This window comes from Streptomyces sp. NPDC002573 (assembly GCF_042889625.1).
GTDB classification, from domain to species: domain Bacteria; phylum Actinomycetota; class Actinomycetes; order Streptomycetales; family Streptomycetaceae; genus Streptomyces; species Streptomyces gibsoniae.
This window is the reverse complement of the sequence record NZ_JBIARC010000008.1, coordinates 1-56,195: the sequence shown is the minus strand read 5'-3', so window position 1 is coordinate 56,195 and position 56,195 is coordinate 1. Positions and strand designations below refer to the sequence as shown.

Below are 56,195 nucleotides of genomic sequence, written 5' to 3'. Positions count from 1 at the left end.
GCCGCGGCGACCCCCTTGGTGGCCGAGCGCACGATCTGCGCGGTGCCCCGCTCCCAGGGCCGCGTCCCGTCGACGTCCCGGGTGCCGCCCCACAGGTCCACGACCTTGCGCCCGTCGCGGTACACGGCCACGGCCGCCCCGCGCTCCCCCAGCGTCTCGAAGTTCCGTACGAACGCGTCCCTGACCGGCTCGAAGCCCTCGGCCACCACGCCGTTCACGTCCACGCCCACGTCCGCATGCCCTTCACTCGTTGACTCGCCTGCGACAGTCAGTGAAACAAGGGCGTGCGGCCTTCGATTCCTCGCCCCCCAAGACGTCAGCCGAGCACAATCGAGACGTCGATGTTGCCGCGGGTGGCGTTCGAGTACGGGCAGATCTCGTGGGCCTCGTCCACGAGCCGCGCGGCGACCTCCTGGTCGAGCACGGGCAGCGAGACGCTGAGCGCCACCGCGAGCCCGTAGCCGCGCTGCCTGTTGGGACCGATGCCGACCTTGGCGGCGACCGTCGAGCCGGACAGGTCGTAGCCCGCGCGGTTGCCGACGAGGATCAGCGCGTTGTGGAAGCAGGCGCTGTAGCCCGCCGCGAACAGCTGCTCGGGATTGGTGCCGTTGCCGTCGCCGCCCAGCTGCGGCGGCATCGCGACCCTCAGCCCGATCTGCCCGTCCTGGCTGGTGACATAGCCGTCCCGGCCGCCGTGCGCGGTGGCCTCGGCGACGTACATGATCTTCGTAGGGCGGGTGTCGACGGCGGCACCTTCGATCACGGCAGGACCTCCCCCAGAGCGGGAACAGCGACGGGCAACACAAGTGTGTGCAAGTACATCGTGCACAAGGTAACTCGCCGGTAGGCAGCCCGCGTACGCAGGGGGCGGGATATGTCACGCGCCCCGGAACACCAGGTCAGCGGGTGCGGCCCGCGGCGTTCTCCGCCCTCTCCGCCAGCCGCCACAGCTCCTCGCGCAGCCGGACCACGTCACGGTCGCCGAGTCCGGACGCCGTCTGGAGCGCGCCGGGCACGGGCTCGGCGCGCTCCTTGAGTTCTTCGCCGCGCCCGGTGAGGGCGACGAGCACCGAGCGCTCGTCGTACGCCGAGCGCTCACGCCGTACCAGACCCGCCGCCTGAAGCCGCTTGAGCAGCGGGGAGACGGTGCCGTAGTCGAGCCGCAGGGCCCCGGCCAGCTCCTTGATCGTGGTCTGGCCGCGCTCCCAGAGCACCAGCAGCACCAGGTACTGGGGGTAGGTGAGCCCGAGTTCGTCGAGGAGCGGACGGTACGCGGCCGTGACCGCGCGCTGCGCCGCGTACAGCGCGAAGCACAGCTGCTCGTCCAGCAGCAACGAGCCCTCGCTCCGATGGTCCTCGTTCGTCATCCGCCCATTGTCACGGACGGCCCGCGCCCGTCGGGACGGTTCGGGGATCGAAACCGAAGGGCAGCTCCAGCCGGTGGGCGGTCATGAGCGCGTCGTCGGCGAGCAGCTCGCCCGTCCGCCCGTCGGCCGCGATCACGCCCTCGCTGAGGATCAGAGAACGCGGGCACAGCTCCAGCGCGTACGGCAGGTCGTGCGTGACCATGAGGACCGTGACGTCCAACGACCGCAGGATGTCGGCGAGTTCGCGCCGCGAGGCGGGGTCGAGGTTCGACGACGGCTCGTCCAGGACGAGGATCTCCGGCTCCATGGCGAGGACCGTCGCCACCGCCACCCGGCGGCGCTGGCCGAAGGAGAGATGGTGCGGCGGGCGGTGCTTGAAGTCCGCCATGCCGACCTGCGCGAGGGCCCGGTCGACACGGGCGTCGAGCTCCGCGCCCTTCAGCCCGGCCGTCGCGGGCCCGAAGGCCACGTCCTCGCGGACCGTGGGCATGAAGAGCTGGTCGTCCGGGTCCTGGAAGACGATGCCGACCTTGCGGCGGATCTCGGCCATGTGCCGCCTGCCGACGGGCAGCCCGGCGACCGTCACCGAGCCCGCGCCGGCGGTCAGGATGCCGTTGAGGTGCAGGACGAGCGTGGTCTTCCCGGCGCCGTTCGGCCCGAGCAGCGCGACCCGCTCGCCGCGTGCGATCGAGAAGTCGACGCCGAAGAGGGCCTGGTGCCCGTCGGGGTACGCGAAGGCCAGTCCGGCCACTTCCAGCGAAGGTGTCACAGGGTCCATCCCAGCAGGCAGACGACGAGGGCGGCGGAGGGCAGGGCGAGGGCACGGGACCACTGGGCGCGGGACGCGGTCACCTCGTCGATGACCGGCATGGACCCGGCGTAGCCACGGCTGGCCATCGCCAGATGCACCCGCTCACCGCGCTCGTAGGAGCGGATGAACAGCGCCCCCGCCGACTTGGCGAGCACCCCCCAGTGCCGCACGCCCCTCGCCTCGAAGCCGCGCGACTCCCGGGCGATCCGCATCCGCCGCATCTCGTCGGTGATCACATCGCCGTAGCGGATCATGAAGGACGCGATCTGCACGAGGAGCGGCGGGAGTCTGAGCCGCTGCAGCCCGAGGAGCAGTTCGCGCAGTTCGGTGGTGGCGGTGAGCAGTACGGAGGCGGCGACGCCGAGCGTGCCCTTGGCGAGCACGTTCCAGGCGCCCCACAGACCGCCGGCGCTCAGCGAGAGGCCGAGGACATGCACACGCTCGCCCTCGGCGACGAACGGCATGAGCACGGCGAAGGCGACGAACGGGATCTCGATCAGCAGCCGCCGCAGCAGGAACCCGGCGGGGACCCGGGCCGCCCGGGCGACGAGGCCGAGCAGCACGGCGTACAGCGCGAACGCCCAGACGGCCTCGCGCGGCGTCGACACCACGACCACCACGAACGCGAAGACGGCGGCGAGCTTGGTGTGCGGCGGCAGCGCGTGCACGGGTGAGTGCGCGCGCAGGTGGAGCCGGCGCGTGTGGCCTGCCCCCATGTCAGCCGGCCTCGGCGGGTTCGCCGCCGCGGCGCCTGCGGACCGCCCAGAAGACCGCGCTGCCCGCGACGACGGTGACCCCGACACCGATCACGCCCGCGAGGCCGCCGGAGAGCCGGGCGTCGCCGACGTCCTTGACGGAGTAGTCGGCGAGCGGGGAGCCGGCGCTCGCGTGCCGCTCGGCCTTCCGGTCGATGCCGTGGTCGGCGGCCACCTTCTCCAGGCCGTCGGGGCTGGCTGAGGCGTAGAAGCTGACGAAGCCGGCGAGGACGAGGGAGGCCCCCAGACCGGAGATCCACAGGCCGCGGTGGCGGGGGTACCGCCCTGCCCGGGCGGAGCCGAGAGCCTGGGGGACGGCGGGTGCGGCCGCGTCGACCAGTTCGCCGCCGACCCGCAGCTTGATGCGCTGCCCCAGGCCCCGGGCCCCGTGCACGAGGTCGGGCCGTACGGCGATGACCGCGCCGACCGTGAGGGCGGTGATGACGGCCTCGCCGATGCCGATGAGGACGTGGACCCCGATCATCGCGGTGGCGACCTTGCCGATCGAGACATCGGTGGTGCCGCCGACCGCGTAGATCAGCGTGAAGGCCATGGAGGCGGCCGGGACGGAGACGAGGGCCGCGACGAAGGAGGCGACGGTGACCGAGCGACGGGTGCCGGGCAGGATCCGGACCAGCCCGCGGAAGACGGCGTAGGCGACGACCGTCGTCACCAGGGCCATGTCGGTGATGTTGACACCCAGGGCGGTGAGGCCGCCGTCGGCGAAGAGGACGCCCTGCATGAGCAGGACGACGGAGACGCACAGGATGCCGGCGAACGGCCCCACCAGGATGGCGGCGAGCGCCCCGCCGAGCAGATGACCGCTGGTGCCGGCGGCGACCGGGAAGTTCAGCATCTGCACGGCGAAGATGAAGGCGGCCACCAGGCCGGCCAGGGGGGCGGTCCGTTCGCCGAGTTCGCGCCGGGCGCCCCTGAGGCTGACCGCCAGGGCACCTGCGGCGAGGACGCCGGTCGCGGCGGAAGCAGGCGCGTTGATGAATCCGTCGGGCACATGCACGCTGGGAGGATACCCGCTTATTGCGAATATATTGCAAGAGCTTGGGGAAAGCTGAAGCCACTGACAGGCGACAAGCGCCGCTTTTGTCCCGTTGTGCAACATTGGAGAGGAAGCGGATGTGCAGATTCTGCTCGGGTGACTCAGCGTGAGGAGCGGTCCGATGTCCGTGGTGGAACAGTACGCACGAGCCCATGTGGTCACCGACTCCCCGGAAGCGCCGGACGCGGTCCCCGTGATCCTGCGCTACGACCCGGACCAGGATCCCCGCTCCGTCCACGTCGGCCTCCCAGGCCCTCATGAATGGGCCTTCTCCCGGGACCTCCTGGAGAAGGGCCTGCGCGCCCCGGCGGGCCGCGGTGACGTCCGCATCTGGCCGTGCGGCCGGGTCCAGGCGGTGATGGAGCTGCACTCGACGCGAGGGGTCGAGGTGGTCCAGTTCGAGTCCAAGGAACTGGTGCACTTCCTGCAACGGACCTATCTGGCGGGCACCACCTCGGTCCGCTGAGCAGGCCCGTCACCGACGGGGCTGAAAAGACCGGCGCTGAGCACCGCTTCGGCGTACGCGGCAGGGCGCCCCACCCGGTGGTGGGGCGCCCTGTTGGTGTCCGGAGGCCGGTGCCCCCTTCAGGATCCGGTGATCAGACCCGCACCAGCTCGCGGTCCTGGTCCGCGTCCGGGTCCCGGCGGTCGGCATCGGCCCGGATGCGCAGCCCCTCGCCCTCGACGTCCACGTTGGGCAGAACACGGTCCAGCCACTTCGGCAGCCACCAGGCCCTGCGGCCGAGGAGCGCCAGGACCGCCGGGACGAGCGCCATACGGACCACGAACGCGTCGAAGAAGACCGCGATCGCGAGGCCGAAGCCGATCATCTTGATCATCGACTCGCTGGAGCCGATGAAGCCGGAGAAGACGGCGATCATGATGACCGCGGCCGCGGTGACGACCCGGGCGCCGTACTTGAAGCCGGTCACGATCGCCTGCCCGGGAGTCTCCCCGTGGACGTAGGCCTCCCGCATCCGGGTCACCAGGAAGACCTCGTAGTCCATCGCCAGACCGAAGACCACGCCCACCATGAAGATCGGCATCATCGACATGATCGGGCCGGTCTCCTCGACGCCCATCAGGCTGGACAGCCAGCCCCACTGGAAGACCGCGACCACCGCGCCGAGCGCCGCCGTCACCGAGAGCAGGAAGCCGAGCGCCGCCTTCAGCGGGACCAGGATCGAGCGGAAGACCACGATCAGGAGGAGGAAGGCGAGACCCACCACCAGCGCCAGATACGGCAGCAGGGCGTCGTTCAGCCGCTGCGAGACGTCGATGTTCATCGCCGTCGTGCCCGTGACCAGCAGCTTCGCGTCGGTGTCCGCCTTGATGCCGGCGCCCGCGTCCCGGATGCCGTGCACCAGGTCCTCCGTGGTGGTGGAGGACGGCTTCGAGCCGGGGATCACGGTGATCATCGCGGTGTCACCGGACTTGTTGAACGTCGCCGGCGTCACCGTGACGACGTCCTTCATGCCCTTGATGTCGTCGGTCACCTGGGTGACAGCCGACTTCGGGTGGTCGCTCGCCTTCGCGTCGACCACGACCATCAGCGGCCCGTTGAAGCCGGGGCCGAAGCCCTCGGAGAGCAGGTCGTACGCCCGGCGCTGCGTGGTGGACGTCGGCTGCGAACCGTCGTCCGGCAGCCCCAGCTGGAGCTTGGACGCGGGCACGGCCGCGGCACCGAGCGCCACGACGCCCAGCAGCAGAACGGCGAGCGGGCGGCGGACGACGAAGCTCGCCCAGCGCGTGCCCATGTTCGGCCGGTCCTGGCGGGCGGCGGCGGCCCGGCCCCCGCCGAGCAGCTTGCTCTTCTCGCCCGCCGGCTTGACCTTGCGGCTCGCGTAGCCCAGCAGCGCCGGGATCATCGTCAGTGCGATCAGGACCGCGATGGCGACCGTGCCCGCCGCGGCGACGCCCATCTTCGTCAGCATCGGGATGTTGACGACGGCCAGACCCACCAGCGCGATCACGACCGTCAGACCCGCGAAGACCACCGCCGAGCCCGCCGTGCCGACCGCACGGCCCGCCGCCTCCTCGCGCTCCCGGCCCTCGGCCAGCTCCGCGCGATAGCGGGAGACGATGAACAGCGCGTAGTCGATGCCGACCGCGAGGCCGATCATCATCGCCAGCGTGGAGGTCGTCGAACCCAGGTCCAGGGCGCTCGCCAGGGCGGTGATCGTGGAGACGCCGATGCCGACGCCGATCAGGGCGGTCAGCAGGGGCAGTCCGGCCGCGACCAGCGAGCCGAAGGTGATGACGAGGACGACCGCCGCGACCGCGATGCCGATGACCTCGGTCGCACCGGTCTCCGGCACGGCCTGCAGCGCGTCACCGCCGACCTCGACGGTCAGCCCGCCGTTGCGCGCGCTCTGCGCGGCCTGCTTCAGGGCGTCCTTGGAGGCGTCCTTCAGCTCCATGCCGGAGACCTTGTACTTCACCTGGGCGTAGGCGATGGTGCCGTCCTTGCTGACGGCGTGCGCGGCGAACGGGTCGGCCACGGAGACGACCTCGGAGCCGTCGCGCAGGTCCCTGACGGTCTTCTCGACGACGGCCTTGTCGGCCTTCGCCGTCACCTTCTCGCCGCCCGGCGCCTTGAAGACGACGCGAGCGGTCGCCCCGTCGGCGCTCATCCCGGGGAAGCGCTGCTCCAGCAGGTCGAAGGCCTTCTGGGCCTCGGTGCCGGGGATGGAGAAGGAGGAGGAGCCCGCTACGGGGGCGCTGGCGGCGCCGACACCCGCCAGCGTCAGCAGCGCCACCCAGATCAGGGCGACGAAATGCCGTCGCCGGAAGGCCAGTCGGCCTAGTCGATAGAGAAACGTGGCCACGAGGACGTACTCCCGGTCAGGTCGTGGGGTGTTCAGGGCAGGGGTGATCAGCCCGACGACGTGAGCGGTGACGTCAGTTGGGGGCTAACTGGGGGGACTGGTCAGGTGAGGTCCGGTCAGGTGGTGGGGACACCGAGGGCGGGGAGGACCACGGCGTCGAGGTACGACGTGAGGAAGGGCTGGGTCGGCGGCTGATTCTCGATCAGCGCGCGGGTGACGAAACCACCGACGAGCATGTGCACCAGGAAGTCCAGTGCGGGGCAGTCCGGACGGATCTCACCCCGGTCGACGGCACGCCGCAGCACCTGCTGGAACGCCGTCATCTCGGGTTCGATCAACTGCTCCCGGAACGCCTGGCGCAGATCGTCGTTGTGGTGCATCGCCATGGCGACACCCCGCATCAGGGCCGAGTTCTGCTCCATCGTGCAGTCGTCCTCCCGCGCCACCAGGGCGTGCAGGTCGCCGCGGATCGAACCGGTGTCGATCTCGTCGAGGCGGCTCGGCTTGTTGTGCCGGAGAGCCTTGACGACCAGTTCGGCCTTTCCGCCCCACTGGCGGTAGAGGGTGGCCTTGCTGGACCGGGTGCGGGTGGCCACGGCGTCCATGGTCAGGGCGTCGTAGCCGACTTCCCGGAGCAGTTCGAGCACGGCCTCGTACAGCTCGGCCTCGCGCTCGGGGGTGATCCGACTGCGCCGCGCCGTCGCGATCTCAGTCATACGGCTCACCTTCCTGCTCCGCGTCCGAAGCGGCACGCTTCGAACGACACGGTTTCGTACACCACGAAGATACCCCGCCACGCGAACGAAACGAAACCGTTTCGTACGTGTCCTGTATCACGAGCCCGGCACTCAACCGAAGCGCGCCGTCGGGGCGCTCCGGCGGGAGCGCCCGCGGTGCGCGAGAAGTCCGCGAGCGCTCGGCGGGAGAGGCGCGCAGGGGCCGTGGGTACTCGCAGGGGCGCACGCCCGGGCATCGTCAGGGCGCGCGCCGCGACCACCTGAACGGCCCACAAGTTGCCGCAGCCCGTCGGCAGGAAAAACATGAGTAGGTGAGCGACACGAGCGACGTGCACGAGAACGCCCCCGGCTACCTGCGCTTCCCGCACCTGCACGGCGACCGGCTCTGCTTCGTCGCCGAGGACGACCTGTGGGTGGCCCCGCTGGAGGGGTCGGGCCGGGCCTGGCGGCTGACCGTCGACCGCACGAAGATCGGCCATCCCCGTTTCTCGCCCGACGGCCACCGCATCGCGTACACGAGCTGGCGCAGCCTGGTCCCGGAGATCCATCTGACCCCGGTGGACGGCGGTCCCAGCCGCCGGCTCACCTACTGGGGCAACTCCGACACCCGGGTCTGCGGCTGGACACCCCCCGAGCCGGACGGCCACTCCGACATCCTCGCCGTCGCCTCGCACGGCGAGCCCTTCACCCATTTCAGCTGGGCCTACAAAGTCCCCACCGACGGCGACCCGGGCGGCAAGCTCCCCTGGGGCCCGGTCTCCGACATCGCCGTCGCCGATGTGGCGGGCGAACACATGACCCTGCTGCTCACCGGCGCCGCACCCCATGAACCGGTGTCCTGGAAGCGCTACCGGGGCGGCGCGACGGGTCGGCTCTGGCTGCACGGGCAGCGGTTGCTCGCCGACCTCGACGGCCATCTCGACTCCCCGATGTTCGTGGGCGGGCGGATCGCGTTCCTCTCCGACCACGAGGGCATCGGAAACCTGTACTCGTGCGCCTACGACGGCTCGGACCTGCGCCGCCACACCGACCACGACGCGTTCTACGCCCGGCACGCGTCCAGCGACGGTACGCGGGTGGTGTACCAGTGCGCGGGCGACCTGTGGATCGTCGACGACCTGTCCCCCGACTCGGTCCCCCACCGCCTGGAAATACGTCTGGGCGGGCCGCGCGCGGGGCGCCGCAAGTACCAGGTGCCGGCCACCCAGCACGTGGACGGCATCGCGGTCGACGAGACCGGGCGGGCCAGCGCGGTCGTCGTCCGCGGCAGTCTGTACTGGCTCACCCACCGGGACGGCCCCGCCCGTACGATCACGGACACCCCCGGCGTCCGGGTGCGGCTTCCGGAGATGCTGGGCGACTCCGGGCAGGTCGCCTATGTCACCGACGCGGAGGGCGACGACGCGATCGAGATCGTGTACCTGCCGCGGGCCTCCGGGGACCGCGCGCCGCGCCGGCTGGCCTGCGGACAACTGGGCCGGGTCCAGGAGATGGTGGCGGACCCGCAGGGCGAGCGGCTCGCGATCGCCTCCAACGACGGCCGGCTGCTGCTCGTCGACACGTCGGATCCGGAGGCGGAGGCGGAGGCCGGCGGGACGACGGAGGCCTCGGAAGCCGGAAACGCCGAAGACGCCGCAGACACCGAGCAAGCGGACGAGGCCAAGGGTGCCGAAGAGGCCCAGGGTGCCGAAGAGGCCGAGAAAGCCGAAGCAGCACAGGAAGCCGAACCGGACGCCGCGCCGCAAGAGTCCGCGGCCACGGGCGGCACGGTCACCGAGCTGGTCCGGTCGGTCAACGGCCCGGTGCGGGACCTGGCGTTCTCCCCGGACGGGGCCTGGCTGACCTGGTCGCACCCGTGGATCGGCCGGTCGCTGAGGCAGATCAAGCTGGCGCGGATCCAGGACCGGCTGGTCGTCGACGTCACCAACGGCCGCTTCGAGGACGAGAATCCGGTCTTCACCCGCGACGGCCGCTATCTGGCGTTCCTGTCCTGGCGCGGCTTCGACCCGGTGTACGACGTGCACACCGGGGACCTGTCCTTCCCGCTCGGCTGCCGCCCGTATCTGGTTCCGCTGTCCTCGGCGATCCCCTCCCCCTTCGCGCTGAACCCGGAGGGGCGTCCCGCGGCCGGCGGGCTCGACCCGCTGGAGGAAGAGGAGGGCGACGGGGTGGTGACCGTCGAGGTCGAGGGCCTGGCGAGCCGGGTGACGCCGTTCCCGGTCCCGGCGTCGAAGTACTCCTCGCTGTACCCGGTCGCGGGCGGGGGCCTGGTCTGGCTGCGCTGGCCGATCTCGGGCGCGCTCGGCGAGACGTTCCTCAACCCGGACGACACCTCCGGCCGGCCCACCCTGGAGCACTTCACCATCAGCAAGGCGAAGAAGTCCGAACTCGTCGGTCATCTGGACTGGTACGCGGTGAGCGGGGACGGGTCGCGGCTGGTGGTCGTCGACGAGGGCGAGCTGCGCGCGGTCCCCTCGACCGAGCCCGGCGACAGCGACACGACGGTCTGGATCGACGCGCGCCGGATCATGCACGAGGTGGATCCCGGGGCGGAGTGGCGGCAGGCGTACGCGGAGGCGGGCCGGATCATCCGGGCGTACTTCTGGGAGCCGGACATGTGCGGGATCGACTGGGACGCGATCCTTCAGCAGTACCGTCCGCTGGTCGAACGGGTCGCCTCCCCGGACGACTTCGCGGATCTGCTGCGCGAGGTGCTGGGCGAGCTGGGCACGTCCCACGCCTATGTGTCACCGGCCCGGCGCAACGAGGGTCCGGCGCACTACCAGCGCTTCCAGGGGCTGCTCGGCGCCAACTTCGTGCGGCGCGACGGCCATTGGGTGGTGAAGAGGATCCTGCCGGGCGAGTCCTCGGACTCCAAGGCACGCTCGCCGCTGGCGGGCATGGGGATCCGGGAGGGGGCCGTGCTGACCCATGTGGACGGGCGTCCGGTGGATCCGCTGACGGGACCGTATCCGCTGCTGGCGGGCGCGGGCGGCACGACGGTCGAGCTGACCTTCCGGCCGGCCGAGGGCGGGGGACAGCCGCGCAGGGTCGCCGTGATCCCGCTGACCGACGAACGGCCGTTGCGCTACCAGGACTGGGTGGCCAAACGCCGCAAGGTGGTACGCGAGTTGAGCGGCGGTCGCTGCGGCTATCTGCACATCCCCGACATGGGCGGATCGGGCTGGGCGCAGTTCAACCGGGATCTGCGGATGGAGGTCTCGCTGCCGGCGCTGATCGTGGACGTACGGGGCAACGCGGGCGGCCACATCAGCGAACTGGTCATCGAGAAGCTGACGCGCAAGATCCTGGGGTGGGACCTGACCCGCAACGCCCAGCCGGTGTCGTACACCTCGAACGCGCCGCGCGGGCCGATCGTGGCGCTGGCCGACGAGGCCACGGCCTCCGACGGCGACATGATCACGGCCGCGATCAAGCAGCTGAAGCTCGGCCCGGTGGTGGGCCAGCGCACCTGGGGCGGGGTGGTGGGCATGACGGGCCGCCACCGTCTGGGCGACGGCACGGTGATCACGGTCCCGATGAACGCGGCCTGGTTCAACGCGTACGGCTGGTCGGTCGAGAACCACGGTGTCGCCCCCGACCTGGAGATCCTGCGCACCCCGCTGGACTGGGCGGAGGGCCGGCACAAGCAGCTGAGCGACGCGGTGGAACTGGCCCTGGAGCTGCTGCACACCCAACCGGCGGCCGAGCCGCCGGACTACAGCGACGTCCCGGACCGGACGCGTCCGAAGCTGCCGCCACGGACCGGGGGTTAGCAGCGCACCGACGTGGGGCGCCCTCCGGAGGGGACGCCCCACGCGGGGTCGAGGCCGGGCGGCCGACTACATGTCGTAGTCCTGGTTGAGGCGGTCCTCAGCCTCGTCCTGGAGCCGTCGCGTGTCCTCTTCGCGCTGCCGGCCGCGCTCCTGAGCCTGCTGGCCACGCTCCCGCGCCTGCTGCTGGCCGCGCTCCTGAGCCTGCTGGCCACGCTGCTGCGCCTGCTGCTTGCCCTGCTGCGCCTTCTGCTTGGCCTGCTGCTTCATCTGCTCGGCCTTGTCCTGGAACTGGTCCTTCATGCCCATGAGGGTTCACTCCCGTGGTGGGTGAGGGGATCGGGCTCGACCAGACTGACACGCACCGACTACACACGCATTTCGATCAGTTACGCAGCGTACGGCGCTGCTGCTCATCGGCCTCCCCGCCGGCCCCCACCAGCCCTGTGCGCACCGCCCTGAGCCGGGGCTCGAAGCGCCGCATCTCCCGCTGTCCCACCGTGGCGACGAGCCCGGGCAGATACCCGCGCACCGCCTGCATCCCGCGCAGCCAGGCCTGCCCGTAGACGTGGCTGGAGCGCCGTTCGATCCCGGCCACGATCCGTTCCACCGCCGGGCCGAGCGGATAGGTCTTGCCGGCCGGCCACGGCAGCCGCTGCCGCAACTCCCGCATCGCGTCGTCCCGGTCGGCGCCCCGGACCATGTCCGTGTCGGTCCAGGACAGATACCCGACCCCGACGCCCACACCGTGGTGCGCGACCTCGGCGCGCAGACTGTGCGCGTACGCCTCCACGCCCGACTTGGACGCGCAGTAGGCCGTCATCATCGGCGCGGGCGTGATCGCCGCGAGCGAGGCGATCTGGAGCAGATAGCCACGGCTCTCGACCAGCGCCGGCAGAAACGCCCGGGCCGTCACCGCCGAGCCGATGAGATTGACCTCGATCACGCGCCGCCAGGACTCGGGGTCGGAGGCGGTGAACGGCCCGCCGTTCGCCACACCGGCGTTGGCAACCACGATGTCGATCTTCCCGAACCGTTCCTTCACCTCCCCCGCGACCCGGGTCATCGCCTCGTGGTCGGTGACGTCGGCGTGCCAGTGGTCGCTGTCCCCGTACAACCGCTCGGAGACCTGCTTGAGCGCGTCCGCCTCAAGACCGACAAGCGCGACCCGCACCCCGCGGACCGACAGCTTCCGGGCCAGCAGTTCGCCGACGCCTCGCGCGGCGCCGGTGACGACGGCCACCCGGCCCTCCAGGCTCACCCTGCTCATGCTCCCTCCTTGACCTGTGCGTTGCCCGTGTACGTCGTGACGAGTGCTCGGATCTTCCCGGTCACCAGCTCCGGTGCCTCGACCGGAGTCATATGGCCGAGCCCTGGCAGTTCCGTGCTGCCCACGCAGTGGGGCAGGGCGGCGACCAGCGCCCGCGTGTGCACCGGTGGGGTGAGCCGGTCGGCGGTGCCGACCAGGACCTCCGTCGGGACGGTCAACTCCCCTATGCCGCTCTCCAGGTTCAGCGCCGCCAGCACCCGCGACCAGGCGTGCCGCGGCGCGCTGCGGCAGCCGTGCACCACCCGTGCGCACGCCTCCACCATCGCGGGTGTCGAACCGGCGCCCATGGTGGCGTACTTGAGGATGCGCAGGGACACCGGCGTGATCGGCCCCAGCGGCGCGCGGGAGCCCAGGACGCGCCCCGTGAGCCAGGTGCGCACGCGCCCGGCGCGCATCGGGAGCACCAGAGCCTCGGCGACCAAGCGCGTGCTCCCGGTGCTGCACAGCAGGACGGCCGCCGTGTGCGCCCGGAAGCGGGGGCGCGCGGCCGCGGCGAGTACCGTCATCCCGCCCATGGAGTGCCCCACGACCACGGCCTTCTCGTCCGGTGCGAGGATGGCGGCGAGCACCGCCTCCAGATCGTCGGCGAGCGCCTCGGTGGTGCACGCGGGGCTCGCGGGACTGCGCCCGTGCCCCCGCTGGTCGTAGGCGACCACCCGGTGATCGGCTGACAGGTCCCGGATCTGCGCCGCCCAGAAGGCGGTCGAACAGGTCCAGCCATGGGCGAGGACCACGACGGGCGCGCCCTCGGGTCCATGCACCTCGACATGCAGCCGGGCGCCGTCGGCGGAGCGGACGGTGAGTTCCCGTGCAGGGGCGGGCGGCGCGTACGGCCCACTCGTGACATGTGCCGGCCGGCTCATGCGCGCGCCTCCGTCCGCGTCCCGGTGGTGCTCTCGCCCGGTCCCGCCGTCGCCCCGGGGGCGCGGAGCACCTCGTACTCCGCCAGGTCGACCCGTCGGGTCGCGGTGCGGAACTCCGTCGTCGTGCCCGGCCAGATGGTGGTGTTGCGGCCGCTCGCGTCGAGGTACCAGCTGGTGCAGCCGCCGGTGTTCCACACGGTGCGTTTCATGCGCTCCTGCACCTTGTGGTTCCAGGCGTCGACGGCACCCGGACGGGGGTCGAGCGCGACCCGCCCGCCGAGCACGTCCAACTGCCGCAGATAGTCGGCCATGTAGTTCAGCTGGGACTCGATCATGAGGATCATCGAGGAGTTCCCGAGGCCGGTGTTGGGACCGATGATCGACATCCAGTTGGGGAATCCGGCGGCGGTCGCGCCGCGCAGCGCCCTCATGCCGCCGCCCCAGGCCCGGGAGAGCGTCCGTCCCCCGGCGCCGACCACCCGGTCGGCGATCGGCATGTCCGTGACGTGGAAGCCGGTGCCGAAGACGATCACATCGGCCTCGGTCTCGGTGCCGTCCGCCGCGACCAGGGTCGAGCCGCGGACCTCGGTCAGACCGGAGGCGACGACCTCCACATTGGGGCGGGTGAGCGCCAGGTAGTACGTGTTGGAGAGCAGGATCCGCTTGCAGCCGATGCGGTAGTCCGGGGTCAGCTTGGCCCGCAGCGCCGGATCCTTGACCGCCCGCGCCATGTTGCGCCGGGCCATCCGCTCGACCAGGCCCAGTTCGTCGGGGTGCTTGGTGAACGCCTGGACCTGCAGCTCGCGGATGCCCCACAGGAATCCGCGGCGCAGCTGCGTGGTGAACGGCAGCGCGCGGTGCAGCCGGCGTTCCAGAGGGCTGATCTCCCGGTCGACGCGGGGCATCACCCACGGCGGGGTGCGCTGGAAGAGGGTGAGCCTGCCGACGACCGGCTGGATCTCGGGCACGATCTGGATCGCGGAGGCGCCCGTGCCGATCATGGCGACGCGCTTGCCGCGCAGGTCGTAGTCGTGGTCCCAGCGGGCGGAGTGGAAGATCCTGCCGGGGAAGCCGTCGAGGCCCGGGACGTCCGGGATCTTCGGGTCGGACAGCGGTCCGGTGGCGGAGACGACGACATCGGCGGTGAGCGGCCCGCTGCTGGTCTCGATCGCCCAGTGCATCCGCGCGGGGTCCCAGGTCATCATCTTCACCTCGGAGTGGAGGCGGAGGTGGGGCCGCAGCCCGAAGACGTCCGTCACATGCTCCAGATAGGCGCGGATGTGTTCCTGCCCGGAGAAGGTACGCGGCCACTCGGGGTTGGGCGCGAACGAGAACGAGTACAGGTGCGACGGAACGTCACAGGCGCAGCCGGGGTAGCTGTTGTCGCGCCAGGTGCCGCCGACGCCACTCGCCCGCTCCAGCACGACGAAGTCGGTGACGCCCTCCCGGCGCAGCCGCACGGCGGCCCCGAGCCCGCCGAACCCGGACCCGATCACCGCCACCCGCACATGAGGCACATGCTCGTTCTCGGCCATCCCGAAGCCTCCCGGTCCTTGCGGCCGGCTCGGCTGACATCTGGTCAGAGGAGCCGGTGAGACTCTGCCAGTGAACACTGGCGCAATGGGGAGGGTAGGGCAGCGGCGTACCGATGGGTAGGGGTCGGCACGAGGAAAGTTACCGGCGGTACGACGTAGGGTTCGGGCGTGGCAGAAGACGGGGAGCGGAGCGAGTACCGCATGGAGGAGCTGGCCGAGGCGGCCGGCATCACGGTGCGCACCCTGCGCTTCTACCGCGAGCGCAAGCTGATCCAGCCACCGCGCCGCGAGGGCCGTATCGCCTGGTACGACGACACCCATCTGGCCCGGCTGCGTACGATCTCGGCGCTTCTGGAACGCGGTCACACCCTCAGCGGCATCGCGGAGCTGGCCGAGGCGTTCGACCATGGTCGCGACGTCGGCGAGCTGCTGGGGCTCGGCGGCCCCACGGAGGAGACCCCGGTCCGCCTCACCCCGGAGGACCTGGCCGATGTGTTCGGCGCCGAGACGACCCCGGAGAACCTCGCCGCGGCCCTCGACCTCGGCTATCTCGGCACGGACGGCGGCGAGATCGTCCACATCAGCCGCCGGCTTCTCGACGTCTCGGCGGCCCTGGTGCGCGAGGGCATCCCGCTCGCGGACGTCCTGGCCGCCGCCCGCCGTGTCCGCGACCACGCGGAGGCCCTGGCGGACGTCTTCACGGATCTGATGTCCGCCCACCACCGCTCCCCCGAGGACGCCCGGCGGCTGCGCCCGCTGGCCCAGAGCGTGGTGCAGGCGGAGCTGTCCCTGGTCCTGGACCGCCGTCTGCGCGAGCCGTAGGGCGCAACACGCCCTAGGTCCGGCGCGGGACTCAGATCACTCGAAGACCACCGTCACGGGAGCGTGGTCGGACCAGCGCTCACCATGGGTGGCCGCCCGCTCCACCACGGCCTTGACGGTCCGGCCCGCGAGTCCGGGGGTCGCCACGGCCAGGTCGATCCGCCATCCCGAGTCGTTGTCGAAGGCGCGGCCCCGGTAGGACCACCAGGTGTAGGGCCCCTCGACGTCCGGGTGCAGCGCCCGCACCACGTCGACATACCCGCCGTCCTCGGGGTCGAGGACCCGGCCCAGCCACTGCCGCTCCTCGGGCAGGAAGCCGGAGTTCTTCTGGTTGCCGCGCCAGTTCTTCAGGTCGGCCTCGCGGTGGGCGATGTTCCAGTCGCCGCACACGAGGACCTCGCGTCCGTCGGCGGCCGCCCGCTCCCGCAGTTCCTTCAGATGTCCGAGGAACTCGTCCATGAACCGGACCTTCTCGTCCTGCCGCTCGGTGCCGACCTCGCCGGAGGGCAGATAGAGGCTGGCGACGGTGACACCGGGCAGGTCCACCTCCACGTACCGCCCGCTGCCGTCGAACTCGGCCGACCCGAACCCGACGCGTACCCGGTCGGGCTCGCGGCGGCTGTAGAGCGACACCCCGGCGCGGCCCTTCGCGGCGGCGGGGGCGTGCACGACATGCCAGCCGTCGGGCGTCCGCACGTCCACGGGAATCTGCCCGGGCTCCGCCCGGACCTCCTGCAGACACAGCACATCGGCGGAGGTTCCGGCCAGCCACTCCACGAAACCCTTCTTCGCGGCGGCACGGATCCCGTTCACGTTCACGGAGGTCACAGTCAGCACCCGGGAACCCTACCGGCACACTGGACGGGACCCCGTTCACGGTGATGCATAGTTGTACGATTGGTAGCATGAATATTCGCCGCGTGTCCTTCGACCACCCCGACGCCGTCAAGCTCAGCGATGAGGTCCAGGCGGAGTACCACCTGCGCTACGGCGACGGCGGCGACGCCACCGAGCTGGACCCGACGATGTTCGTACCGCCCTCCGGCCTGTATCTGATCGCCTACGACGAGCACATGCGCCCCGTGGCCACGGGCGGCTGGCGCGGCCAGGAGCAGAACGACGAGGGCTATCTCGACGGGGACGCCGAGCTCAAGAGAATGTTCGTCATAGCGGAGATGCGGGGCCGCGGTCTGGCCCGCCGCATCCTGGCCGCACTGGAGGAGGACGCCCGCGCGGCGGGCCGCACCCGCATGGTCCTGGAGACGGGCAGCAAGCAGCCCGAGGCCGTGGCCCTCTACGCCTCCAGCGGCTACGAGCCGTGCGCCAAGTTCGGCTACTACCGCCACCACGAGCTCAGCCTCTGCTTCGCGAAGCCGCTGTAGTGCCCGGGGGGCCCGTGCACCTGCGGGCCTTCTGCGGTCCCCCTCACATCGCACACCGGCGCCCGAACTGCGCGGCGCGCCGGTCGCGTTCGGGAGCGCCGGAGCGAACTCGGAACAGGTCGGCACAGCTCGGCACAGCAAAAATCCCGCCCGATCTTTCGATCGGACGGGATTTTCCCAACTTCCCTGAGCTTCAGGGAGTTGTTGCGGTGGACCTGAGGGGATTTGAACCCCTGGCCCCCTCGATGCGAACGAGGTGCGCTACCGGACTGCGCCACAGGCCCTTGCAACGAGTGAAACTCTAGCATCCCCATCGGCCGGTCTGGAAATCCGTTCCGCCCAGGTCAACCGGCGGAGTCCGACAGGGCCGCCGCCGGCACCTACTCGTTGGCGGCCCGCGGACGTTCCCCGTCCTCGTACTGGTCGAACAGCGGGGTGCGCCCCCGCTCCCGGGACCGTCGCGCCGAGGCCGCCCTGCGGGCGTCGCTCCGGCCGTCGTCGCCGGCTTCGGACGGGTCCTGGGCCCCGGCGCCGGGTTCCGCCTCCGGATCCGGCTCACCGCGGTCGGCCCCGGAGGCCCCGGGCACGGGCGCCGCCGCCTCCGCCGCGCTCGACCGGGCGGAGCTCCAGGCGTCCGCGGCGCCGAGGTCCACGTTCGGCGTCGCCCGCGGCGCGACCGGCGCGGTCACATACGTCGGCAGCGGCACCGGCACGGGATCCCAGCTGTCCCCGTGCCCGGGCCTGCGCTGCCGCTCGCGCTGCTGGTCCACCCACTCGGCGTGGTCGGTCTGCTCGACCAGGGCCCGGCGGTCGGCGGCGAGCGCGGACAGTCCGGGGTCGGTCGCGGGTTCGGGTCCGTCCTCCGGTTGCTGCTCGTCCGCCTCGGGGGCGACCGGAGGCCGCCGCCGGGGCTGCCGCTCCCTCAGCCGCTGCGCCGCCACCTCGGCCTGGCGCCGGTCCATCGTGTAGATGAACCGCTTGCGCTCCTGCGACCGCAGATAGGCGATGTACGCGCTCAGCAGCACTGCGGGCACGCCGGGCGCCCACAGGAAGGCCAGCCCCCCGACGGCGGCGACGATCGCACCGAGCGTGAACGCGAGGAAGAGCATCACGGTGGTGCGTCTGCGCCGTGCGAGCACCTTCGAGCGCCGGGCGCGTGCCCTGGCCTCCGCCGAGGGCGCCTTCCGGGCCCGGGGCGCGCCCTTGCCCGTCCGGGCGGGCTCCGGTCCGGAGCCGGCCTGGGGCTGTGCGCCGGACCTGGCCGGCTCCGGGGGCGCCGACTCCCGTGGAGCCTGGGCCGCCGACTCCCGTGGAGCCGGGACCTCCGGCTCCGCGCGCACCCGCTCCTGCCGTCCGCTCGGAGGCATGGCGAAGGCCCGGACGTCCACCGAGCCGGTGACGCCGTCCGGGTGACCACTGGGCTCCCCCTCCTCGGCGGAGCGCGCCCGCAGGTCCTTGGCGTATCGACGCTCCATGCCCGCCCGTCCGGACAGCAGCCGGATGGCGGTGCTGAAGCGTTCCGTCGGACGAGACTCGTTCAGCTCGTCCTGCCTACGGAGCCACATCGGCACCAAGTAGGCGGCCCAGGCCCCGACAATGACTGCGTAGATGAGGCCGCTGCTGCTCACGCCTCACACGGTAGAGGGGTTTGCGTGAGGCCATCTGCCAATTGGGCCGGTGTGTCGCACGATCTGGCTGATATTTCGAACTTTTTTTGGGACCGATGCGATCAGCAGGCCGACGGGACCGCTATTGCATTGGCCTGAGCTGATCGCCACCCGATCAATTTCGAACACATTTCTTATTTTCCGGGGTGGGTCTGCTGAGAGCGTGACCGGCGCCAGCGTGCGAGCAGTCCCTCGGGCACCTCTTCGGCGGTGAGCGCGAAGACGAGGTGGTCCCGCCAGGCCCCGTCGATGTGCAGATAACGCGGCCGGAGCCCCTCCTCGCGGAATCCGAGTTTCTCCACGACCCGGCGGCTCGGCCCGTTCTCCGGGCGAATGCAGACTTCGATGCGGTGGAGCCCCACGGTCCGGAAGCAGTGGTCGACGACGAGCGCCACGGCCGTCGGCATCACCCCGCGGCCCGCCACCGCCTCGTCCACCCAGTAGCCCACATGCCCGGAGCACATCGATCCCCAGGTGATCCCGGCGACCGTCAACTGGCCCACGAGCTGCCCCTGGTACTCGATGACGAAGGGCAGCATCCGGCCCGCGCTCGCCTCCCTGCGCAGATGGCGGACCATCTGGCGGTAGGTCGGCCGGTGCGCTATCGGGCCGCTCGGGGTGGGCGGCGGAATGGTCGCCTCCCACGGCCGCAGCCACTCCCGGTTGCGCCGGTTGACCTCACGCCAGACCCGCTGGTCGCGCAGCCTTATCGGCCGGAGGACGACATCGCCGTCCACCAGCTCGACGGGCCAGGATGGGCTGTTCAGCTCGCACCCCCACTCGGTCTGGGGCGGTCCGCGTCGGCCGCCGCGCCCGCGTCGGCCCTCGGGTGGTCACCGCCGCGGATCTGGTCGACGGCGTGCATCACCAGGGGTTCCAGGACGGCCAGTCCGTCCCTGACCCCGCCGGTGGATCCCGGCAGATTGACGATCAGCGTCTGCTCGGCGACCCCGGCGGTTCCCCGGGAGAGGGCCGCCGTCGGCACCTTCTCCCTTCCGAACGCCCTGATGGCCTCGGGAATGCCCGGCACCTCGAAGTCGATCACCGCGCGGGTCGCCTCGACGGTGCGGTCGGTGGGCGAGACACCGGTGCCACCGGTCGTCACGATCACGTCGTAGCCGGCCCGGACGCCGGTCCGCAGCGCCTGCTTCACGGGGTGGCCGTCCGGGACGACCCACGGTCCGTCGACGGCGAAGCCGAACCGGGTCAGCGCCTCCACGATGAGGGGGCCGCCCTTGTCCTCGTACACGCCCGCGGCCGCACGGTTCGACGCGGTCACCACCAGGGCCGCGTACGGCGCCTGCAGGGCGTGGCCGGACGGCTGCCCGGCCGGTGCCGTCATGCCCGGCTCCAGTCGCCCGACTTCCCGCCGGTCTTCTCCTCCACGCGCACGTCCGTGATCACCGCTCCCTTGTCGACGGCCTTGACCATGTCGATCACGGTCAGCGCCGCGACGCTGACCGCGGTGAGCGCCTCCATCTCGACACCCGTGCGGTCGGTGGTCCTCACGGTCGCCGTGATCTCCACCGCGTCGTCCGCGACCGACAGATCCAGCTTCACACCCGACACCGACAACGGGTGGCACAGCGGGATCAGGTCCGGGGTGCGCTTGGCGCCCATGATGCCCGCGATGCGCGCGGTGGCGAGCGCGTCGCCCTTGGGCACGCCCTCGCCGCGCAGAAGCTCCACCACACGGGGCGAGACCAGCACACGGCCGCTGGCGCGGGCGGTGCGGTCGGTCACGTCCTTCCCGGAGACGTCGACCATACGGGCTGCCCCCGCGTCGTCGATGTGGGTCAGTCGGTCTGGCGTACTCATCTGCTGCGGCGCTCCATGTCCGGGCCCGGCGGTGCGGCGCACGGACCTGTTGTGCGCGACACGGTACCTCCAAGCACGCGCGCCGGGCCGGGCAAGGTCCACTGACCGGACGCGCCGGTGGACACGCCCCTCCCGGCGCCCGGACGAAGGCCCCCAACCCGGGCACCCCCAGTGCCCTGAGCGGGGTCGCGGGTCATCGGATCGCCGTTCATGAGGTCGTGAGGTCGCCGTTCATGGGGTCGCCGGTCGTATGGTCGTGCGTCGTCTCGGGGTCAGCCGAGGAGGACGACCTCGACCTCGGCGCCCGGCTCGACGGACGTGTCGTCCTCGGGGACGACGATCAGCGCGTCGGCCTGCGCGAGGGCCGCGATCAGATGCGATCCCGCCCCGCCGACCGGGGTCACCGTGCCGTCGGCGTATCTCCCGCGCAGGAACTGCCGCCGGCCCGCGGGCGAGGTCAGCGCCTTGTCCGCCTGGAGAACGGCCCTGGTCCTGGGCCGGTGCACGTCCTCCAGGCCCATCATGGTGCGGATCACGGGCCGTACGAACAGCTCGAAGGAGACGTACGACGACACCGGGTTGCCGGGCAGCGCGAGCAGCGGCGTGTGCGCGGGGCCGACGGAGCCGAACCCCTGGGGCTTGCCGGGCTGCATGGCGAGCTTGCGGAACTCGACGCCGCCGCCCTCCTCGTCCGGGTTGCCCACGGCGGTGAGCGCTTCCTTGACGACGTCGTACGCCCCCACGCTCACCCCTCCGGTGGTGACCATGAGGTCGGCGCGGACGAGTTGGTCCTCGATGGTGGAGCGGAGCGTGTCCGCGTCGTCGGCGACCGCGCCCACCCGGTAGCCGATCGCCCCGGCGTCCCGGGCGGCGGCGGTCAGGGCGAAGCTGTTGGAGTCGTAGATCTGGCCGTCCGCCAGTTCCTCGTCGGGCTGGACGAGTTCGCTGCCCGTGGACAGGACGACCACGCGCGGGCGCGGGCGTACCCGGACCGCGCCGCGGCCGATCGCGGCGAGCAGTGCGATCTGCGGAGGACCGAGGACGGTGCCCGCCGCGAGGGCGAGCTCGCCGGCCTGCACATCGCTGCCCTTCGCGCGCACATGGGCGCCCGCCTCGGCCGGGCGGTGCACCCGCACCTCCCCGGAGGCACCCTCGGGCGCGAGACTGCGGGCGCGCATCCCGGAGACCGGGCCGCCGCCCAGTCCGCCGTCGGTCCATTCCACGGGGACGACGGCCTCGGCGCCGGGCGGCAGGGGAGCACCGGTCATGATGCGCGCCGCCTGGCCGGGCCCCACCCGGAGCGGGTCTGCCGCCCCGGCCGCGACATCGCCGATCACCGTGAGGACGGCCGGGAACTCCTCGCTCGCGCCCGCGACATCCGCGACCCGCACCGCATAGCCGTCCATCGAGCTGTTGTCGAAGGGCGGCAGGGAGACGGGCACCGTGACATCGTCGACCAGCACACAGCCCAGGGCGTCGAGCAGTTGCAGCTCGATCGGGTCCAGCGGGCGGACGGCGGCGAGGATGTCCTGAAGGTGCTCGTCCACCGACCAGAGGCGGTCCTGGCCGGTGTCGGGGGTCGCGGCGGCGCTCAAATCGCTACATCTCCTCGGATACGTAACTGCGAAGCCAGGCCCGGAAGTCCGGCCCCAGGTCTTCACGTTCGCACGCGAGTCTGACAATGGCACGCAGGTAGTCGCCGCGGTCGCCGGTGTCATAGCGGCGGCCCGTGAAGACGACACCGTGCACCGGGCCGCCGACCTTCTCGTCCTCGGCGAGCTGCTGGAGGGCGTCGGTGAGCTGGATCTCGCCGCCCCGGCCCGGCTCGGTCTTGCGCAGTATGTCGAAGATGTGCGGGTCGAGGACATAGCGGCCGATGACCGCGTAGTTCGACGGGGCGTCCGCGGGGTCCGGCTTCTCGACCAGCCCGGTCACCCTGACCACGCCGCCCTCCTCGGTGGCCTCTACGGCCGCGCAGCCGTAGAGGTGGATCTGCTCCGGCGCGACCTCCATGAGCGCGATGACGCTGCCGCCGTGCCGCTCCTGGACCTCGACCATGCGGGCCAGCAGGGGGTCGCGCGGGTCGATGAGGTCGTCACCGAGGAGGACGGCGAAGGGCTCGTGGCCGACGTGGGGCGCCGCGCACAGCACGGCGTGGCCGAGGCCCCGGGGGTCGCCCTGGCGGACGTAGTGCATGGTGGCGAGGTCGCTGGACTCCTGGACCTTCGCGAGCCGCTCGGCGTCGCCCTTCTTCTCCAGGGCCGACTCGAGCTCGTAGTTGCGGTCGAAGTGGTCCTCGAGGGGGCGCTTGTTGCGGCCTGTGATCATGAGTACGTCGTCGAGCCCCGCGGAGACCGCTTCCTCGACCACGTACTGGATCGCCGGCTTGTCGACGACCGGCAGCATTTCCTTGGGGGTGGCCTTCGTGGCCGGGAGGAACCGGGTACCGAGGCCTGCCGCGGGAATGACAGCCTTGGTGATCCTGGGGGTGGACTCAGTCATGCCCGCCACCTTATCGGGTGGCTTTGTGCGGTATCTGTGGCTCCGATTAATTTGCTCTCATATGAGCAGATCAAGGAAGGCAGGGCAGTGACCAGTGGTTCCCAGGGAACACGAGGCGGAGCCTGACAAACGAATGTTGCGGCGAGGGTTCCTCTCGATGAGAAGCAGGTTGACGGCGGGTGACGTCGACCTGGCCGCGGACGTGCTCGCCGAGCGGGCCCTGGAGCTGCCCGAACTCGCGCACGCGCGCACGGTGGCGGCGTATGTATCCGTGGGGGAGGAACCCGGCACCCTCGCCCTCCTGGACGCCCTGCGTGCGCGGGGCGTACGCGTCCTGCTGCCGGTGCTCCTGCCGGACAACGACCTGGACTGGGGCGCGTACACCGGGCCGGACTCCCTGGTCCCTGTCCGGCACGGCTCCCGGATGGCCCTTCTGGAGCCCGTGGGCGAGCGGCTGGGCCCGGAGGCCGTGCGGCAGGCCGACGCGGTGCTGCTGCCCGGCCTGGCCGTGGACGCGCGCGGCATGCGCCTGGGGCGCGGCGGGGGCTCCTACGACCGTGTGCTGGCCCGTCTGGAGCGTGCGGGAGTCGACCCGGCGCTGGTGGTGCTCCTGTACGACACGGAGGTCGTCGAACGCGTCCCCGAAGAGGCCCACGACCGTCCCGTGCACGCGGTGGTGACGCCCTCGGGCGTGCGCCGCTTCCGCTGACCTCGGGCGGACGGCCGCACTACGAGAAACGGCCCTCCACGCACGCGTGGAGGGCCGTTCGCTCACCGGGTCTCACCCGGCACCCGGGATCAGGGCTTGAGCACCAGGGTGTCGGTCGTGCTCTTGTCGACCGCGTCCTTGGCGAAGTGCCACGGCAGCAGTTCGCCCTGGGCCCACTTGTCCGTCTGGTCGGTGTAGTGGGCGCTGTAGGCGTGGCCCGAAGCACCGGACAGGTTGATCCACTTGGACTTGTCGAGGTCGGCCAGGTTGACCACCATGCGCATCGACGGCACCCAGACGGCGCCGTAGCCGCCCGCCGCGTTCCAGCCGGTGGCGTTCACAGTCGCCTCGCCGCCGTCGAGCTTCCAGGGCCCGCGGTTGAGCATGTACTGCAGCAGGCCGGGGCCGTCGGTGCCCAGCGTCTCGTTATTCAGGAACAGCCGGTGCAGCCGGCCCCAGCTCCAGGTGTCCAGGTCGTTGCCGAGCTTGGCGGTCAGCTCCCAGCGGGCGTCCTTCATGGCCCGCGCGAACAGCTCGTCACGCGTCGTGGCGGCCGGGTCGGTGCGTGTCTTGGGCGTCTGCCACCAGTCGTTCTTCTCGTCGTCGATGATGGTGCGCACCACCTCGAACCAGCGGTCGCCGCCGTCGGGCTGCGCCTCGTCCGTGTCGCGCTGGCCGCACTCGCGCACCTTCTGGTCCGCGTCCGCGGGGCCGGTGGAGTCGGCCGGCTCGACCCACAGGCACTGGCCCTTGACCCGCAGCTCCTTGGGCAGCTTGTTGCCGAACGCGAGCTTGAGGATGTTGCGCCAGACGGCGTTGAAGTAGGCGGCCGCCGCCGAGTCGGCGTCCTGGGTGTAGTCCCAGCCCTCCAGCAGCTTCTGCGCCTCACGGACGTGCTTGTCCGCGACGTCGATCTTGAGCAGCTTGGGCACCAGGAGCTTGGCGATCTCACTGCTGTTGTCGAGCTGCATCTGCCGCATGTCGTCGGTCGAGATCTTGCCGTTGCCCTTGATCTTCGACTCGATCAGATCGGTGATCCGCTGGCTGCGGGTGCCGTAGCCCCAGTCGGTGGTGAGGGTGTAGGGGTACTTGCTCTTGTCGATCACGGCCTGGTTGGCGGTGACGATGTAGCCGCGCTTCGGGTTGAACTCGTACGGCAGGGCGGCCTGCGGAATGTAGCCGGTCCACTGGTACTTGCCGTCCCAGCCGGGGGCCGGGACCGAGCCGTCGTCTCCCGACGCGCGCGTGGGGATCTTGCCGGGCAGCTGATAGCCGATGTTGCCCTTGACGTCGGCGTAGATCAGGTTCTGCGAGGGCACGTCGAAGGAGCGGGCCGCAGCGCGGAACTCATCCCAGTTCGACGCCTTGTCGAGCGCGAAGACGGCGTCCATGGAGGTGCCGGGGTCCAGGGCGGTCCAGCGCAGCGCGACCCCGTAGCCGTCGCCGCGGTCGGGCGCCGCGGTGTTCACGGTTGCCTTCTTGCCGACGTTGACCAACTCGTCGTCGCGGTCGGACAACAACGGCATGTTGTTCGCCTCACGGACGACGATCTGCTTGGAGTCCCCTCCGGCGACCTTGATCGTCTCGGTGCGGCTGGTGAACGGCATCACCTTGCCGTCGTAGAGGTAGCCGTCGCCGGACAGCTTCTCCAGGTAGAGGTCGGTGACGTCGACACCGGAGTTGGTCATGCCCCAGGCGATGTTCTGGTTGTGGCCGATGACCACCCCGGGCATACCGGCGAACGTGTACCCGCTCACGTCGAAGTGGCAGGAGCTGGAGAGCTGCGTGCAGTGCAGGCCCATCTGGTACCAGACCGAGGGCAGCGAGGCCGCCAGATGCGGGTCGTTGGCCAGCAGCGGCTTGCCGGTGATGGTGTGGCTACCGGCGACGACCCAGGAGTTGGAGCCGATGCCGTTGCCGTTCACGCCCACGGCCGTCGGGAGGCTGTCGAGGGACGTGGACAGCCGCGCCAGCTGACCCTGCAGGCCGGTGCCGGCCGAGGTCGCGCCGCCGGACTTCGTCGATCCGGACGTGGACGTACCGGCCGAGGTCGTGCCTCCGGTCGTGGACGTACCGGCCGAGGAAGTACCGGACGTGGACGTACCGGTCACGGAGCTCCCGGTCGTCGACCGGGAGCCCGAGCTGCTGCCCTCGAAGGCCTTCGTGAGGGCGTTGTACTGGCCGGTCTGGACAATCGGCTTGTTGCGGTCGTAGGGGTACTCCGGGTACAGATCCGCGATCTGCTTCGGACCGAGCCGGCTGGTCATCAGCGAGCGGTCGATCTCGTCCTTCATGTTGCCGCGCAGGTCCCAGGCCATCGCCTTGAGCCAGGAGACCGAGTCGACCGGCGTCCACGCCTGGGGACGGTAGTCGTTGGTCAGGGACAGCGCCGCGTACTCCAGGGAGATGTCCTTGCCGTCCTTGCCCTGCAGATAGGCGTTGACTCCCTTGGCGTACGCCTGGAGGTATTTCTTCGTGGCGGACGACAGCTTGGTGTCGTACTCCTGCTGCGCCACCCGGTCCCAGCCCAGGGTGCGCAGGAACTCGTCGTTCTTGACCTGGCTCTTGCCGAACATCTCGGACAGCCGCCCGGATGTCATGTGGCGGCGCACGTCCATCTCGTAGAACCGGTCCTGCGCCTGGACGAATCCCTGCGCCATGAACAGGTCCTCGTCCGAGGAGGCGTAGATCTGCGGGATCCCGTAGCCGTCACGCTCGACCCGAACGGGACCCGACAGTCCCTGGAGCGTGATCGAACCCTTGGTCTGCGGGAAGGAGGCACGGACGGTACTGACGGACCAGTAACCGCCGTAGCTGAAACCGCCCACAAGGGCCACAACCAGGACGATCACGAGCAGACGGGCTCTGCGCCCCTTCTTCCTGCCGGACTTGCCGGGCTTCTGGCCGGAAGAGGCGGTGGTGTTGGGGGGCATCGCTGTCCTTGCTGTCCTAACACGAGCGGCAGGGCGGGCTGTGCTTTCTACTGAGCGCTGGGAGCAACCATAGGCGCAGGGCCCGCACCGCCTTGACGCGGAGTCGGGAACGCGCCCCGGGCAGGAGTTCGATCATGCGCCTCGAAGCGTCAAGAAAGCGTCAAGACTTAGGTAAGGTAATGAAGTACCTGTCCTGAACATCCCGGCGGAACCCGATTCCTGCCGGGTCCGAGGCGCCCCCACGACGGCGCCGCGGATTGGCGAGAAGGGAACGGCCGCTGACTGTCCACCACCTCAACCAGCTCCTGCTCGTCTGCTCGCTCGTCCTGCTCATCGCGGTGGCGGCAGTCCGTGTCTCGTCGCGCAGCGGGCTCCCCAGCCTGCTCGTCTACCTGGGCATCGGCATCGCCATGGGGCAGGACGGGGTGGGCGGTATCCACTTCAACAACGCCGAACTCACCCAGGTCATCGGCTACGCGGCCCTGGTCGTGATCCTGGCCGAGGGCGGTCTCGGCACGAAGTGGAAGGAGATCAGGCCGGCTCTCCCCGCGGCCTCTTCCATGGCCCTCCTCGGCGTCGCGGTGAGCGTCGGCGTCACGGCGGCCGGCGCGCACTACGTGAGCGGCCTGGAATGGCGGCAGGCGCTCATCATCGGAGCGGTGGTGTCGTCGACCGACGCGGCGGCGGTCTTCTCCGTCCTGCGGAAGATCCCGCTCCCCGCGCGCGTGACGGGCGTTCTGGAGGCCGAGTCCGGCTTCAACGACGCCCCGGTGGTCATCCTCGTCGTCGCCTTCTCCACCGCGGGCCCGGTGGAGCACTGGTACCGGCTGGTGCTGGAGATATGCGCGGAGCTGGCCGTGGGCGCGGCCATCGGCCTCGCGGTGGGCTGGCTCGGCTCCTGGGGCCTGCGGCATGTGGCACTGCCCGCCTCCGGCCTCTACCCGATCGCCGTCATGGCCATCGCGGTCATGGCCTACGCGGGCGGCGCGCTCGCCCACGGCAGCGGCTTCCTCGCCGTGTACCTGACGTCGATGATGCTCGGCAACGCCAAACTGCCGCACTGGCCCGCGACGCGCGGATTCGCGGAGGGGCTCGGCTGGATCGCCCAGATCGGCATGTTCGTCCTGCTCGGTCTGCTGGTCACCCCGCACGAGCTGGGCGACGACGTGCTGCCCGCCCTCGTCATCGGGCTGGTGCTGACGATGGTGGCGCGCCCCCTGAGCGTGGTGCTGAGCCTGCTGCCGTTCCGGGTGCCGTGGCAGGAGCAGACGCTGATGTCATGGGCCGGGCTGCGCGGCGCGGTCCCCATCATCCTGGCGACGATCCCGATGGTGAACGGCGTCGCGGGCAGCCGCCGCATCTTCAACATCGTCTTCGTCCTCGTCGTCGTCTACACCCTGGTCCAGGGCCCGACCCTGCCGTGGCTGGCCCGCGTCCTGCGGCTGGGCCAGGGCCCCGAGGCCGCCGACCTCGGCATCGAGTCGGCGCCCCTGGAGCGGCTGCGCGGGCATCTGCTGTCCGTCGCGATCCCCGAGGGCTCCCGGATGCACGGCGTGGAGATCAGCGAGCTGCGGCTGCCGCCGGGGGCCGCGGTCACCCTCGTGGTGCGGGACGGCACCTCGTTCGTGCCGCTGCCCTCGACGGTGCTGCGACGCGGGGACGAACTCCTCGTGGTCGCCACGGACGAGGTCCGTGACGCGGCGGAGCGGCGCCTGCGGGCCGTGGGCCAGGGCGGCAAGCTGGCCGGCTGGCTGGGGCTGGGGAACGGGGCGGCGGGGTCCTGACGGCGCCGGCACACCGTCGGCAATCGCAGGCGAAGGACCCGATGGTGCGCCTTTTCACAGGTGCACTCACCCCCCACCTCTGTACAATCAAGGCGACCTTGATCGAACCAACTCTGCCTGACGCAGAGCTGGCGCGACCGTATGGCGGCCGGACCCCCTGAGCAGTGGGCGCCGGTATCTACCGCAGTCCGCGCAAGAGGACAGCTCTCGGCGCGCCCTCGCACGGCGAACGGGCCCACAGAAGGGGCCGCGCTACCAGGCGGCAGAAAGGCACGGGCCGTGGTGTCCACGGTCACCTCGAAGTCGTCCCGTCCGGGCTACGGACAGCTGCTGCGCACCCGCGGTGCCTGGACGTTCCTGCTCCCCGGTTTCGCGGCACGACAGCCGTTCGCGATGCTCACCCTGTCCGTCGTGCTGCTAGTCCAGCACACGACCGGCTCCTACGGGGCCGCGGGCGCCGTCGCGGCGGCCACCGGCGTCTCCATGGCGCTCTTCGCGCCCTACAGCGGCCGGCTCGCCGACCGCCACGGCCAGCGGGCGGTGCTGCTTCCCGGCGTCCTGGCGCACGCCCTCGCGGCCACGTCCCTGACGGCGCTCGCGCTGGCCCACGCACCCCTGTGGGCCCTGTTCGCGGCGGCCGTCCCGACCGGTGCCTCGGTGCCCCAGGTCGGCCCCATGGTGCGGGCCCGCTGGGGCGTGAAGCTCAAGGACTCGCCCCTGATGCCGACGGCGGCGGCCTTCGAGTCCGTCACCGACGAGCTGACCTTCGTGCTCGGACCGCTGCTGGCGACGGCCCTGTGCACCGCCGTGGCCCCGGCCGCGGGCCTGCTGGCCGAGGCGTCGCTCACGCTGGTCGGCGGCGTGCTGTTCGCCATGCAGAAGGGCACACAGCCGCCCGTTGCCACCGAGACGCACGCTCGCGTGCAGCACGCCTCCGCGCTGAGCGTCCCCGGGGTGCGGGTGCTGATCGCGACCTTCCTGGGCATCGGTTCCGTCTTCGGCGGCATGCAGGTCTCGCTGGCCGCGTTCAGCGAGTCGATCGGCTCCCCGGGGCTGAACGGCGTCCTGTACGGCGTCTTCGCCGCAGGCAACATGCTCTCCGGCATCGTCTGCGGCGCCCTCGCCTGGAAGGTTTCCCCGCAGCGCCGTCTCGTCGTCGGCTACACGGCCCTGGCGCTGGCCGCCTCCTCCCTGTGGACCGCGCACTCCGTGGTCCTCCTGGCGGGCCTCGGCCTGCTCGTGGGCATGTGCATCGCTCCCGCCCTGATCACCGGCTACACGCTCGTCGAGGGACTGGTCCCGGCGGGCGCCCGCACCGAGTCCTTCACCTGGCTGACCGGGGCGGTCGCGCTCGGCCAGGCGGCCGCGGTCACCGTCGCCGGTCAGCTGGAGGACCGCCTGGGGGGCGGCGCCGGATTCCTCGTCCCGATGGGGGGCACGGTGCTGGCGCTGGTGACCCTGGTGTCCCTGCGGTCACGCCTCGCGGGACGGCAGCACGGACGCACCGTGGCACGTGGCGTCGGTCACCGCTCCCCTGCCACGGTGGACTGATCGCGGGGAATGCGTCACTATTGATGGTCGTTAGCACTCATCGAGTCAGAGTGCCAGGAGGAAGACTAGTGCCGACCTACCAGTACCAGTGCACCGAGTGCGGCGAGGGCCTCGAGGCGGTGCAGAAGTTCACCGACGACGCCCTGACCGAGTGCCCCAACTGCGGTGGCCGCCTGAAGAAGGTGTTCTCCGCCGTCGGCATCGTCTTCAAGGGTTCCGGCTTCTACCGCAACGACAGCCGCGGCTCGTCCTCGAGCAGCAGCCCGGCGTCGTCGTCGAAGTCGTCGGGCTCCTCCTCGTCGGGCTCCTCCTCGTCGTCGACCGGCTCCGGCTCGTCGTCGGGCAGCACGACGTCCAGCTCCGCCGCGTAAGGCTCGCTCTCCGGCCCCGCTGTCGCACGACGGCGGGGCCGGCAGGCTTCTCCCACTCCCCCTTCTGTCCTGATCTCGTAAGACGGCGGGGGGATTCGTGCTCTCCGGGGCCCGCTACTGTGCTCGCCATGGCGAACGCAGAAAACGGTGTCAGGGCGGAGATCGGGGTCATCGGGGGCTCGGGTTTCTACTCGTTCCTCGACGACGTGACCGAGATACAGGTCGACACCCCCTACGGAGCACCCAGCGACTCCCTCTTCCTCGGTGAGATCGCCGGCCGGAAGGTCGCCTTCCTCCCCCGTCACGGTCGCGGCCACCACCTCCCGCCGCACCGGATCAACTACCGCGCCAATCTCTGGGCGCTGCGCTCCGTCGGCGTACGGCAGGTGCTCGGACCGTGTGCCGTGGGCGGGCTCCGCCCCGAGTACGGCCCCGGGACGCTGCTCGTCCCCGACCAGATGGTGGACCGTACGAAGGCCCGGACGCAGACGTACTTCGACGGGCTCCCGCTGCCCGACGGCGCCGTCCCGAACGTGGTGCACGTCTCGCTCGCCGACCCCTACTGCCCCGTCGGCCGGAAGGCCGCGCTGGAGGCGGCGCGCGGACGGGACTGGGAGCCGGTGGACGGCGGCACGCTGGTCGTGGTCGAGGGTCCGCGCTTCTCCACCCGTGCCGAATCGTTGTGGCACCAGGCGCAGGGCTGGTCCGTGGTCGGCATGACCGGCCACCCCGAGGCCGCGCTCGCCCGCGAACTTGAGCTGTGCTACACGTCGCTGACCCTCGTCACGGATCTGGACGCGGGGGCCGAGACCGGTGAGGGCGTCTCGCACGACGAGGTGCTGAAGGTGTTCGCGGCCAACGTGGACCGGCTGCGGGGCGTGCTGTTCGACGCGGTCGCGGGTCTGCCGGCGGCCGAGACGCGCGACTGCCTGTGCACGACCGCGCTGGGCGGGATGGATCCGGGTTTCGAGCTGCCGTGACGTCGTGATGCCGTGCCGCCGGGATGTCGCGCCGTCGTGAAGCTCTGCCGCCGGGATGTCGCGCCGTCGTGAAGCTGTGCCGCCGTGTTGCCGTGAAGCCGTGCGGGCGCCCGGAACGCCCCGTTCGGGTGGGCGAGTTGTCCACAATCGGCCTGTGGTCCACGGGGCTCGGCGAGCGGCGCCGCAAAGCCTCATCGTGGACGGCGTCCCGCTCCCACGACGCAGGTGGTGACCACCATGGCTCAGCTCTCTCCGCCCTACCCCCACGCTTCCGTACGCCCGCCGCACACCGGCACCGTCCGTCCGCCGGACCTCGGCGGCCTCGGAGACCGTTCGGGCGCGCCCCCGACCTGCACGGTGCCGCACTTCGCGCCCCTGCGTGTGCGCGGCGGGCGGCATGGGCTGCACCGCCTGCTGCGGCACCGGAGGCGGGCCGTGGCCGTCGGCCTCGCGGTCACCGCGGCAGCGCTGGTCGCGGCGGGGCCCGGCGGCTCCGAGGGGGCACGGGGACATCCAAGCGCCGACAGACACCCCAGGGCGGCCGAAGGGCCGGCAGGGGCGCCACGCTCCGTGGAGATGGTCACGGCCCCGGTCCGGATCGCGGACGGGGCGACGGTACGGCTGCTGCGGCCGGGCGACCGGGTCGATGTGATCGCGGCCGACGGCGGGGGCGGTGCGGCGGTGGTCGCGCCCGGGGCCCGGGTGATCCGGGTGCCGGACGCCGAGCCCACGGAGAGCGGCGCGCTGGTGGTGCTCTCCGTGCCGCGCGTCACGGCCGCGCGCCTGGCCGGTGCCGGCGCGACCTCACGACTGGCGGTGACGCTGTGCTGAGCACGCCGGTGACACCCGTCGGCCGGGCTCCGAGCCCCGTTTACCGGCCCTCGGGCTGGACAGATGCGGGAGGGCCTGACGTAGGTTGCGGAGCTGTTTGTTCCGCAACGTGTGCAGTCGAGGAGGGGCTCACCGGTGAGCGAGAAGAAGGCGCCGAGCGTCTTGCAGGGGTTCAAGGCGTTCCTGATGCGCGGGAACGTCGTCGATCTGGCGGTGGCGGTGGTCATCGGCGCCGCCTTCACCGGCATCGTGAACTCCGTGGTGAAGGGCGTCATCAACCCGGTCGTGGGTGCGCTCGGCACCCAGAGCCTGGACAACTACAGCTCCTGCCTCAAGGCACCCTGCACGGGTACCGGGGCGAACGCGACGGGGGTCCGGATCCTGTGGGGCTCGGTCCTCGGCTCCACGCTCAACTTCCTGATCACCGCGGCCGTCGTCTACTTCCTGATGGTCCTGCCCATGTCCAGGTTCCTGGCCCGGCAGGAGGCGCGCCGCAAGGCGAAGGAGAGCGCGGACGAGGTGGTGGAGGTCACCGAGCTGCAGGTGCTCAAGGAGATACGCGACGCTCTCATGGCCCAGCACAACTCGGGACGCATAGGGTCATAACAGACCGGGGCGGAAGGGGCACCGCCCGGCCGACCGCCCCGTGTCCGGGAGCACTCACAGGTGGTGGGGCGGCTTCTCGTCGAGGAAACGCGCCAAGTCGGCCGCGCTGTCACCGCTCGTGCCGGGCCGCTCGCCCCACCCCTGGTCGGTGTCGTCCGAGGACGGCCGGCTCAACGGGTCGTCGAAGACAAGGGCGTCCTTGGGGTCGGGCTTGGCGTCGCGCGGCGCGCGGGCGGGGGTGGTGCTCATACCCCCCAGCGTACGTCCGCGACGCCGGAGCCCGGGGCCGCGCCTTCCGCCAGGCGAGGCCCCGGCGCGGATACCGACCGGCCGCCTGACGGGCATGGGGCATGGGCATGGGCATGGGCATGGACACCAGTACCGATCGGCCGACCGACAGGCACAGGCATTAGTACCGACCGGCCGGCCGACAGACGTAGGCATTAGCACCGACCGGCCATCTGCCAGGCGCAGTCACCAGCCGGCCGGCAGCAATGGCCGGCAGCAATGGCCGATGACCGGCCCCCAAGGGCCACCGAACACCCGGCATCGACAGATCATGGAGGCATGACAGTTGACGCTCTGACAGATGTCGCGGGCCTCCGGGTGGGACATGCCACACGGACCGGGGACGGCTGGCTGACCGGGACCACCGTCGTCCTGGCTCCGGAAGGCGGGGCCGTCGCGGCCGTGGACGTGCGCGGTGGCGGGCCCGGCACCAAGGAGACCGACGCGCTCGACCCGCGCAACCTGGTGCAGAAGGTCGAGGCGGTCGTCCTGACGGGAGGCAGCGCATACGGACTGGACTCGGCGTCGGGCGTGATGGCCTGGCTGGAGGAGCGCGGGCGCGGGGTGCGCGTGGGTCCCGAGCCGGCGCACGTGGTGCCGGTCGTGCCCGCCGCCTGTGTCTTCGACCTGGGGCGTGGCGGCGACTTCAAGGCGCGTCCGGACGCGGCGGTCGGCCGGGCGGCGGTCGAGGCGGCCGCGGCGAGCGAGCCGGGCGCACCGGTGGTGGAGGGCTGCGTCGGGGCCGGCACGGGTGCGACGATCGGCCCCTTCAAGGGCGGGATCGGCACGGCGAGCACCGTGCTGGAGTCGGGGATCACCGTGGGCGCACTGGTCGTGTGCAACGCGGTGGGCTCCGTGTCGGAGCCGACGACGGGCGCCCTGTACGGGGAGTTGACCCAGGGCCGGGTCGATCTGCCCGCGCCGGAGGTGCACGCGGCCGCGCGGCGACGGCTGGCCGAGGCTGCGGCGAGGGGCGGCCGCCCTCCGCTGAACACGACGCTCGCGGTCGTGGCGACCGACGCCGACCTCACCAAGGCGCAGGCGCAGAAGCTCGCCGGCACGGCGCACGACGGCATCGCGCGTGCCGTACGACCCGTGCATCTGCTCAACGACGGGGACACGGTGTTCGCGCTGGCCACCGGTGCGCGGCCACTCGCCCCGACGGGCCCCCTCGCGCTCAACGAGGTGCTCGCGGCGGGCGCGGACCTGGTGACGCGCGCCATCGTGCGGGCCGTGCGCGCCGCCGTGCCGGTCGACGGGCCAGGCGGATCGTGGCCGTCGTACGAGGAGTTGTACGGGGGGCGATAGGGGACACGGCGGGCGATTGTCCCGGTTCTGTCACACGGCGGTCTTCACCCGGCATCCACGGGAACTCCGCACCGGGACCTCGGCTCTTTCTCCACGTACTCAAGCGGATCACGCACATCGAGAGACCTGGAGAAGCCCGTGACAACGCCGAACATGCGAGCGCGGCGCGTACTGGGGGCCAGTGCCGCCCTGATGATCGGCGCCCTGACCCTCACCGCCTGCGGTGGCAGCGCCAACGCCGACAACGCCAAGGGCGGGAAGAACTCGAAGGACTCGGCCAAGACCTCCACCGCGGCGATCGCCATCAGCGCCAAGGACGGTTCCACCGACGCGTCGATCAACGCGACCGGGGTGAAGGTCAGCGACGGGAAGCTGACCGAGGTGAAGATGACGGTGGCGGGCACGAGCACCGCCGTCGCGGGGGAGATCTCCGCGGACGGGGCGTCCTGGAAGCCGAAGGAGCAGCTGGAGCGCGGGACGAAGTACGAGATCTCGGCGACCGCCAAGGACGCGAACAACCGGGTCTCCGCCGCCAACTCCATCTTCACGACGGTCTCTTCGGCGAACAGCTTCATCGGCACGTACACGCCCGACGACGGCACGACGGTCGGTGTCGGCATGCCGGTGTCCTTCGACTTCGACAAGGCGATCACCGACAAGAAGGCCGTGCAGTCGCACATCACGGTGACCTCCAGCAGCGGACAGCAGGTCGTGGGGCACTGGTTCGGCACCCAGCGGCTGGACTTCCGGCCCGAGGACTACTGGAAGGCCGGCTCCAAGGTCACGATGAAGATCGACCTGGACGGGGTCCAGGGCGCGAACGGCATCTACGGCGTGCAGAAGAAGACCGTGACGTTCACCATCGGCCGCTCCCAGGTCTCCACGGTGGACGCCCGGACGCAGACCATGACGGTGGTGCGGGACAGCCAGACCCTCAAGACGGTCCCGGTCTCGACCGGCAGTCCGCAACACACGACGTACAACGGGCAGATGGTGATCTCGGAGAAGTTCACCCAGACCCGTATGAACAGCCAGACGGTCGGGCTGGGCGGCGAGTACGACATAGCGGATGTGCCGCACGCCATGCGGCTGACCACGTCCGGGACCTTCATCCACGGCAACTACTGGTACAACCAGGGCAACCCGCCGTTCGGCCGCGAGGGCACCAGCCACGGCTGCGTCGGTATGGCCGATGCGCAGGGCGCGCAGGGGGACACGACCGCGAAGTGGTTCTACGACAACTCGCTGATCGGGGACGTCGTGGTCGTCAAGAACTCCCCGGACACAACGGTCGCTCCGGACAACGGCCTCAACGGCTGGAACATGGCGTGGAGCGCATGGACCGCCGGGAGTGCCGTCTGACCAGGACGTTCTGACACCATCTGGGGCCGCGCGGGAACCAATCGCGCGGCTCGGGCGTTTTCCCACCGAACGTTTTCTCGGTTCCAGGACATGATGTCCGACCGAGGGGCTACGGTATGCACCCACAAGGTGACATGCAGCAACGCCGGGAGAAGCCTTGAGCGTTCCGTACCAGACGGCGGCGCACGAGCCAGCCGAGTCGCCCGAGTCTCCGGAGGAGCACCTCGCGCGACTGCTGGGCCGCGCCCTGAACTCCTTCGAGCTGCCCGACGAGACCATGGCGACACTCGACTGCGCGCTGGCCGACGACAGTTCGCTGCACTCGGCCCACCACAGCGCGGGCCTGCACCGGGAGACGTACCGGCACACCTGGCTGCTGGCGGACGGCTCGGCGGTCACCCTGTGGGAACTGGTCCACAACACGGGGCCCGGCGGCCATCTGGAACACGAGGTGTACGTGGACGAGGAGGAACTGCGCACCGCCACGGCCCGGCTTCCGCTGACGCCGGACGCCCCCGAGTTCGAACTGCCGGTGCCGGTCCAGCTGTCCCCCGTCCCCGAGCCCCGTCATGCGTACCGGCCCGACGACTCGGCGGACCACGCCCGCCGGCTGCTGCGCCGCGCCGAGAACCCGGACCGCCCGGACACGGATCTGGAGTCGTTACTGCTGCGCTCGGCGTTCGCGCACGAGATCACACAGTCCTTCGGCCGGCCGGGCCGGGCCGCCCGCGCGGGTCTGAGCTTCTCGCTCTACGAGCACGCGTTCCTGCTGCGCGACGGCCGTGAGTTGTCCCTGTGGGAGGTCGAGCACACGGCGACACCGGACGGACGCCACAGGTGCGAGGTGTACTCGACGGAGGAGAAGGCGCGGGAGGCGATGGACCGCCGGGCGGAGACCCTCGACCGCTCCCGCTGAACGAAACCGCCCAGGGCCCTCAGGACCGCCCGTCGCGGAACTGCCGCATCAGGCCGGCGAAGGCGTCCTGTTCGGCGGGTGTGAGTTCGACGCTCTCCAGCTCCGGGCCCGACTGCGGCTGGCGGGGCAGGCCTCGGAGCACCTCGTGGTGATACCGGGCGGCGTCCTCGGCACGAACACGCCACCGGGCCGCCTCCTCGTCGTCGCGGCGGCGCAGCGCGCGGCCCACGTAGACGATCCAGACGGCCGTCACCAGGGCGAGGGCGGGCACACCCAGCAACTGGAAGGTCGACATATGCACAGGCATGCATCCCAGTAGACACCACGAACCGGGCCTTTGACCGCGGATCGTGACGCATCTCGCAGGTGCGGATAGTAAGGAAAAGAAGCGAAGAGGTGACCAAGGGCGCGTATGCGCCGTAAACGGGCCGCTCGTCGTCGAACGGACACGTCGGGCATACACATCGGCCGCAACACCCTCACCGGGGTTGCGGCCGACGCGTGTTGTGCTGGCGCGGAGTCCGATCAGGCGGCGACCGGCTGCTTGGCCTCGGACGGAGCCGCTATGGCGCCGCCCGACTCGCCCGCCGCACCCTCGGGGTTCTGCTTGCGCAGGCCCTTCAGGACCACCACCAGGGCCGTCGTCGCACACACGCCGGCCGCGATGGCGACCAGGTAGAGGAACGGGTTGCCGATGAGCGGGACCACGAAGATGCCGCCGTGGGGGGCGCGCAGGGTGGCGCCGAAGGCCATCGACAGGGCGCCGGTGATCGCGCCGCCGACCATCGACGAGGGGATGACGCGCAGCGGGTCGGCCGCCGCGAACGGGATCGCGCCCTCGGAGATGAAGGAGGCACCCAGCACCCAGGCGGCCTTGCCGTTCTCACGCTCGGTGTGCGTGAAGAGCTTGCCGCGGACCGTGGTCGCCAGGGCCATCGCCAGCGGCGGGACCATACCGGCGGCCATCACCGCGGCCATGATCTTCATTGCCGAGTCGCTCGGGTTGGAGACCGCGATACCGGCGGTGGCGAAGGTGTAGGCGACCTTGTTGACCGGGCCACCGAGGTCGAAGCACATCATCAGGCCGAGCAGCGCGCCGAGCAGGACGGCGTTGGTGCCCGTGAGACCGTTCAGCCAGTCGGTCAGGCCCTTCTGCGCGGAGGCGATGGGCTTTCCGACGACGACGAACATCAGGAATCCGACGATCGCCGAGGAGATCAGCGGGATCACCACCACCGGCATGATGCCGCGCACCGCCGCCGGGATCTCGATCTTCTGGATCGCCATCACCACACCACCGGCGAGCAGACCGGCGACCAGACCGCCGAGGAAGCCCGCGTTGATGGTGAGGGCGATCGAGCCGCCGACGAAACCGGGCACGAGACCGGGGCGGTCTGCCATGCCGTAGGCGATGTAGCCGGCCAGGACCGGGACGAGGAAGCCGAAGGACACCACGCCGATCTGGAAGAGCAGCGCGGCCCAGCTGTCCGTCTGGGTCCACACGAAGTGGCCCATGACCGACGGCGCCTTGTTGATCTTGTAGCCGCCGATCGCGAAGCCGAGGGCGATGAGCAGACCGCCCGCGGCGACGAAGGGAACCATGTAGCTCACACCGGACATCAGCCACTTGCGCAGCTTGGTGCCGTAGCCCTCGCCGGAGTCACCGGTCCGCTCGACCGGGGACGCCGGGGCGCCGGCCGCCGCGGTGACCTCGCCGCGCGCGGCCTTCTCGCGCACCTCGGCGATCAGCTCGGTGGGCCGGTTGATGCCCGCCTTCACGCCGACGTCGACGGTCGGCTTGCCGGCGAAGCGGTCCTTGTCCCGTACGGGCACGTCATGGGCGAAGATCACGCCGTCCGCCGCCTCGATGACGGCCGGGTCGAGCCGGGTGAAGCCGGCCGAACCCTGCGTCTCGACGACGACCTCGATGCCCGCCTCGCGGCCCGCGTTCTCCAGCGACTCGGCGGCCATATAGGTGTGCGCGATACCGGTGGGGCAGGAGGTGACGGCGACGATACGGAACGGCTGCCCGGCCGGAGCACCGGCGTCCTCCGCGTCGCGCGCACCCGGAACCGGGGCCGTGTCGCCCGCGGCTGCTTCGGCGGACGCACCGGAACCGGCCTCGGACACGGCCTCCGCGGCTTCCTCGGCGCCATCGGCCGGAGCCTCGTCACCGCGGATGAGCGCGGCGGCGGCAGCCGCGTCGTCCACGGCCCGCAGCGCGGTGGTGAAATCGGCGTTCATCAGCTGGCGGGCGAGGGAGGACAGGATCGTCAGATGCGCGTCGTCCGCACCCGCGGGAGCCGCGATCAGGAAGATCAGGTCGGCCGGGCCGTCCGCGGCACCGAAGTCGATGCCCTGTGCGCTGCGCCCGAAGGCGAGCGTCGGCTCGGTGACGTGCTCGCTGCGGCAGTGCGGGATGCCGATGCCGCCGTCGAGACCGGTCGGCATCTGAGCCTCGCGGGCCGCGACGTCCGCGAGGAAGCCCTCCAGGTCGGTCACCCGGCCCTGGGCCACCATCCGTTCGGCGAGGGCACGTGCCGCCGCTTCCTTGGTGTCGGCGGACAGGTCGAGATCGACCAGGTCCGCGGTGATCATCTGGCTCATCGCGGGCTCCTTCGCACGCGTATCGCCCGGGGGGTGTGACGGGCGGGGGCGGGGGTGGGGATGGGGGTGCTGGGGGGTGGGTCCGGGAGGGCGGGGAGCCCAAGAGGGATGAGGAGGGAGGCGGGTCCGGGGAAAACCCGCCTCCCTCCGGCTTCGGCGGCGACGGCCGGGTGCCGTCGCGGGCGCGGTGACGGATGGCGCGCGGTCATGACGCCGGCTCCGTCAGCACGCGGTCCAGAGGCACCTCCGACGTCACCGTCACGGCGGAGGGGTCCAGATCGGCCGGGGTCGGCATCACGCTGCCGGGCAGCTGGACCGCCGCGGCTCCATGGGCGACGGCCGAGGCCAGGGCCTCGGGTCCGGTGCCGCCCGCGATCAGGAAACCGGCGAGGGAGGAGTCGCCGGCGCCGACGTTGCTGCGTACGGCGTCGACGCGGGCGCTGCCGAACCACACACCCGTGTCGGACACGAGCAGCTGCCCGTCCGCGCCGAGGCTCGCGAGCACGGCGCCCGCGCCCATCTCGCGCAGCTCCTCGGCCGCCTTGGCCGCGTCGCCGACGGTGAGGAGCGGGCGCCCGACGGCCGCCGCGAGTTCCTCGGCGTTCGGCTTCACCACGTCCGGGCGCTCGCGCAGCGCTTCGAGGAGCGCGGGCCCCGAGGTGTCGAGCGCGATCCTGGCGCCCGCGGCGTGGGCACGGGCGACCAGGTCGGCGTACCAGGACGGGGCGAGTCCGCGCGGCAGGCTGCCGCAGCAGGTGATCCACGTGGTCTCCGCCGCGCTGTACTGGTCGCGGACCCTCTCCAGCAGCAGCTCGGCCTCGGCGGGGGACAGCTCGGGACCGGGCGCGTTGATCTTCGTGAGGGTGCCGTCGGGTTCGGCGACCGAGATGTTGGACCGGGTAGCTCCGGCGATCGGCACCGGCGCCACGGCGATGCCCTGGTCGTGGAGCAGCTCGGCGACGAGCGCACCGGGCGCCCCGCCCAGCGGGAGCACCGCGACCGTGCGCCGACCGGCGGCCGCGACGGCGCGCGAGACGTTCACGCCCTTGCCGCCCGGGTCCATGCGTTCACCGGTGGCCCGGATGACCTCGCCGCGGTCGAGGGACGGAACCTCGTACGTACGGTCGAGAGAGGGGTTCGGGGTGACGGTGAGAATCATGCGCGCACTACTTCCGTGCCGCCGCGCTCGATCGCGGCGGCGTCCTCGGGGCTCAACCCGCTGTCGGTGATCAGCAGGTCCACATCACCGAGGTCGCCGAAGCGGGCGAAGTGCTCCTGGCCGTGCTTGGAGGAGTCGGCGAGCAGCACGACCCTGCGGGCGGCGCGGATCGCGGCGCGCTTGACGGCGGCCTCGGCGAGGTCGGGGGTGGTCAGTCCGTGACCGGCGGAGAAGCCGTTGGCGGCGACGAACGCGATATCGGCCCGGATCTCGGCGTACGCGCTCAGCGCCCAGGCGTCCACGGCGGCGCGCGTACGGTGCCGTACGCGCCCCCCGACCAGATGGAGCTGGATACCGGGGTGGTCCGCGAGGCGGGCCGCGGTGGGAAGGCTGTGGGTGACCACGGTGAGGGAGGCGTCCAGGGGGATGGCCCCGGCCAGCCGGGCGACGGTCGAGCCGGCGTCGAGGATCATCGTGCCCTCGCTCGGCAGCTCGGCGACGGCCGCCTGTGCGATCCGGTCCTTCTCGTCGGCCGCCGTGGACTCCCGTTCCGCGAGGTCGGGCTCGAAGTCCAGGCGTCCGGCGGGTATGGCGCCGCCGTGCACCCGGCGCACCAGGCCGGCGCGGTCCAGGGCCTTGAGGTCGCGGCGGATCGTCTCCGCCGTGACCTGGAACTCCTCGGCCAGCGACATGACGTCCACCCGGCCGCCGTCACGGGCAAGCCGGAGGATCTCCTGCTGCCGCTCCGGTGCGTACATGTCCGTTCGCCTCCGACTGATGCCCGAACGTGTGGTTTCAGGTGGGAGGCTACGGCCGCGTGTCCGAAAAGTAAACAGGTTCGGGCATCGGAACGGGCGCAATCGGGCGGGGTGCCCCTGAGGGGGCCGAACGCGCCGACGCCCGGTGGGCGCGCAGGGAACGCGACCCGCCGGGCGTCAGGGGCCCCGCGCACACTCAGGAGACGAGCACCGGCTCCCCGGCAGGCTCCGCGTCCGCCTCCTCCGCGCCCTCCACGTGCTGCGCCGGCCGCTTCGGCAGCGCGAACATCAGCAGGAAGATCACGACCAGCACGGCCACGACATAGCCCAGCGCGTGCTGGAAGGCGTGCACAAAGGCCGGGCCCACCGCGGCCGGGGCGAGCCGGTCGTCGATCTCGCCGAAGAAGACCACCGACACCAGCCCGAGGCCGAGCGCGTTGCCCATCTGCTGCACCGTGTTGATCAGCCCCGACGCCGAACCGGAGTGCTCCCGCGGCACCTCGGAGAGCACCGCGTCCGTCAGCGGCGCCACGATCAGGCCCATGCCCGCGCCCATGACCACCAGCGGCAGCGCCATCTGCCAGGAGGCGATGGACAGGCCGTACCGGTGGGCCTCGGCGATGTAGATGAGCACACCCGCCGCCATCAGCAGCGCGCCCGCCTGCAGCACCTTGCGGCCGAAGCGCGGGACCAGCTTCTGCACCGACATCCCGGCCGCCGTCGAGACCGCGAGCGAGAACGGCACGCCCGTCAGACCGGCCCGCAGGGCGCTCCACCCCAGGCCCACCTGCATGTACAGCGTCCAGACCAGGAAGAAGACGCCGAGGCCGATCCCGAACACCGTCTGCACCGCGATGCCCGCGGCGAAGCTCTTCACCCGGAACAGCGACAGCTCGACAAGCGGGGAGCCGTCGCGGGCGGCCTTGCGCCGCTCGTACGCCACCAGCACCCCGAGGACGACCAGCGAGCCCGCCATCGACGCGTACCCCCACAGCGGCCAGCCCAGCTCCCGGCCGCGCGTGAGCGGGTAGAGCAGCATCAGCAGACCCAGCGTCACCAGGGCCACCCCGACGAGGTCGAGGCGCAGGGCCCGGGGGGCCTTCGACTCCGTGATGAAGCGGCGGCCGAGCAGATACGCCACGATGCCGACCGGCAGGTTGATCAGGAAGATGGGGCGCCATTCCAGCCCGAACAGGTTCCACTCGGTGAGCAGCGCGCCGAGCAGCGGCCCCGAGACGGCTCCCAGCCCCACGATGGCGCCGAAGAGGCCGAAGACCTTGCCCCGCTCGTGCGCCGGGAAGGTGGCGTGCACGATCGACAGCACCTGCGGGACCATCATCGCGGCCATCGCGCCCTGCAGGATCCGCGAGGCGACGAGCATCTCGGGGTTGGCCGCGAAGCCGCAGAGCGCGGACGCGAGCGTGAAGCCGCCGATGCCGATCAGGAAGAGGCGCTTGCGGCCGTGAATGTCGCCGAGCCTGCCACCGGTGATCAGCCCGGCGGCGAAGGCGAGCGCGTATCCCGCGGTGATCCACTGGATCTGGCTGAAGGAGGCGCCCTCGTCACGCTGGATGGAGGGGATCGCGATGTTGACGATCGTGACGTCGACCAGGTCCATGAAGGCCGCGGTCATCACGATCGCGAGCGCGAACCAGCGGCGCCGGTCGCTCGCGCCGGCCGGGGGCCCGTCGGCCGCGCCGGTACTGATTGTGCTGTCGGTGGAGGTCATGCTCCGAAGGTAGAGGGCCAATAGGTCAGATCATGTCCTCGTTCTCATGCATTCTCGACGTATGACGACCGACACCCCGGCGCGGCTCCTCCAGCTGCTGTCCCTGCTGCAGACTCCCCGTGAGTGGCCCGGCGGCGAGCTCGCCGAGCGGCTCGGGGTGTCCCGGCGCACCGTCCGGCGCGACATCGACCGGCTGCGCGAGCTGGGCTACCCGGTCCAGGCCAGCAGAGGGGCCGACGGCGGGTACCGGCTGGTCGCCGGGAAGGCCATGCCGCCGCTGGTGCTCGACGACGAGGAGGCCGTGGCGATCGCGGTGGGGCTGCGCGCGGGGGCGGGGCACGCGGTCGAGGGCGTGGAGGAGGCGTCCGTGCGCGCGCTGGCCAAGCTGGAACAGGTGCTGCCGGGCCGGCTGCGTCATCGCGTCGCCACGCTCCAGGCCGCCACCACCGCGCTGACCAGCGGCGACGGGGCGAGCATCGCGCCGGAGACGCTGACCGTGATCGCCTCGACGATCGCGGGCGGGGAGCGGCTGCGGTTCGCGTACCGCGCCAAGGACGGCACGGAGTCACGTCGCCTGGCCGAGCCGTACCGCCTGGTGTCGACGGGACGCCGCTGGTACCTCGTCGCCTACGACCTCGAACGCGACGACTGGCGCACGTTCCGGGTGGACCGGGTCAGCGCGCCCTTCGCGACGGGCGTGCGGTTCACACCGCGCGAGCTGCCGGCGAAGAACGCGGCGGAGTATCTGCGGCGGTCGATGTACCGGCGCCAGGAGACCTACGAGTTCGAGGCGACCTTCGCCGCGTCCGCGGACTTCGTGGCGGCGCGCCTGCCCCGGTGGTTCGACGAACCCGAGCCGCTCGACGAGCACAGCTGCCGGCTGCGCGGTACGGCGAACGACTCGGTGGAGTGGCTGGCGATACGGCTGGCCCTGGTGGACTGCCCGTTCACCGTCCAAGCACCGCCCGAACTCATCGCCCGTACCGGGGAGTTGGGGGCACGGCTGAGCCGGGCGGCGGGCACCGGACCCGCACGGGAGGAGCGGCCCGCCCCGAACCCGTCCGCCCCCTCAGCCGCTTCCCCAGGCGAACTCCCCGAGAGCCTCTAGATTGCGTACGGCGTGAGCGGCGGGCCCGTCGGGGCCGTCGGCCGGGCTGGCGCCCGCGGCCCAGGTCTCCACGGCCACCCGGACGGCGGCTCCGGCGATGGCGGCAGCGAAACGCAGGGCGGGCGTGACGGCCGCTGACGCCTCGTCACACCCCTGTGTCCGCTTCGCGAGCGCCTGCGCCAGCTCCCGTTCCGTGGCCTGGCAGATCTCGGCCCAGACCTTGGTGAGCGCGGGGTTGGTGTCGATGAGGCACAGCAGGGCGCGGACCCACTCCAGGGAGGTCGCGGACACGCCGACGCCCGGGGTCAGGGTGTGCACCGCCGCGTGGCGCAGGGCCTCGGCGACGGTCAGCCCGGCCGGGGCCGCACGGACCGCCTGCACCCATAGATGGGCGCCCTCGGAGAACAGCGGCGCGAGCGCCTCCTCCTTGGTCGCGAAGTAGCGGTAGAAGGTGCGCGGAGCCACTCCGGCGGCCCGGGCGATGTCCTCGGCCCGGGTGGCGCGCAGTCCGTTCGCCATGAACAGCCCCGCGGCGGCCCGGGCGATCTCCATACGGGTCGCCGCCTTACGTCGCTCGATCAGCGACTCACCCTTGTCACGCTGCACAGGCTCGTCATGCGAGGGGGCAAGCCCGTCCGCGGACACGCCCCCGGGTTCTTGCGACGTACGGCGGGAAAAGGCCCCGCTCGTACGGTTGGTACCGGTCACAACGGCAGGTTATGCCGCTGTGGCACAATCTGCCATCCGGGCCGCCCCGGGGTTCAGGTCCGGGGCGACCCGGTCGGCCTGCCTCTGTCCCTGCACAGGGAAGAGCCGGGCCCCGGCGCCAGGGGGGAGTGGCGCCGGAGCCCGGCTCCGGAGGAGTCCCGCCGCCGGGGGGAGTGCGTCGGGACTCGGCTGAGAGGGCCCGGACCGCGAGTTCCGGCCCGTGCGTGGGAGGGCCCGGAGGTCTTGTGCCCCGGACCCGGCAGGTTGAAGCGACGCAACAGCGCCAAGTCGCACGGCCCGGCGCGGCGGGACCGGTGTGCGCCTCGATCCCGCGGATGCCGTCACGCCGCCGCGTCGAACCCGGTGTCCCGGGCCAGCTTCTTCAGCTCCAGCAGCGCGTGCTTCTCGATCTGGCGGATGCGCTCACGCGTCAGGCCGTGCTCCTTGCCGACCTCCGTCAGGGTGCGCTCCCGGCCGTCCTCGATGCCGTACCGCATCTTGATGATCGACGCCGTGCGGTCGTCGAGCCGGCCGATGAGGTCGTCCAGTTCCTCGCTGCGCAGCAGCGTGAGGACCGACTGCTCCGGCGACACCGCGGAGGTGTCCTCCAGCAGATCGCCGAACTGGGTCTCGCCCTCGTCGTCCACCGACATGTTCAGCGACACCGGGTCGCGGGCCCAGTCGAGGACGTCGCTGATGCGCTCCGCCGTCGTGTCCAGCTCGGTCGCGATCTCGGCGGGCTCGGGGTCCCGGCCGTGCTCACGGTTGAACTCACGCTGGACCCGGCGGATCCGGCCGAGCTCCTCGACCAGGTGCACGGGCAGCCGGATGGTCCGGGACTGGTCGGCGATCGACCGGGTGATGGCCTGACGGATCCACCAGGTCGCGTACGTCGAGAACTTGAAGCCCTTGCGGTAGTCGAACTTCTCGACCGCGCGCACCAGACCCGCGTTGCCCTCCTGGATCAGGTCGAGCAGCGGCAGGCCACTGCGCGGATAGCGTCGCGCGACGGCCACGACGAGGCGCAGGTTCGAACGTATGAAGACGTCCTTGGCCCGCTCGCCCTCGGCGACCAGGGCCGCCAACTCCTCACGGGTGGCATCCGCCTTGGCCTCCTCCTCACCGTCGAGGATCTGCCGCGCGAAGACGCCGGCCTCTATGGTCTGGGACAGCTCGACCTCCTTGGCGGCGTCGAGCAGCGGTGTACGCGCGATCTCGTCGAGGTACATGCCGACCAGGTCGCGATCGGCGATCTCGCCGCCATGGGCGCGAACACTGTTTGCCGCGTCGACGGTCTCGCCTTCGGCGGACTTGCGACGGGCGACGGCACGGGTTGCCATGCGTGCTCCCTTGCGATGGTGGGCTGGCGGATGGTCCTGTTGGCACTGAGAACACCCATTCGGGTGCCCGGCATCCGAAGGAAACAACGACTGCAATCCGGACAGAATTCCCAACCTGCCCCTCGATTTTTCTGATCATGCAGTACCCTGTGCCGCCACCAGGGAGGCAGGATGGCGTCGGAACGTACAGAGGTGCAGGTCAGGCCAGGAGTCGAGAACGACCTCGGGGCCCTCACGGACATCTACAACCACTACGTACACACGACACCGATCACCTTCGATACCGCGATCTTCACTCCGGAAGAGCGACGTCCTTGGCTGCTCTCCCACCCTGAAGACGGACCGCACCGCCTGATGGTTGCCGTGGACAGCGACTCACAGGAGATCCTGGGGTACGCCACGTCCAGCGCCTTTCGCACCAAGCCCGCCTATGCGACCTCGGTGGAGGTGACGGTCTATCTCGCCGCCCACGCCACGGGCCGCGGCGTGGGCGCACGTCTGTACGAGGCCCTCTTCGCGGCGCTCGCCGGCGAGGACCTCCACCGCGCGTACGCGGGCATCGCACAGCCCAACGAAGCGTCCGTGCGGCTGCACGAACGCTTCGGCTTCCGGCATGTGGGCACCTACCGGCAGGTGGGCCGCAAGTTCGGCCGGTACTGGGACGTGGCCTGGTACGAGAAGGAGCTGTGACCGCGCGGCGGTCAGCCGAACTGCACCGACCTCTTCGCGAGCCCCATCCAGAACCCGTCGATCACCGACCTGTGCGCATCCAGCTCCCCCGCGGCGTCCGCCGCGCCCAGCGTCACGAAGAGCGGGGCGAAGTGCTCCGTGCGCGGGTGGGCGAGCCGGCCCGCCGGCGACTTGTGGGCGAAGTCGAGAAGGGCGTCGATGTCACCGGCCTCCAGCGCACGGTGGCCCCAGTCGTCGAACTCCGCCGACCAGCCAGGCACTCCCCCGCCCGCGTGGCGCAGGGCGGCCAGGTTGTGGGTGAAGAAGCCGGAACCGACGATCAGGACGCCCTCGTCGCGCAGCGGGGCCAGCTTGCGGCCGATCTCGAGGAGCTTCACCGGGTCGAGGGTCGGCAGGGAGATCTGCAGAACCGGGATGTCGGCCTCGGGGAACATCTCGACCAGCGGCACATACGCGCCGTGGTCCAGGCCGCGGTCCGGGAAGTCCTGGACCGGAATGCCGGGGGCGCGCAGCAGTTTGCGTACGGAGTCGGCGAGCCGCGGGGCGCCCGGGGCGGCGTAGGTCACCCGGTAGTAGTGCTCGGGGAAGCCCCAGAAGTCGTAGACCAGCGGGATCGTCTCCACCGCGCCGAGGGCGAGCGGGGCCTCCTCCCAGTGGGCGGAGACCATGAGGATCGCGCTCGGCCGGGGCAGGTCGGCGGACCAGGCAGCGAGCTGGCCCGGCCAGACCGGGTCGTCGGCCAGCGGGGGCGCGCCGTGACTGAGATAGAGGGCGGGCATGCGCTCGGGCGCGGTGCGCTCCTCGGCGGCGACGGACATGGTGGCTCCCTCCGGCATTTACTTGAATCCTCAAGCTCTGTTAGGGTAGCGCGGACTTGTTTAAGTTTCAAGAAGAGCCTCGTACAGTGGAGCCCATGAAGACGGCACCCGCTGAGGACACCCGCTGGCTCACCGACGAGGAGCAGCGCACATGGCGTGCGTACATGCACGCCGTCACCCTTCTCGAGGACCACCTGGACCGCCAGCTGCAGCGCGACGCGGGTATGCCGCACGTGTACTACGGACTGCTCGTCCAGCTCGCCGAGGCGCCGCACCGGCGGATGCGGATGACCGAGCTGGCGATCGGGGCGAAGATCACCCGCTCCCGGCTGTCGCACGCCGTCGCCCGCCTGGAGAAGAACGGCTGGGTGCGCCGCGAGAACTGCCCCTCCGACAAGCGAGGACAGGTCGCGGTCCTCACGGACGAGGGCTACGGGGTGCTGGCCCGCACCGCCCCCGGGCATGTGACGGCCGTGCGCCAGGCCCTGTTCGACCGCCTCACCCCCGAGCAGCAGAAGTCCCTCGGCGAGATCATGTCGGTCATCTCGGAGGGACTTCAGCCCAAGGAGGCGGGGGCGGACCTGCCCTGGCTCCGCTGAGCCGGACACCTCCGTACACACGGCCGCCCCGGCCCGCCGGAAAGGCGGAGCCGGGGCGGACCGGGGCGTACGGATGAGGCGTGGGATCAGCGGACGGCGTCCGCGCCCGTGCGCACGGTCAGTGGGCGACCACCGGCACCTGCACCTCGTCCTCGACACCCTCGCCCGAGCCCGCGGCGGAGGCCTGCCCGGCGCCCGGGCGTCCGGCGTTGACGAAGGTCACGGCGACCGTCGCGGCGAGCGCGAGGATGCCGACGGCGATCCAGATGGCGCTCGAGTAGCCGTGCACCATGCCCTGGAGCTGGACCAGCTGCCGCTGCGGCTTGGAGGTCGCCGTGGCCATGTGGTCCTTGATGTAGGACGTGGTCGCCGAGGAGGCGATCGTGTTCAGCAGGGCCGTACCGATCGCGCCGCCCACCTGCTGGGAGGTGTTGACCATCGCGGAGGCGACACCGGCGTCCCGCGGCTGCACGCCGTGCGTGGCCAGGGACATGGCCGGCATGAACGCCGTACCCATGCCGAGGCCGAGCATCAGCAGGGCCGGCAGCACGAGGGCCGCGTAGGAGGAACCGATCTCCAGCTGCGCGAGGAACAGCATGCCGACGGCGGCCACCAGGAACCCGGGGCCCATCAGCAGCCGCGCGGGCACGCGGGTCATCAGGCGGGTGCCGATCTGGGTCGAGCCGGTGATCATGCCCGCCACCATCGGCAGGAACGCGAAGCCGGTCTTGACCGGCGAGTAGCCCTTCACGACCTGCAGGTAGTAGGTCAGGAAGAGGAACGTGCCGAACATCGCGATGACCGCGAGGCCGAGGGAGAGGTAGACACCGCCACGGTTGCGGTCGGTGACCACACGCAGCGGCAGCAGCGGGGCCTTGACCCGGGACTCGGTGACCACGAAGGCCACCAGCAGGACGGCCGCCGCGACGAACAGGCCGACCGTCACGGAGTCGCCCCAGCCGTCGGACTCGGCGCGCGTGAAGCCGTAGACGAGGGAGACCAGGCCGAGGGTGGAGAGGATGACGCCCGGGATGTCGAGCGGCGAACGGTTGCGGCCGCCCTCCGGCTCCCGGATGACGAAGTAGGCGCCGGCCGCCGCGACGATGGCGAACGGGACGTTGACGAAGAACGTCCAGCGCCAGTCCAGGTACTCGGTGAGGAAGCCGCCGAGGATCAGACCGACGGCGCCGCCGCCACCGGCGATCGCGCCGTAGATGCCGAACGCCTTGGCGCGCTCCTTGGCGTCGGTGAACATCACCGCGAGCAGGGACAGCGCGGCGGGGGCGAGCAGCGCGCCGAAGGCGCCCTGGAGGGCGCGGGCGCCGAACATCATCGCGCCGGACTGCGCGGCGCCGCCGAGCGCGGAGGCCGCGGCGAAGCCGGTCAGGCCGACGACGAACGCCCGCTTGCGGCCCCACAGGTCGGCGACACGGCCGCCGAAGAGCAGCAGACCGCCGAAGGCGAGGGCGTACGCGGTGACGACCCACTGGCGGTTGCCGTCGGATATCCCGAGGTCCCGCTGGGCGGACGGCAGCGCGATGTTCACGATGGTGGCGTCGAGGACGACCATCAGCTGGGCGAGCGCGATGAAGACGAGCGCTCGCCAGCGATTGTTGTCGGGAGCGGAAGCGCCGGGAACGCTTCGTGCTGGTGCAGACATGGAGGTACCCACTTCGGGACTTCGTGACGGAAAGATCGGGACTCAGGAGACCTAGAAGGACGTGAAGGCCGGAACTAGGAGACCTAAAGGGGCGGAGAAGGGCGTAACGGAACGTGGAAGGGCGTCGAACGGCACGGCTCGTCGGCGATGACGGCCGGGATGTCTGTCGTGGTCACGTCTGTCGGCGGTACGGGCGTGTCCCTGCTCGCCGCGGACGTCGTCGGTCGGTGCAGACGGTCGTGGGTCGGTGCGGACGTACGTCTTCACAGGCGCCCGCCGGCGCCGGCGGGCGCCGGTACGGCGTCCGTCGATGCAGACGTCTGCCGGTACAGACGGGTTGAGTTCGCTGAACTAATCGGTATCGGTCGCTGGTGATCGCTACAGGTCGCTCAGGGTTGGCGCAGGTCCTCCATGGTCACGGCCGTACCCGGCAGCTCGGAGCGGGCCGGGGCCCGCAGTCCGTCCAGGAACAGCTGGATATGACGGTGCATGAAGCGGTCGGCACTCAGACACTCCGTACCGGCCGGCGGCCTGCTGAGCTGGGCCACGGCGAACGTCAGATCACCGACGCCCACGTCGGGACGGAGCTGTCCGGCCGCCTTGGCCCGCTCCATGATCCCCTCGACGAGCCGCTCGATCCGTTCCAGTGCGGCTTCCAGGTCGGGGTGATTCTCGTCGAACGCACTGGAGAGCATCGGGCACAGCGCGCTCAGCCGTTCCTCGGCCGCGGCGTGCGCGAAACGCTCCAGCGCGTCGAAGGCGTCGGCGCGCTCGGCGAGCGCCCGCTCGGCGACCTCTGACGTACGGTCGAGGACCGAGCAGACGACCTCCCGGGCGAGTGCGTCGCGATCGGGGAAGTTGCGGTACACCGTGGCATTGCCGACGCCGGCCCGGCGGGCGATCTCGTCGAACGGCACATCGGGGCCGAACTCGACGAACATCTCCCGGGCGGCGGTGACGATCCGCTCCCGGTTGCGCAGGGCGTCGGCGCGCGGCCTGGACGCTCGGCGCTGCACGGGGGTCGCGGTCGCGGTCTGCACGGCGTACTCCTCGGGCTGGCGGACGCGATCCGGGGATTCCTTCCCCGGTTCGCCTGGACACAGGGTTAAACGGGGATTCCGTCCCCGGTTATTTCCCCCACGGGCACAACTTCGTGTGATGCGCGCCACATCGGGACCGGAGGACGGGACAGCCGTTCGCCGCACGCCCGGACGAGCCCTGCACCCCGCTTCACGCCCCCCTCCCCCGGCTTCACCCCGTTCGCGCCCTAGAACCCCTCGTTCGGTCTTCTACAGCGCGCGCTCCCGGACAGGGCGCCACAGGGTGATCGCAAGGGTGCAGTCGGAGACCGGCGGCTGCCATGGGAGCGGAGGGCCACCACATGCAGCCGTCCCAGCGCCGGGTGCCCCCTCGCCGCGCCGCCTCCCTGGCCTCGGTCACCGCGCTGACCCTGCTGGTCGCCACCGCCGCCGGCACCGGGCAGCTGCTGGGGGGCTCCTCGACGGCGGGCCCCGCCCCGTCCCGTTCCTCGGCGCTGCGCCCCTGCATGATCCACGGCCGTCCGAACATCCAGATGCCCGAAGGCATCCCGACCTCCACCGGCTACGCCCACTCCACCGGGACCGTCCACGCCCTGACCCTGATGATCGACTTCTCCGACGCTCCCGGGCAGGGCAGCGCGCTCGACCGGTTCGCGGAGTTCTTCCCGCAGACCCAGCGGTGGTTCACCACCAGTTCCTACGGCCGTCTCGACTACCACCCCGAGGCCCCCATACGGCGCTGGCTGCGGATGCCCAAGCCGTTCAAGGCCTACGGACTGGAGCGCGGCGCCCCCTTCGACCCCGGTTACCGCCAGCTCGTCCAGGACATCGTCGCCGCCGCCGACGCCGAGGTGGACTTCCGCCGCTACGACCTGCTGAACGTGCTTGTCACCCCGAACGCCGGGCCCTCCGCCCTGGACACCGTCCTGTCCGTGACCTTCGCGGGCAACGCCGACGCGCCCCTCGCGGACGGCGTCCCCGTCGCCAACGCGTCCTTCATCTACAGCCGCCAGGACGACGGCTCGGGGTCCTACTCGGTGACCGGCTACCGGGTCCTGCCCCACGAGAACAGCCACACCTTCGGCCTGCCCGACCTCTACACCCAGGAGGGCGGCACCGCGGTCGGGCACTGGGACATCATGAGCGAGGACTGGGGCGCCGACAACGACATGCTCGGCTGGCACAAGTGGAAGCTCGGCTGGCTCGACGACTCCCAGGTCGACTGCGCCACCACGCACGGCACCGTCGTGTACACGCTGAGCCCGCTGGCCCGGACCGGCGGACACAAGCTGGTCTTCGTCCCGCTCAGCTCCCGGGCGGGATACGCCATCGAGGTGCGCACCCGCGAGGGCAACGACGCCGCGGTGTGCCGACCCGGCGTCCTCATCTACCGCGTGGACGCGGACGTCGACACCGGCAACGGGCCCATCACGGTCTACGACTCCCGGCCCAACAGCGGCGGCTGCACCCGCAGCCCCAACGTGCAGGCCGAGTTGTCCGACGCGACGTTCGTTCCCGGGCAGTCCTTCCAGGACCTGAAGACGGGCGTCGTCATCACCGTGGCGGGGAAGGACCGGGCGGGCAACTACCGGGTCCATGTGTCACGCCGCTGACGGATCCCGCTGGTGTGAACCCGGCCGGAGGGTCAGCTCGCCTCCGCCCGCCGTCCCGCCGCCACGACGCCCCGCAGGGCCGGCGCCGAGGCTATGCGGGGCAGCAGCAGCGACCAGAAGCGGGTGAGGGTGGTGTGGGAGAGCCAGCGCACATCGCCCTCCCCGAGCGCGGCGAAGCCGACCGTCGCGCCGACCACCGTGGCCACCAGATCGCGCGGCGGCACATCGGAGAGCAGCCCATCACGCGAGGCCCGTACGACGGCGTCCTCCACCCACACATGCCACCGCTCGTACAGGTCGCCGCCCCGGCCGACGTCCCGCGCCCTGTCGCCCAGTTCGAACCCGGCGCGCAGAACGACATCGTGGCGCAGGCCCTGCAGCAGGGCATGGCTCGTGTCGACGAGTGCCTGAAGGGAACCGCCGAGCTGCGGCGGCGGCCGCTCGGCGGAGGTGATCCGGCCGAACCGCCGGGTCGCGGCGTCCCGTACCGCCGCGGCGAGTGCGGCCTTGCTGGGGAAGTGGAAGTGCAGCGCGCCGTTGCTGACCCCCGCCCGGGAGCTGATCGCCGAGAGCGAGACCGACTCGAAGCCGTCCTGGGTGAAGAGTTCGGCGGCGGACTGAATCAAGGCGTTGCGCGTTCGTACCGCACGTTCCTGCTTGGCCATCACACGCTCCGTTGAGGCTGGATCGGGAGCATAACAAACCGCATGTGCGGTTTTCAATCGGGCGAGCACGCGCCCCGGGAGCATCCGCGCGGCACACTCGGAAAGGCGGAATCCCATCCCCCGAAAGCACAGGATCCCGCCCGAACCGGCAGAGAAAACGGATCAGTTCGGTCGCAGCACGACCGGAAGTGATCCGTATCCGTTGACGATGAAGGACCGCACCGATTCGACCCCCTCCACCGGAATTACAGACTCCATATCGGGGAAGCGGGCGAAGAGCGCCGCCAGCGCGGTGGTGGCCTCAAGTCGGGCCAACGGGGCGCCCACACACCGGTGCACGCCGTACCCGAAGCCCAGATCGTCCCGTCGGCCGGGCCTCAGCACATCGAAGACACCGACGTCGTCGCCGTACGCCTCCGGATCGGAGACCGCACCGGCGAAGGAGACCAGGATCGGGTCGCCCTTCTCGATGCGCACACCGTCCAGGTCGATGTCCTCGACGGCGAAGCGCATCGGCGAGTACGCGGCGGGGCTGCGCGTACGCAGCGTCTCCCCCACCACGTCGGCCCAGTCGGCACGGCCCTCGCGCACATGCGCGCGCTGTTCCGGATGGGCCAGCAGCGCGGCGATCGTGTTGGTGATGAAGGTGCAGGTGGTCTCCTGACCGGCGGCGATCATCAGATAGAGGGTGCCGAGGAGTTCCTGCTCGGTGAGCCGGCCGTCGGCTCCGTCGCGTGCCTCGATGAGGGCGGACGTCAGATCGTCACCGGGCCCGGCCCGCTTCTCGGCGACCATGTCGGCCAGCATCCCGAAGACCCGCACCTGCGCCGCGGCCATCTCGTCGCCCGGCACGGCCGTACCGAACACCAGGTCCAGGTCCGCGCACAGGGGCTCACGGGCCTCCTCCGCGATGCCGAACAACTCGCAGATCACCCGCATGGGCAACGGATTGGCGAACCGGGCCCGCAGATCGACCGGTTCACCCGGCGGCACCGCGGCCAGCTCGTCGAGCAGTTCCTCGGCGATCTCCTCGACCCGGGGCCGCAGGGCCTGGGTGCGGCGCGCGGTGAAGGCCGCGGCGACCAGCCGGCGCAGCCGCCCGTGCCGCTCCCCGTAAGCGAAGAGCATGTTCTCGTTCGCCACCCATGGATAGAGCGGCCAGTCCGTGCCGATACGGCCCTCGATGAAGTCGGGCCAGTGCTGCCGGGCGTCCTTCGACACCCGGGGATCCATGAGGAGTTGTTTGACGTACTTCTGCCGCACGACGGCCCAGGCGCGCACCCCACCGGGCAGCTCCACCTCGACGGCCGGCCCCTGCGATCGCAACATGGCGGTCTCACCCACCAGGTCACGCCCCGTCACATCAAGGACGTACGGGCATCGGGACATCTCCATCCGTGCACTCCGTTCGATCGGTCGGCCCGTCCGACATCCGACGTGGTTCCGGTACTCAATTCGGTACTGGCACTCGATGTAGTAGTGGCACTCGACGCGGTGCCGGCATGCGACGTGGTGCCGGATGCCGGCATTCGGCGTGGCACACCGCCCGGCGCACCACGGTGGAACTCACTCACTGCACAGAAGAGACACTTCCCCCCGCACGGGAGCCGACTGCCTCCGCCCGGCTCCCGATCCGAATCCCCCGTCCAACTCCCGCCGCCCTGCTCCCCCTTACACCCCGCCCGGCGCCTGACGGTCGACACAGAGCGATCGCCCCCCGGCGGACTCACCGGACCGACCCGGCGGCGCGGCAGGGGCAGTACGCCCCCCGGCGACCCCCGTCACGGAGCCTCGCTCGCCGCCTCCGACCGGCGCTGCCTCATGGCGGCCTCGTACACCTTCGGCCCCCGGTCGGGGGAGAAGTCCAAGCGGACCAGCACCCCCGGCACGGCGACCGCGGGCATCAGATGGCGGTAGAGATCGGCCACCCGCTCGGCCAGATCCGCCCGCTCGGTCATGATCCGCGAAAGGACCTGCACACCCGTGAAGGCCCCCACGAACAGTTTGGCCAGCGCCGCGACATCGGCGTGCGGCAGGATCTCGCCCTGCAGTTTGGCCTCCTCGAAGAGGGACTGCGTGTGCTCGGTCCACGCCTGCATCGGCACCCGCCGGTTGAGGTTGTCCTTCGGCGAGCCCTGGTCCACGGTCAGCCGCACACTGCCCTGGACGATCGGGTCACCGGTGTCCTTCCGGAGCAGATAGGCCAGCAGCAGCGCCTCGTCCAGCGATTCCTGAAGCTTCAGTTCCTGTTCCGGGACGCGCGGGAGGGAGGACACCTGCGCGGCCAGGACGGCCTGGGCCAGTTCCTCCTTCGAGGTGAAGTGGAAATAGAGGGCGCCCTTGGTCACCCCCGACCTCTGCAGCACGTCGGAGATGGTCGCCGCCTCATACCCGACCGCGTCGAACACCTCGGCCGCGGCGAGCAGGATCGCCTGCCGTGTCCGAATGGCCCGCTCCTGCCGTGCCACAAGCACCCTCCGCACCAGCCCGCACCGCGAGGAAAGAGACCGGACGGTCCCTGTCGATGCTTCAGGACAATAAAACCAGCCATTCGGTTTTTCAACCCTGAAACTTCCAGCCCATGATTCGACCTGTTTCACCCATAAAATCCCACGCGGGATCGGCGATCTCCGGGAGTCGGCCAAGAAGGCTCTTGAAATAAAAACCGGATGGTACGTATCTTCTGTCTCGCGCTTCACACGAACCCACCCAGGGGGAAGCCAGGGCTTGATCAAGTTCCGTAGGTGTCTGGGTTGTTGGTGATGCCCAGGATAGTGAGTGCTCGTTCGGGTTCGTTGCGGATGGCGCGGGTGGT

Annotated in this window: 52 protein-coding genes and 1 tRNA gene (1 of these 53 running past the window's edge); 18 read left to right on the top strand and 35 right to left on the bottom strand. The window is 71.0% G+C overall.

The genetic code is table 11. The annotated features are described in order from the left end of the window. The 6 genes from ACFYX0_RS10555 to ACFYX0_RS10530 all read right to left on the bottom strand — a co-directional run. Positions 1–224, bottom strand: partial view of a serine hydrolase domain-containing protein gene (locus tag ACFYX0_RS10555; protein WP_388968908.1) — the start only. It extends 934 nt beyond the left edge of the window; only the first 224 of its 1,158 coding nucleotides appear in the window; its start codon is at positions 222–224; its stop codon lies beyond the left edge, outside the window. Positions 225–316: 92 nt separating this feature from the next. After that, a complete protein-coding gene (locus tag ACFYX0_RS10550; protein ID WP_355917264.1) occupies positions 317–763 on the bottom strand; it encodes an organic hydroperoxide resistance protein in 447 nt (148 codons plus the stop codon). Positions 764–899: 136 nt separating this feature from the next. Then, positions 900–1,367, bottom strand: coding sequence for a MarR family winged helix-turn-helix transcriptional regulator (locus ACFYX0_RS10545; protein WP_388968905.1), 468 nt, complete (start codon positions 1,365–1,367; stop codon positions 900–902). A 10-nt stretch (positions 1,368–1,377) separates the two neighbouring features. Beyond that, positions 1,378–2,145, bottom strand: a complete 768-nt coding sequence (locus tag ACFYX0_RS10540; protein WP_388968902.1) for an energy-coupling factor ABC transporter ATP-binding protein — start codon at positions 2,143–2,145, stop codon at positions 1,378–1,380. Next, entirely contained in the window at positions 2,133–2,894 is a 762-nt protein-coding gene (gene cbiQ, locus ACFYX0_RS10535; RefSeq protein WP_388968899.1) for a cobalt ECF transporter T component CbiQ, read from the bottom strand. Before cbiQ ends, ACFYX0_RS10540 begins: the two co-directional genes overlap by 13 nt. A 1-nt stretch (position 2,895) precedes the next feature. After that, on the bottom strand, positions 2,896–3,951 hold the full coding sequence (locus ACFYX0_RS10530; RefSeq protein ID WP_388968896.1) for an energy-coupling factor ABC transporter permease: 1,056 nt from the start codon (positions 3,949–3,951) through the stop codon (positions 2,896–2,898). Between the two features lie 160 nt (positions 3,952–4,111). On the opposite strand from ACFYX0_RS10530, the gene ACFYX0_RS10525 reads away from it, so the two are divergent. Then, positions 4,112–4,456 carry an SsgA family sporulation/cell division regulator gene (locus tag ACFYX0_RS10525; RefSeq protein WP_388968893.1) on the top strand — a complete coding sequence of 115 codons (345 nt, stop codon included), beginning with the start codon at positions 4,112–4,114 and terminating at the stop codon, positions 4,454–4,456. Positions 4,457–4,589: 133 nt separating this feature from the next. Here ACFYX0_RS10525 and ACFYX0_RS10520 read toward each other — a convergent pair whose 3' ends face one another. Both ACFYX0_RS10520 and ACFYX0_RS10515 read right to left on the bottom strand, forming a co-directional pair. Then, complete coding sequence (locus tag ACFYX0_RS10520) at positions 4,590–6,818, bottom strand: MMPL family transporter (RefSeq protein ID WP_388968891.1); 2,229 nt, start codon at positions 6,816–6,818, stop codon at positions 4,590–4,592. Positions 6,819–6,934: 116 nt separating this feature from the next. Further along, positions 6,935–7,534 carry a TetR/AcrR family transcriptional regulator gene (locus ACFYX0_RS10515; RefSeq protein WP_388968888.1) on the bottom strand — a complete coding sequence of 200 codons (600 nt, stop codon included), beginning with the start codon at positions 7,532–7,534 and terminating at the stop codon, positions 6,935–6,937. Positions 7,535–7,866: 332 nt separating this feature from the next. Here ACFYX0_RS10515 and ACFYX0_RS10510 point away from each other — a divergent pair, with 332 nt between their 5' ends. After that, entirely contained in the window at positions 7,867–11,331 is a 3,465-nt protein-coding gene (locus ACFYX0_RS10510; RefSeq protein WP_388968885.1) for a S41 family peptidase, read from the top strand. Between the two features lie 66 nt (positions 11,332–11,397). Here the strand turns inward: ACFYX0_RS10510 and ACFYX0_RS10505 are convergent, their stop codons facing one another. From ACFYX0_RS10505 to ACFYX0_RS10490, 4 genes are all read right to left on the bottom strand, one after another. Next, complete coding sequence (locus ACFYX0_RS10505; protein ID WP_355917291.1) at positions 11,398–11,631, bottom strand: hypothetical protein; 234 nt, start codon at positions 11,629–11,631, stop codon at positions 11,398–11,400. 82 nt (positions 11,632–11,713) lie between these two features. Next, the gene (locus ACFYX0_RS10500) at positions 11,714–12,598 is read right to left on the bottom strand and encodes an SDR family oxidoreductase (protein WP_355917293.1); all 885 of its coding nucleotides are present in this window, start codon (positions 12,596–12,598) and stop codon (positions 11,714–11,716) included. Further along, the gene (locus ACFYX0_RS10495; RefSeq protein ID WP_388968882.1) at positions 12,595–13,521 is read right to left on the bottom strand and encodes an alpha/beta fold hydrolase; all 927 of its coding nucleotides are present in this window, start codon (positions 13,519–13,521) and stop codon (positions 12,595–12,597) included. Before ACFYX0_RS10495 ends, ACFYX0_RS10500 begins: the two co-directional genes overlap by 4 nt. Then, positions 13,518–15,056: a flavin-containing monooxygenase gene (locus tag ACFYX0_RS10490; protein WP_388968879.1), complete on the bottom strand. Its 1,539-nt coding sequence runs from the start codon at positions 15,054–15,056 to the stop codon at positions 13,518–13,520. Before ACFYX0_RS10490 ends, ACFYX0_RS10495 begins: the two co-directional genes overlap by 4 nt. Positions 15,057–15,224: 168 nt before the next feature. Between ACFYX0_RS10490 and ACFYX0_RS10485 the strand changes: the two genes are divergently transcribed. Beyond that, positions 15,225–15,878: a MerR family transcriptional regulator gene (locus tag ACFYX0_RS10485; RefSeq protein ID WP_388968877.1), complete on the top strand. Its 654-nt coding sequence runs from the start codon at positions 15,225–15,227 to the stop codon at positions 15,876–15,878. 36 nt (positions 15,879–15,914) lie between these two features. Here the strand turns inward: ACFYX0_RS10485 and ACFYX0_RS10480 are convergent, their stop codons facing one another. Further along, positions 15,915–16,715 (bottom strand): exodeoxyribonuclease III, encoded by an 801-nt coding sequence (locus tag ACFYX0_RS10480; RefSeq protein WP_388968874.1) that lies wholly within the window; start codon positions 16,713–16,715, stop codon positions 15,915–15,917. A 68-nt stretch (positions 16,716–16,783) separates the two neighbouring features. Here ACFYX0_RS10480 and ACFYX0_RS10475 point away from each other — a divergent pair, with 68 nt between their 5' ends. Next, a complete protein-coding gene (locus ACFYX0_RS10475) occupies positions 16,784–17,260 on the top strand; it encodes a GNAT family N-acetyltransferase (RefSeq protein ID WP_388968871.1) in 477 nt (158 codons plus the stop codon). A 210-nt stretch (positions 17,261–17,470) separates the two neighbouring features. Here ACFYX0_RS10475 and ACFYX0_RS10470 read toward each other — a convergent pair. The 7 genes from ACFYX0_RS10470 to galU all read right to left on the bottom strand — a co-directional run bounded on the left by ACFYX0_RS10470 (position 17,471) and on the right by galU (position 23,247). Continuing rightward, positions 17,471–17,544, bottom strand: a tRNA-Ala gene (locus tag ACFYX0_RS10470). Between the two features lie 96 nt (positions 17,545–17,640). Continuing rightward, the gene (gene glpR, locus ACFYX0_RS10465) at positions 17,641–18,888 is read right to left on the bottom strand and encodes a gephyrin-like molybdotransferase receptor GlpR (RefSeq protein WP_388968868.1); all 1,248 of its coding nucleotides are present in this window, start codon (positions 18,886–18,888) and stop codon (positions 17,641–17,643) included. 173 nt (positions 18,889–19,061) lie between these two features. Beyond that, positions 19,062–19,664, bottom strand: a complete 603-nt coding sequence (locus ACFYX0_RS10460) for a GNAT family protein (RefSeq protein ID WP_355918625.1) — start codon at positions 19,662–19,664, stop codon at positions 19,062–19,064. A gap of 26 nt (positions 19,665–19,690) precedes the next feature. Then, on the bottom strand, positions 19,691–20,269 hold the full coding sequence (locus ACFYX0_RS10455) for a MogA/MoaB family molybdenum cofactor biosynthesis protein (RefSeq protein WP_355918628.1): 579 nt from the start codon (positions 20,267–20,269) through the stop codon (positions 19,691–19,693). Then, positions 20,266–20,745 (bottom strand): cyclic pyranopterin monophosphate synthase MoaC, encoded by a 480-nt coding sequence (gene moaC / locus ACFYX0_RS10450; protein ID WP_311695531.1) that lies wholly within the window; start codon positions 20,743–20,745, stop codon positions 20,266–20,268. The genes ACFYX0_RS10455 and moaC overlap by 4 nt, the downstream gene beginning before the upstream one ends. A gap of 272 nt (positions 20,746–21,017) precedes the next feature. Continuing rightward, positions 21,018–22,340, bottom strand: coding sequence for a gephyrin-like molybdotransferase Glp (glp, locus tag ACFYX0_RS10445; protein WP_388968865.1), 1,323 nt, complete (start codon positions 22,338–22,340; stop codon positions 21,018–21,020). Positions 22,341–22,344: 4 nt separating this feature from the next. Further along, positions 22,345–23,247: a UTP--glucose-1-phosphate uridylyltransferase GalU gene (galU, locus tag ACFYX0_RS10440; RefSeq protein ID WP_355918634.1), complete on the bottom strand. Its 903-nt coding sequence runs from the start codon at positions 23,245–23,247 to the stop codon at positions 22,345–22,347. 157 nt (positions 23,248–23,404) lie between these two features. On the opposite strand from galU, the gene ACFYX0_RS10435 reads away from it, so the two are divergent. After that, the gene (locus ACFYX0_RS10435; protein ID WP_388968863.1) at positions 23,405–23,956 is read left to right on the top strand and encodes a 5-formyltetrahydrofolate cyclo-ligase; all 552 of its coding nucleotides are present in this window, start codon (positions 23,405–23,407) and stop codon (positions 23,954–23,956) included. Positions 23,957–24,045: 89 nt separating this feature from the next. Here ACFYX0_RS10435 and ACFYX0_RS10430 read toward each other — a convergent pair whose 3' ends face one another. Further along, positions 24,046–26,889, bottom strand: a complete 2,844-nt coding sequence (locus ACFYX0_RS10430; protein ID WP_388968860.1) for a penicillin acylase family protein — start codon at positions 26,887–26,889, stop codon at positions 24,046–24,048. A 257-nt stretch (positions 26,890–27,146) separates the two neighbouring features. Between ACFYX0_RS10430 and ACFYX0_RS10425 the strand changes: the two genes are divergently transcribed. The 6 genes from ACFYX0_RS10425 (at position 27,147) to mscL (ending at position 33,012) form a co-directional block, all read left to right on the top strand. Beyond that, on the top strand, positions 27,147–28,673 hold the full coding sequence (locus tag ACFYX0_RS10425) for a potassium/proton antiporter (RefSeq protein WP_311695525.1): 1,527 nt from the start codon (positions 27,147–27,149) through the stop codon (positions 28,671–28,673). 279 nt (positions 28,674–28,952) lie between these two features. Beyond that, positions 28,953–30,224, top strand: coding sequence for an MFS transporter (locus ACFYX0_RS10420; protein ID WP_388968857.1), 1,272 nt, complete (start codon positions 28,953–28,955; stop codon positions 30,222–30,224). Between the two features lie 68 nt (positions 30,225–30,292). Then, a complete protein-coding gene (locus ACFYX0_RS10415; RefSeq protein WP_388968854.1) occupies positions 30,293–30,595 on the top strand; it encodes an FmdB family zinc ribbon protein in 303 nt (100 codons plus the stop codon). Positions 30,596–30,723: 128 nt separating this feature from the next. Further along, on the top strand, positions 30,724–31,575 hold the full coding sequence (locus tag ACFYX0_RS10410) for an S-methyl-5'-thioadenosine phosphorylase (protein ID WP_311695520.1): 852 nt from the start codon (positions 30,724–30,726) through the stop codon (positions 31,573–31,575). Between the two features lie 237 nt (positions 31,576–31,812). Further along, on the top strand, positions 31,813–32,406 hold the full coding sequence (locus ACFYX0_RS10405) for a hypothetical protein (protein WP_388968851.1): 594 nt from the start codon (positions 31,813–31,815) through the stop codon (positions 32,404–32,406). A gap of 135 nt (positions 32,407–32,541) precedes the next feature. Then, complete coding sequence (gene mscL / locus ACFYX0_RS10400; RefSeq protein WP_388968849.1) at positions 32,542–33,012, top strand: large conductance mechanosensitive channel protein MscL; 471 nt, start codon at positions 32,542–32,544, stop codon at positions 33,010–33,012. A gap of 54 nt (positions 33,013–33,066) precedes the next feature. On the opposite strand, the gene ACFYX0_RS10395 is transcribed toward mscL, so the two are convergent. Further along, positions 33,067–33,261 (bottom strand): hypothetical protein, encoded by a 195-nt coding sequence (locus ACFYX0_RS10395; protein ID WP_311695516.1) that lies wholly within the window; start codon positions 33,259–33,261, stop codon positions 33,067–33,069. A 318-nt stretch (positions 33,262–33,579) separates the two neighbouring features. On the opposite strand from ACFYX0_RS10395, the gene ACFYX0_RS10390 reads away from it, so the two are divergent. From ACFYX0_RS10390 to ACFYX0_RS10380, 3 genes are all read left to right on the top strand, one after another. After that, positions 33,580–34,608, top strand: coding sequence for a P1 family peptidase (locus ACFYX0_RS10390; RefSeq protein ID WP_388968846.1), 1,029 nt, complete (start codon positions 33,580–33,582; stop codon positions 34,606–34,608). 192 nt (positions 34,609–34,800) lie between these two features. Further along, on the top strand, positions 34,801–35,970 hold the full coding sequence (locus ACFYX0_RS10385; protein WP_388969217.1) for an Ig-like domain-containing protein: 1,170 nt from the start codon (positions 34,801–34,803) through the stop codon (positions 35,968–35,970). Positions 35,971–36,127: 157 nt separating this feature from the next. Beyond that, entirely contained in the window at positions 36,128–36,886 is a 759-nt protein-coding gene (locus ACFYX0_RS10380; RefSeq protein WP_388968844.1) for a DUF6227 family protein, read from the top strand. 19 nt (positions 36,887–36,905) lie between these two features. Here ACFYX0_RS10380 and ACFYX0_RS10375 read toward each other — a convergent pair whose 3' ends face one another. The 5 genes from ACFYX0_RS10375 to ACFYX0_RS10355 form a co-directional block, all read right to left on the bottom strand. Next, positions 36,906–37,193: a hypothetical protein gene (locus ACFYX0_RS10375; RefSeq protein WP_355918668.1), complete on the bottom strand. Its 288-nt coding sequence runs from the start codon at positions 37,191–37,193 to the stop codon at positions 36,906–36,908. Between the two features lie 218 nt (positions 37,194–37,411). Beyond that, positions 37,412–39,493: a fructose-specific PTS transporter subunit EIIC gene (locus tag ACFYX0_RS10370; protein WP_388968841.1), complete on the bottom strand. Its 2,082-nt coding sequence runs from the start codon at positions 39,491–39,493 to the stop codon at positions 37,412–37,414. Positions 39,494–39,698: 205 nt separating this feature from the next. Then, entirely contained in the window at positions 39,699–40,652 is a 954-nt protein-coding gene (pfkB, locus tag ACFYX0_RS10365; RefSeq protein ID WP_388968838.1) for a 1-phosphofructokinase, read from the bottom strand. Then, the gene (locus ACFYX0_RS10360; protein WP_311695507.1) at positions 40,649–41,410 is read right to left on the bottom strand and encodes a DeoR/GlpR family DNA-binding transcription regulator; all 762 of its coding nucleotides are present in this window, start codon (positions 41,408–41,410) and stop codon (positions 40,649–40,651) included. The genes pfkB and ACFYX0_RS10360 overlap by 4 nt, the downstream gene beginning before the upstream one ends. A gap of 196 nt (positions 41,411–41,606) precedes the next feature. Beyond that, positions 41,607–43,139: an MFS transporter gene (locus tag ACFYX0_RS10355; protein ID WP_388968835.1), complete on the bottom strand. Its 1,533-nt coding sequence runs from the start codon at positions 43,137–43,139 to the stop codon at positions 41,607–41,609. 61 nt (positions 43,140–43,200) lie between these two features. Here ACFYX0_RS10355 and ACFYX0_RS10350 point away from each other — a divergent pair, with 61 nt between their 5' ends. After that, positions 43,201–44,247, top strand: coding sequence for a helix-turn-helix transcriptional regulator (locus tag ACFYX0_RS10350; RefSeq protein WP_388968832.1), 1,047 nt, complete (start codon positions 43,201–43,203; stop codon positions 44,245–44,247). On the opposite strand, the gene ACFYX0_RS10345 is transcribed toward ACFYX0_RS10350, so the two are convergent. After that, on the bottom strand, positions 44,209–44,799 hold the full coding sequence (locus ACFYX0_RS10345) for a TetR family transcriptional regulator (RefSeq protein WP_388969214.1): 591 nt from the start codon (positions 44,797–44,799) through the stop codon (positions 44,209–44,211). The genes ACFYX0_RS10350 and ACFYX0_RS10345 overlap by 39 nt on opposite strands. 497 nt (positions 44,800–45,296) lie before the next feature. Then, complete coding sequence (locus ACFYX0_RS10340) at positions 45,297–46,295, bottom strand: RNA polymerase sigma factor RpoD/SigA (RefSeq protein WP_388968829.1); 999 nt, start codon at positions 46,293–46,295, stop codon at positions 45,297–45,299. A gap of 171 nt (positions 46,296–46,466) precedes the next feature. On the opposite strand from ACFYX0_RS10340, the gene ACFYX0_RS10335 reads away from it, so the two are divergent. Continuing rightward, positions 46,467–46,985: a GNAT family N-acetyltransferase gene (locus ACFYX0_RS10335; RefSeq protein ID WP_388968826.1), complete on the top strand. Its 519-nt coding sequence runs from the start codon at positions 46,467–46,469 to the stop codon at positions 46,983–46,985. Between the two features lie 11 nt (positions 46,986–46,996). Here the strand turns inward: ACFYX0_RS10335 and ACFYX0_RS10330 are convergent, their stop codons facing one another. Continuing rightward, the gene (locus ACFYX0_RS10330; protein ID WP_388969211.1) at positions 46,997–47,803 is read right to left on the bottom strand and encodes a dioxygenase; all 807 of its coding nucleotides are present in this window, start codon (positions 47,801–47,803) and stop codon (positions 46,997–46,999) included. 95 nt (positions 47,804–47,898) lie between these two features. On the opposite strand from ACFYX0_RS10330, the gene ACFYX0_RS10325 reads away from it, so the two are divergent. Beyond that, positions 47,899–48,402, top strand: coding sequence for a MarR family transcriptional regulator (locus ACFYX0_RS10325; protein WP_355918691.1), 504 nt, complete (start codon positions 47,899–47,901; stop codon positions 48,400–48,402). 118 nt (positions 48,403–48,520) lie between these two features. On the opposite strand, the gene ACFYX0_RS10320 is transcribed toward ACFYX0_RS10325, so the two are convergent. Together ACFYX0_RS10320 and ACFYX0_RS10315 are read right to left on the bottom strand one after the other, a co-directional pair. Further along, positions 48,521–50,062, bottom strand: a complete 1,542-nt coding sequence (locus tag ACFYX0_RS10320; RefSeq protein ID WP_388968823.1) for an MFS transporter — start codon at positions 50,060–50,062, stop codon at positions 48,521–48,523. 389 nt (positions 50,063–50,451) lie between these two features. Next, positions 50,452–51,102, bottom strand: coding sequence for a TetR/AcrR family transcriptional regulator (locus tag ACFYX0_RS10315; RefSeq protein ID WP_388968820.1), 651 nt, complete (start codon positions 51,100–51,102; stop codon positions 50,452–50,454). A gap of 341 nt (positions 51,103–51,443) precedes the next feature. On the opposite strand from ACFYX0_RS10315, the gene ACFYX0_RS10310 reads away from it, so the two are divergent. Further along, a complete protein-coding gene (locus ACFYX0_RS10310) occupies positions 51,444–52,715 on the top strand; it encodes a M6 family metalloprotease domain-containing protein (RefSeq protein ID WP_388968817.1) in 1,272 nt (423 codons plus the stop codon). Between the two features lie 32 nt (positions 52,716–52,747). On the opposite strand, the gene ACFYX0_RS10305 is transcribed toward ACFYX0_RS10310, so the two are convergent. The 3 genes from ACFYX0_RS10305 to ACFYX0_RS10295 form a co-directional block, all read right to left on the bottom strand. Then, entirely contained in the window at positions 52,748–53,380 is a 633-nt protein-coding gene (locus ACFYX0_RS10305; protein ID WP_388968814.1) for a ScbR family autoregulator-binding transcription factor, read from the bottom strand. Positions 53,381–53,542: 162 nt separating this feature from the next. Next, complete coding sequence (locus tag ACFYX0_RS10300; RefSeq protein WP_388968811.1) at positions 53,543–54,775, bottom strand: cytochrome P450; 1,233 nt, start codon at positions 54,773–54,775, stop codon at positions 53,543–53,545. Positions 54,776–55,161: 386 nt separating this feature from the next. Continuing rightward, a complete protein-coding gene (locus tag ACFYX0_RS10295; RefSeq protein ID WP_355918704.1) occupies positions 55,162–55,848 on the bottom strand; it encodes a ScbR family autoregulator-binding transcription factor in 687 nt (228 codons plus the stop codon). Between the last annotated feature and the right edge of the window lie 347 nt (positions 55,849–56,195).

Excerpts from the sequence above, each read along its gene's own strand:
- ACFYX0_RS10545 (WP_388968905.1), bottom strand. The coding sequence starts at position 1,367 with ATGACGAACGAGGACCATCGGAGCGAGGGCTCGTTGCTGCTGGACGAG.
- ACFYX0_RS10540 (WP_388968902.1), bottom strand. The coding sequence starts at position 2,145 with ATGGACCCTGTGACACCTTCGCTGGAAGTGGCCGGACTGGCCTTCGCG.
- cbiQ (WP_388968899.1), bottom strand. The coding sequence starts at position 2,894 with ATGGGGGCAGGCCACACGCGCCGGCTCCACCTGCGCGCGCACTCACCC.
- ACFYX0_RS10525 (WP_388968893.1), top strand. The coding sequence starts at position 4,112 with ATGTCCGTGGTGGAACAGTACGCACGAGCCCATGTGGTCACCGACTCC.
- ACFYX0_RS10515 (WP_388968888.1), bottom strand. The coding sequence starts at position 7,534 with ATGACTGAGATCGCGACGGCGCGGCGCAGTCGGATCACCCCCGAGCGC.
- ACFYX0_RS10505 (WP_355917291.1), bottom strand. The coding sequence starts at position 11,631 with ATGAAGGACCAGTTCCAGGACAAGGCCGAGCAGATGAAGCAGCAGGCC.
- ACFYX0_RS10500 (WP_355917293.1), bottom strand. The coding sequence starts at position 12,598 with ATGAGCAGGGTGAGCCTGGAGGGCCGGGTGGCCGTCGTCACCGGCGCC.
- ACFYX0_RS10495 (WP_388968882.1), bottom strand. The coding sequence starts at position 13,521 with ATGAGCCGGCCGGCACATGTCACGAGTGGGCCGTACGCGCCGCCCGCC.
- ACFYX0_RS10490 (WP_388968879.1), bottom strand. The coding sequence starts at position 15,056 with ATGGCCGAGAACGAGCATGTGCCTCATGTGCGGGTGGCGGTGATCGGG.
- ACFYX0_RS10475 (WP_388968871.1), top strand. The coding sequence starts at position 16,784 with ATGAATATTCGCCGCGTGTCCTTCGACCACCCCGACGCCGTCAAGCTC.
- ACFYX0_RS10455 (WP_355918628.1), bottom strand. The coding sequence starts at position 20,269 with ATGACGGCACCGGCCGGGCAGCCGTCCGGCCACGCCCTGCAGGCGCCG.
- moaC (WP_311695531.1), bottom strand. The coding sequence starts at position 20,745 with ATGAGTACGCCAGACCGACTGACCCACATCGACGACGCGGGGGCAGCC.
- galU (WP_355918634.1), bottom strand. The coding sequence starts at position 23,247 with ATGACTGAGTCCACCCCCAGGATCACCAAGGCTGTCATTCCCGCGGCA.
- ACFYX0_RS10435 (WP_388968863.1), top strand. The coding sequence starts at position 23,405 with ATGAGAAGCAGGTTGACGGCGGGTGACGTCGACCTGGCCGCGGACGTG.
- ACFYX0_RS10430 (WP_388968860.1), bottom strand. The coding sequence starts at position 26,889 with ATGCCCCCCAACACCACCGCCTCTTCCGGCCAGAAGCCCGGCAAGTCC.
- ACFYX0_RS10410 (WP_311695520.1), top strand. The coding sequence starts at position 30,724 with ATGGCGAACGCAGAAAACGGTGTCAGGGCGGAGATCGGGGTCATCGGG.
- ACFYX0_RS10405 (WP_388968851.1), top strand. The coding sequence starts at position 31,813 with ATGGCTCAGCTCTCTCCGCCCTACCCCCACGCTTCCGTACGCCCGCCG.
- ACFYX0_RS10395 (WP_311695516.1), bottom strand. The coding sequence starts at position 33,261 with ATGAGCACCACCCCCGCCCGCGCGCCGCGCGACGCCAAGCCCGACCCC.
- ACFYX0_RS10390 (WP_388968846.1), top strand. The coding sequence starts at position 33,580 with ATGACAGTTGACGCTCTGACAGATGTCGCGGGCCTCCGGGTGGGACAT.
- ACFYX0_RS10385 (WP_388969217.1), top strand. The coding sequence starts at position 34,801 with ATGATCGGCGCCCTGACCCTCACCGCCTGCGGTGGCAGCGCCAACGCC.
- ACFYX0_RS10375 (WP_355918668.1), bottom strand. The coding sequence starts at position 37,193 with ATGCCTGTGCATATGTCGACCTTCCAGTTGCTGGGTGTGCCCGCCCTC.
- ACFYX0_RS10370 (WP_388968841.1), bottom strand. The coding sequence starts at position 39,493 with ATGAGCCAGATGATCACCGCGGACCTGGTCGATCTCGACCTGTCCGCC.
- pfkB (WP_388968838.1), bottom strand. The coding sequence starts at position 40,652 with ATGATTCTCACCGTCACCCCGAACCCCTCTCTCGACCGTACGTACGAG.
- ACFYX0_RS10360 (WP_311695507.1), bottom strand. The coding sequence starts at position 41,410 with ATGTACGCACCGGAGCGGCAGCAGGAGATCCTCCGGCTTGCCCGTGAC.
- ACFYX0_RS10355 (WP_388968835.1), bottom strand. The coding sequence starts at position 43,139 with ATGACCTCCACCGACAGCACAATCAGTACCGGCGCGGCCGACGGGCCC.
- ACFYX0_RS10350 (WP_388968832.1), top strand. The coding sequence starts at position 43,201 with ATGACGACCGACACCCCGGCGCGGCTCCTCCAGCTGCTGTCCCTGCTG.
- ACFYX0_RS10345 (WP_388969214.1), bottom strand. The coding sequence starts at position 44,799 with ATGGAGATCGCCCGGGCCGCCGCGGGGCTGTTCATGGCGAACGGACTG.
- ACFYX0_RS10340 (WP_388968829.1), bottom strand. The coding sequence starts at position 46,295 with ATGGCAACCCGTGCCGTCGCCCGTCGCAAGTCCGCCGAAGGCGAGACC.
- ACFYX0_RS10335 (WP_388968826.1), top strand. The coding sequence starts at position 46,467 with ATGGCGTCGGAACGTACAGAGGTGCAGGTCAGGCCAGGAGTCGAGAAC.
- ACFYX0_RS10330 (WP_388969211.1), bottom strand. The coding sequence starts at position 47,803 with ATGTCCGTCGCCGCCGAGGAGCGCACCGCGCCCGAGCGCATGCCCGCC.
- ACFYX0_RS10325 (WP_355918691.1), top strand. The coding sequence starts at position 47,899 with ATGAAGACGGCACCCGCTGAGGACACCCGCTGGCTCACCGACGAGGAG.
- ACFYX0_RS10320 (WP_388968823.1), bottom strand. The coding sequence starts at position 50,062 with ATGTCTGCACCAGCACGAAGCGTTCCCGGCGCTTCCGCTCCCGACAAC.
- ACFYX0_RS10310 (WP_388968817.1), top strand. The coding sequence starts at position 51,444 with ATGCAGCCGTCCCAGCGCCGGGTGCCCCCTCGCCGCGCCGCCTCCCTG.
- ACFYX0_RS10305 (WP_388968814.1), bottom strand. The coding sequence starts at position 53,380 with ATGGCCAAGCAGGAACGTGCGGTACGAACGCGCAACGCCTTGATTCAG.
- ACFYX0_RS10300 (WP_388968811.1), bottom strand. The coding sequence starts at position 54,775 with ATGGAGATGTCCCGATGCCCGTACGTCCTTGATGTGACGGGGCGTGAC.